Origin of the sequence: Streptomyces sp. NPDC060232, from assembly GCF_042726555.1 — a bacterium.
Classification (GTDB): domain Bacteria; phylum Actinomycetota; class Actinomycetes; order Streptomycetales; family Streptomycetaceae; genus Streptomyces.
Genome location: NZ_JBHXAG010000036.1, coordinates 1 through 52,457 on the forward strand (window position 1 = coordinate 1; position 52,457 = coordinate 52,457).

General features: G+C 72.6%; 39 protein-coding genes, 1 tRNA gene, 1 rRNA gene and 1 pseudogene. 17 read left to right on the forward strand and 25 right to left on the reverse strand.

Annotation, left to right across the window (positions count from 1 at the left end):
- Positions 1-165: 165 nt before the first annotated feature.
- A complete protein-coding gene (locus tag ACFWFZ_RS32350) occupies positions 166-888 on the reverse strand; it encodes a hypothetical protein (protein ID WP_387127235.1) in 723 nt (240 codons plus the stop codon).
- A gap of 35 nt (positions 889-923) precedes the next feature.
- Positions 924-2,447 carry a tRNA (N6-isopentenyl adenosine(37)-C2)-methylthiotransferase MiaB gene (gene miaB, locus ACFWFZ_RS32355; protein WP_387127237.1) on the reverse strand — a complete coding sequence of 508 codons (1,524 nt, stop codon included), beginning with the start codon at positions 2,445-2,447 and terminating at the stop codon, positions 924-926.
- Between the two features lie 175 nt (positions 2,448-2,622).
- Between miaB and ACFWFZ_RS32360 the strand changes: the two genes are divergently transcribed.
- The gene (locus ACFWFZ_RS32360; RefSeq protein WP_387127240.1) at positions 2,623-3,618 is read left to right on the forward strand and encodes a TAXI family TRAP transporter solute-binding subunit; all 996 of its coding nucleotides are present in this window, start codon (positions 2,623-2,625) and stop codon (positions 3,616-3,618) included.
- Between the two features lie 3 nt (positions 3,619-3,621).
- Here the strand turns inward: ACFWFZ_RS32360 and ACFWFZ_RS32365 are convergent, their stop codons facing one another.
- Positions 3,622-4,644 carry an ROK family protein gene (locus ACFWFZ_RS32365; protein ID WP_387127308.1) on the reverse strand — a complete coding sequence of 341 codons (1,023 nt, stop codon included), beginning with the start codon at positions 4,642-4,644 and terminating at the stop codon, positions 3,622-3,624.
- A gap of 27 nt (positions 4,645-4,671) precedes the next feature.
- Positions 4,672-5,754, reverse strand: coding sequence for a LacI family DNA-binding transcriptional regulator (locus ACFWFZ_RS32370; protein WP_387127242.1), 1,083 nt, complete (start codon positions 5,752-5,754; stop codon positions 4,672-4,674).
- A gap of 263 nt (positions 5,755-6,017) precedes the next feature.
- Between ACFWFZ_RS32370 and ACFWFZ_RS32375 the strand changes: the two genes are divergently transcribed.
- The gene (locus tag ACFWFZ_RS32375) at positions 6,018-7,289 is read left to right on the forward strand and encodes a glycosyl hydrolase (protein ID WP_387127244.1); all 1,272 of its coding nucleotides are present in this window, start codon (positions 6,018-6,020) and stop codon (positions 7,287-7,289) included.
- Positions 7,290-7,362: 73 nt separating this feature from the next.
- Positions 7,363-9,457: pseudogene (locus ACFWFZ_RS32380) on the forward strand (endo-beta-N-acetylglucosaminidase).
- Between the two features lie 21 nt (positions 9,458-9,478).
- On the opposite strand, the gene ACFWFZ_RS32385 reads toward ACFWFZ_RS32380, so the two are convergent.
- Together ACFWFZ_RS32385 and ACFWFZ_RS32390 are read right to left on the reverse strand one after the other, a co-directional pair.
- The gene (locus ACFWFZ_RS32385; protein WP_387127246.1) at positions 9,479-10,891 is read right to left on the reverse strand and encodes an ATP-binding protein; all 1,413 of its coding nucleotides are present in this window, start codon (positions 10,889-10,891) and stop codon (positions 9,479-9,481) included.
- A gap of 12 nt (positions 10,892-10,903) precedes the next feature.
- Positions 10,904-11,608, reverse strand: a complete 705-nt coding sequence (locus tag ACFWFZ_RS32390; protein ID WP_387127248.1) for a response regulator transcription factor — start codon at positions 11,606-11,608, stop codon at positions 10,904-10,906.
- A 364-nt stretch (positions 11,609-11,972) separates the two neighbouring features.
- Here ACFWFZ_RS32390 and ACFWFZ_RS32395 point away from each other — a divergent pair, with 364 nt between their 5' ends.
- The 5 genes from ACFWFZ_RS32395 (at position 11,973) to ACFWFZ_RS32415 (ending at position 17,162) form a co-directional block, all read left to right on the forward strand.
- Positions 11,973-12,758 carry an amino acid ABC transporter ATP-binding protein gene (locus ACFWFZ_RS32395; RefSeq protein ID WP_387127250.1) on the forward strand — a complete coding sequence of 262 codons (786 nt, stop codon included), beginning with the start codon at positions 11,973-11,975 and terminating at the stop codon, positions 12,756-12,758.
- Positions 12,759-12,876: 118 nt separating this feature from the next.
- Entirely contained in the window at positions 12,877-13,728 is an 852-nt protein-coding gene (locus ACFWFZ_RS32400; RefSeq protein ID WP_387127252.1) for a glutamate ABC transporter substrate-binding protein, read from the forward strand.
- An 83-nt stretch (positions 13,729-13,811) separates the two neighbouring features.
- Positions 13,812-14,486, forward strand: a complete 675-nt coding sequence (locus ACFWFZ_RS32405) for an amino acid ABC transporter permease (protein WP_387127254.1) — start codon at positions 13,812-13,814, stop codon at positions 14,484-14,486.
- Entirely contained in the window at positions 14,483-15,376 is an 894-nt protein-coding gene (locus ACFWFZ_RS32410) for an amino acid ABC transporter permease (RefSeq protein ID WP_387127256.1), read from the forward strand. Before ACFWFZ_RS32405 ends, ACFWFZ_RS32410 begins: the two co-directional genes overlap by 4 nt.
- A 187-nt stretch (positions 15,377-15,563) precedes the next feature.
- Positions 15,564-17,162 carry an FAD-dependent monooxygenase gene (locus tag ACFWFZ_RS32415; RefSeq protein WP_387127258.1) on the forward strand — a complete coding sequence of 533 codons (1,599 nt, stop codon included), beginning with the start codon at positions 15,564-15,566 and terminating at the stop codon, positions 17,160-17,162.
- Between the two features lie 235 nt (positions 17,163-17,397).
- On the opposite strand, the gene recX is transcribed toward ACFWFZ_RS32415, so the two are convergent.
- Positions 17,398-17,964, reverse strand: a complete 567-nt coding sequence (recX, locus tag ACFWFZ_RS32420) for a recombination regulator RecX (RefSeq protein ID WP_387127260.1) — start codon at positions 17,962-17,964, stop codon at positions 17,398-17,400.
- A gap of 3 nt (positions 17,965-17,967) precedes the next feature.
- Positions 17,968-19,083 (reverse strand): recombinase RecA, encoded by a 1,116-nt coding sequence (gene recA / locus ACFWFZ_RS32425; RefSeq protein ID WP_387127262.1) that lies wholly within the window; start codon positions 19,081-19,083, stop codon positions 17,968-17,970.
- Between the two features lie 237 nt (positions 19,084-19,320).
- On the opposite strand from recA, the gene ACFWFZ_RS32430 reads away from it, so the two are divergent.
- Both ACFWFZ_RS32430 and ACFWFZ_RS32435 read left to right on the forward strand, forming a co-directional pair.
- Positions 19,321-20,376: a PP2C family protein-serine/threonine phosphatase gene (locus ACFWFZ_RS32430; protein WP_387127264.1), complete on the forward strand. Its 1,056-nt coding sequence runs from the start codon at positions 19,321-19,323 to the stop codon at positions 20,374-20,376.
- 62 nt (positions 20,377-20,438) lie between these two features.
- Positions 20,439-21,482 carry a S66 peptidase family protein gene (locus tag ACFWFZ_RS32435; protein ID WP_387127266.1) on the forward strand — a complete coding sequence of 348 codons (1,044 nt, stop codon included), beginning with the start codon at positions 20,439-20,441 and terminating at the stop codon, positions 21,480-21,482.
- Between the two features lie 46 nt (positions 21,483-21,528).
- Here the strand turns inward: ACFWFZ_RS32435 and ACFWFZ_RS32440 are convergent, their stop codons facing one another.
- Positions 21,529-22,164, reverse strand: a complete 636-nt coding sequence (locus tag ACFWFZ_RS32440; RefSeq protein ID WP_387127268.1) for a class I SAM-dependent methyltransferase — start codon at positions 22,162-22,164, stop codon at positions 21,529-21,531.
- Between the two features lie 118 nt (positions 22,165-22,282).
- Between ACFWFZ_RS32440 and ACFWFZ_RS32445 the strand changes: the two genes are divergently transcribed.
- A complete protein-coding gene (locus tag ACFWFZ_RS32445; RefSeq protein WP_387127270.1) occupies positions 22,283-23,038 on the forward strand; it encodes a Clp protease N-terminal domain-containing protein in 756 nt (251 codons plus the stop codon).
- Here ACFWFZ_RS32445 and ACFWFZ_RS32450 read toward each other — a convergent pair.
- Both ACFWFZ_RS32450 and ACFWFZ_RS32455 read right to left on the reverse strand, forming a co-directional pair.
- On the reverse strand, positions 22,992-24,362 hold the full coding sequence (locus tag ACFWFZ_RS32450) for an AI-2E family transporter (RefSeq protein WP_387127272.1): 1,371 nt from the start codon (positions 24,360-24,362) through the stop codon (positions 22,992-22,994). The two genes, ACFWFZ_RS32445 and ACFWFZ_RS32450, sit on opposite strands and share 47 nt — an antisense overlap.
- A 73-nt stretch (positions 24,363-24,435) precedes the next feature.
- Positions 24,436-24,630 carry a DUF3046 domain-containing protein gene (locus ACFWFZ_RS32455; RefSeq protein WP_030650223.1) on the reverse strand — a complete coding sequence of 65 codons (195 nt, stop codon included), beginning with the start codon at positions 24,628-24,630 and terminating at the stop codon, positions 24,436-24,438.
- Between the two features lie 81 nt (positions 24,631-24,711).
- Here ACFWFZ_RS32455 and ACFWFZ_RS32460 point away from each other — a divergent pair, with 81 nt between their 5' ends.
- Entirely contained in the window at positions 24,712-25,770 is a 1,059-nt protein-coding gene (locus tag ACFWFZ_RS32460) for a hypothetical protein (protein ID WP_387127274.1), read from the forward strand.
- Here the strand turns inward: ACFWFZ_RS32460 and ACFWFZ_RS32465 are convergent.
- From ACFWFZ_RS32465 to ACFWFZ_RS32475, 3 genes are read right to left on the reverse strand one after another with little or no spacing between them, the layout of a single operon-like run.
- A complete protein-coding gene (locus ACFWFZ_RS32465; RefSeq protein ID WP_387127276.1) occupies positions 25,739-26,047 on the reverse strand; it encodes an AzlD domain-containing protein in 309 nt (102 codons plus the stop codon). The genes ACFWFZ_RS32460 and ACFWFZ_RS32465 overlap by 32 nt on opposite strands.
- The gene (locus ACFWFZ_RS32470) at positions 26,044-26,766 is read right to left on the reverse strand and encodes an AzlC family ABC transporter permease (RefSeq protein WP_387127278.1); all 723 of its coding nucleotides are present in this window, start codon (positions 26,764-26,766) and stop codon (positions 26,044-26,046) included. Before ACFWFZ_RS32470 ends, ACFWFZ_RS32465 begins: the two co-directional genes overlap by 4 nt.
- Before the next feature lie 9 nt (positions 26,767-26,775).
- On the reverse strand, positions 26,776-27,804 hold the full coding sequence (locus ACFWFZ_RS32475) for an AraC family transcriptional regulator (RefSeq protein WP_387127280.1): 1,029 nt from the start codon (positions 27,802-27,804) through the stop codon (positions 26,776-26,778).
- 80 nt (positions 27,805-27,884) lie between these two features.
- Between ACFWFZ_RS32475 and ACFWFZ_RS32480 the strand changes: the two genes are divergently transcribed.
- From ACFWFZ_RS32480 to ACFWFZ_RS32490, 3 genes are all read left to right on the forward strand, one after another.
- Positions 27,885-32,474 carry an ATP-dependent helicase gene (locus ACFWFZ_RS32480; RefSeq protein WP_387127282.1) on the forward strand — a complete coding sequence of 1,530 codons (4,590 nt, stop codon included), beginning with the start codon at positions 27,885-27,887 and terminating at the stop codon, positions 32,472-32,474.
- A 497-nt stretch (positions 32,475-32,971) separates the two neighbouring features.
- Positions 32,972-33,766 (forward strand): Fpg/Nei family DNA glycosylase, encoded by a 795-nt coding sequence (locus ACFWFZ_RS32485; RefSeq protein WP_387127285.1) that lies wholly within the window; start codon positions 32,972-32,974, stop codon positions 33,764-33,766.
- Positions 33,767-33,871: 105 nt separating this feature from the next.
- The gene (locus ACFWFZ_RS32490) at positions 33,872-34,642 is read left to right on the forward strand and encodes an SDR family NAD(P)-dependent oxidoreductase (protein WP_387127287.1); all 771 of its coding nucleotides are present in this window, start codon (positions 33,872-33,874) and stop codon (positions 34,640-34,642) included.
- Here ACFWFZ_RS32490 and ACFWFZ_RS32495 read toward each other — a convergent pair.
- The 9 genes from ACFWFZ_RS32495 to ACFWFZ_RS32535 form a co-directional block, all read right to left on the reverse strand.
- Positions 34,590-34,919 carry a hypothetical protein gene (locus ACFWFZ_RS32495; protein WP_387127289.1) on the reverse strand — a complete coding sequence of 110 codons (330 nt, stop codon included), beginning with the start codon at positions 34,917-34,919 and terminating at the stop codon, positions 34,590-34,592. The two genes, ACFWFZ_RS32490 and ACFWFZ_RS32495, sit on opposite strands and share 53 nt — an antisense overlap.
- A gap of 106 nt (positions 34,920-35,025) precedes the next feature.
- Positions 35,026-35,403 carry a helix-turn-helix domain-containing protein gene (locus tag ACFWFZ_RS32500; protein ID WP_030664971.1) on the reverse strand — a complete coding sequence of 126 codons (378 nt, stop codon included), beginning with the start codon at positions 35,401-35,403 and terminating at the stop codon, positions 35,026-35,028.
- 109 nt (positions 35,404-35,512) lie between these two features.
- Entirely contained in the window at positions 35,513-36,052 is a 540-nt protein-coding gene (locus ACFWFZ_RS32505) for a CinA family protein (protein ID WP_387127292.1), read from the reverse strand.
- A 23-nt stretch (positions 36,053-36,075) separates the two neighbouring features.
- Complete coding sequence (pgsA, locus tag ACFWFZ_RS32510) at positions 36,076-36,732, reverse strand: CDP-diacylglycerol--glycerol-3-phosphate 3-phosphatidyltransferase (RefSeq protein WP_030029316.1); 657 nt, start codon at positions 36,730-36,732, stop codon at positions 36,076-36,078.
- Positions 36,729-38,234, reverse strand: coding sequence for a 30S ribosomal protein S12 methylthiotransferase RimO (rimO, locus tag ACFWFZ_RS32515; RefSeq protein WP_387127295.1), 1,506 nt, complete (start codon positions 38,232-38,234; stop codon positions 36,729-36,731). Before rimO ends, pgsA begins: the two co-directional genes overlap by 4 nt.
- Before the next feature lie 126 nt (positions 38,235-38,360).
- Positions 38,361-39,257, reverse strand: coding sequence for a RodZ domain-containing protein (locus ACFWFZ_RS32520; RefSeq protein WP_387127297.1), 897 nt, complete (start codon positions 39,255-39,257; stop codon positions 38,361-38,363).
- 220 nt (positions 39,258-39,477) lie between these two features.
- On the reverse strand, positions 39,478-42,297 hold the full coding sequence (locus ACFWFZ_RS32525; RefSeq protein WP_387127299.1) for a DNA translocase FtsK: 2,820 nt from the start codon (positions 42,295-42,297) through the stop codon (positions 39,478-39,480).
- 115 nt (positions 42,298-42,412) lie between these two features.
- Positions 42,413-43,096, reverse strand: coding sequence for a response regulator (locus ACFWFZ_RS32530; protein WP_366681962.1), 684 nt, complete (start codon positions 43,094-43,096; stop codon positions 42,413-42,415).
- Between the two features lie 275 nt (positions 43,097-43,371).
- Complete coding sequence (locus ACFWFZ_RS32535) at positions 43,372-48,924, reverse strand: HAMP domain-containing protein (protein ID WP_387127301.1); 5,553 nt, start codon at positions 48,922-48,924, stop codon at positions 43,372-43,374.
- Between the two features lie 168 nt (positions 48,925-49,092).
- Here ACFWFZ_RS32535 and ACFWFZ_RS32540 point away from each other — a divergent pair, with 168 nt between their 5' ends.
- Both ACFWFZ_RS32540 and ACFWFZ_RS32545 read left to right on the forward strand, forming a co-directional pair.
- On the forward strand, positions 49,093-51,678 hold the full coding sequence (locus tag ACFWFZ_RS32540) for a SpoIIE family protein phosphatase (protein WP_387127303.1): 2,586 nt from the start codon (positions 49,093-49,095) through the stop codon (positions 51,676-51,678).
- A gap of 42 nt (positions 51,679-51,720) precedes the next feature.
- A complete protein-coding gene (locus ACFWFZ_RS32545) occupies positions 51,721-52,233 on the forward strand; it encodes a DinB family protein (protein ID WP_387127305.1) in 513 nt (170 codons plus the stop codon).
- A 50-nt stretch (positions 52,234-52,283) separates the two neighbouring features.
- Here the strand turns inward: ACFWFZ_RS32545 and ACFWFZ_RS32550 are convergent.
- Both ACFWFZ_RS32550 and rrf read right to left on the reverse strand, forming a co-directional pair.
- Positions 52,284-52,359: transfer RNA gene (locus ACFWFZ_RS32550), tRNA-Thr, on the reverse strand.
- Between the two features lie 5 nt (positions 52,360-52,364).
- Positions 52,365-52,457, reverse strand: a 5S ribosomal RNA gene (gene rrf, locus ACFWFZ_RS32555); the annotation flags it as partial.

Below are 52,457 nucleotides of genomic sequence, written 5' to 3' on the forward strand. Positions count from 1 at the left end.
CGTAGGGAAAACGCCCCCCCACGCGCCCCCCCCGGCGGCGCCGCCCCCCCGCCCCGGTCCCTCCCGGGGGCGGTCCCGCCGGGGGGCGCGCCGAACCAGCTGATGCTGGTTCCGCGCCCCTCCGGCGTTCCCGGACCAGCCGGGTGCCCCTGGCCTGCCGGGACGCTATGACCAGGCTGCGACGAAGTACCCCACGCCGTACGGGGCGTCCTCGTACAGCAGCCGTCCGGCGAGGTCCGCGCCCTCGGCGGCGCCGGCCAGCACCTGCCAGGGGGCTCGCCCGGCGGCCTGGAGTTCGGCGGCGAACCCGGCGTCGATCGCGGCGAGCGCGGCCGCGTCGGCGGCGCCCAGCGCGCGGGCGGCGGCCGCGTCGAAGCCCGCGGCGCGCTCGTCCAGGTAGCCGGGGGCCTTGAGGGTGCGGCAGGCACTGCCGTCCCCGAGGACCAGCATGGCCACGCGTTCGGCGGAGCGGCTCAGGTCCGCACCGAGGAGGCCGCAGCCGCTGGACGGGAGGTCCTCGGCGACGGCCACTCCGGCGACCGGGGCGGCCGACCAGCGGGCCTGGGCGAGCAGCCAGCCGCCGACGGCGAGGGAAGCGGGGAGGGTGTCCCCGGTGGCGTGGCCGCTCGGTGGTTCGCCCAGGTCCGGGCCCAGGGTGACGGTCAGGTCCACGCCGAATCCGGCGAAGCTGCCGGGGGTGCCCTGGTCGTACCCACCGCCCTCGTCCGCGGCCCCGACCACGACGAGGAGGTCGGGCCGGGAGGCGGCGAGCACCGCGAGCGCGTCGGAGCAGGCGGTACGGGCTTCGCCGAGTTCGGCGGCGGCGCCCGCGGCGACCTCCGGCACGAGCAGCGGCGGGGCGGGGCAGACGGCAGCGGCTACGAGCATGATCCGCAGCCTAGCCGGACCGCCGCACCGGAGCCTCAGGAGGAGGCGGGCACCGAGCAGCCGGAGGCGACGGCCGGCAGGGGCGCCGGGACGCCCAGCGTCGGGATGCCGAGCATGACGCCCGCGGGCTGGGCCGGGGCGGCGTTGCGCTTCTCCCACGCGTCGCCGGCGCGGGTACGGCGCACCGTCAGCGTCGGGCCCTCGGCCAGCAGGTGGTGCGGGGCGGCGTAGGTGATGTCCACGGTGACCACGTCACCGGGGCGGACCTCCTGAGCCGGCTTGGTGAAGTGGACCAGGCGGTTGTCGGGGGCGCGGCCGGACAGGCGGTGCGTGGCGCCGTCCTTGCGCCCCTCGCCCTCGGCGACCATGACCTCCAGCGTGCGGCCGACCTGCTTCTTGTTCTCCTCCCAGGAGATCTCCTCCTGGAGGGCGACCAGGCGCATGTAGCGGTCCTGCACGACCTCCTTGGGGATCTGGCCGTCCATGTCGGCGGCGGGGGTGCCGGGCCGCTTGGAGTACTGGAAAGTGAAGGCGTTCGCGAAACGGGCCTCGCGCACCGCGTGCATCGTCTGCTGGAAGTCCTCCTCCGTCTCGCCGGGGAAGCCCACGATGATGTCGGTGGAGATCGCGGCGTGCGGGATCGCGGCGCGGACCTTCTCGATGATGCCGAGGAAGCGCTCCTGCCGGTAGGAGCGGCGCATCGCCTTCAGGATCGGGTCGGAGCCGGACTGCATCGGCATGTGCAGCTGCGGCATCACGTTCGGGGTCTCGGCCATCGCCGCGATCACGTCGTCCGTGAAGTCGCGGGGGTGCGGGGAGGTGAAGCGGACCCGCTCCAGGCCCTCGATCTGGCCGCAGGCGCGCAGCAGCTTGCTGAAGGCCTCGCGGTCGCCGAGGTCGGAGCCGTAGGCGTTCACGTTCTGGCCGAGCAGGGTGATCTCCGAGACGCCCTCGGCGACCAGGGCCTCCACCTCGGCGAGGATGTCGCCGGGCCGGCGGTCCTCCTCCTTGCCGCGCAGTGCGGGCACGATGCAGAAGGTGCAGGTGTTGTTGCAGCCGACGGAGATCGAGACCCAGGCGGCGTACGCGGACTCGCGGCGGGTCGGGAGCGTGGAGGGGAAGGCCTCCAGCGACTCGGCGATCTCGATCTGCGCCTCCTCCTGGATGCGGGCGCGCTCCAGCAGCACGGGGAGCTTGCCGATGTTGTGCGTGCCGAAGACGACGTCGACCCAGGGGGCCTTCTTGACGATCGTGTCGCGGTCCTTCTGGGCGAGGCAGCCGCCGACGGCGATCTGCATGCCGGGGCGCTTCGTCTTCATGGGGGCGAGCCGGCCGAGGTTGCCGTAGAGCTTGTTGTCGGCGTTCTCGCGGACCGCGCAGGTGTTGAAGACCACGACGTCAGCGTCGCCGTCGGAGCCCTCGGGCGCCCGGACGTATCCGGCGTCCTCCAGCAGACCGGAGAGCCGCTCCGAGTCGTGCACGTTCATCTGGCACCCGTAGGTGCGCACCTCGTAGCTTCGCTTCTCGTCCACTGCCTGGCTCCGGTCGCTGCTGGTCATGCAACAAGGGTAGGCGGTGGACGGGAGCCCTCCGGCCGCTGCGCGGCCGGCCCCCGGGCGGGAGCCGGCCGGACCGGTCGCGCCGCAGGTCAGGGGTGTGACGGCGGCCGAGGGCGGGGGTGGGGGGAGGGCCCGCACCGTGACAGGACGGCGGCCGGGTGGCAGGATCGCGCCCATGCCTCTCGTACCGCCCCGGATCAGCAGGCGCCATGCCCTGCGGGTCCTGGTGGCCGTACTCGCCGTGCTCGGCGTCCTCACGTGGTGGCTGAAGCCCTTCGGCAAGCCGGACCTGGAGGGCGAGCTGACCTTCAGCACCGGCGCGCGTACCGGTGTCTACCACCGGTACGGAACGCTCCTGCAGCAGGCGCTCGGGCGGGACATGCCCGGGGTGGACGTGGAGCTGGTGACCAGCGAGGGCTCGCAGGAGAACCTGCAGCGGCTGGCCACCGGGGAGGCGGACTTCACCGTTGCCACGGCGGACGCGGTCGCGAAGTACCGGCTCGACGGCAAACCGGGCGCCGACCTGCTGCGCGGATGCGCGCGGCTCTACGACGACTACGTGCAGCTGGTGGTGCCGGCCGGGTCGCCGGTGCAGTCGGCGCGGGACCTGCGGGGCAAGCGGGTGGCGATCGGCCAGCCCGCTTCCGGGGTGCGGCTGGTCGCGGAGCGGCTGCTCACCGCGGCGGGCATCGACCCGGTGCTGGACATCACGCCGGTGTCCATCGGCCTCGACACCATGCCGGCCGAGCTGGAGGCGGGCCGGATCGACGCCTTCTTCTGGTCGGGCGGCCTGCCGACGAACGCGGTGCGCGAGCTGTCGGAGCGCTTCGACATCCGGCTCGTGCAGCTCGGCGACCTGGTGGAGGAGCTGCAGGCGACCGGGAGCCCGGCGCGGTACTACCGGACGGCCGTCATGCCGCAGGACGCGTACTCACGGGCGCGCAACACCAGCGCGGTGGCCACCCTGGCCGTGCCCAACCTGCTCGTGACCACCGCCAAGACCGACCCGGAGCTGACCGAGCAGCTGACCCGGACGGTGATCCTCAGCCGCGACCTGGTCGGTCAGGAGGTGCACGCGGCGCAACTGGTGGACCTGCGGACGGCGATCTACACCGATCCGCTGGAGCTCCACGAGGGCGCCGGCCGCTACTACCGCTCCGTCAAGCCCTGACGCTCACACCGTGGGCCCTGGCGGCGGTGACAGCAGCATCGTCGCCGCAGCTGCCGCGCCGATCAGGCCCGCATGGGTGCCCAGCGTCGCCGGCACGACCTGGAGCTGCTGGACGAAGGAGAGCGTGGCGTACTGGGCGAGGTGGGAGCGGATCGGGCCGAAGAGGGTCTCTCCGGCAGCGGCCACCCCACCCCCGATGACCGCGATGTCCGTTTCCACGAGGGTGGCACTCGCCGCGATGGCTGCGGCCAGTGCGCGTCCTGCGCGGTCGAAGGCGGCCAGGGCGATCGGATCGCCCTGCGCGGCGGCCGCGGCCACGCCCGCCGCCGTGGCGTCGTGCGCGGCGCCCCCGCCGGAGCCGGCCGGCGGCTCCCAGCCCTGGTCGAGGGCCCAGCGGGCGATCGCCGTGCCGGAGGCGATCGACTCGACGCAGCCGCGGCCGCCGCAGACGCACGGCTCGCCGTCGAAGGCCACGCTGATGTGACCGATGTGGCCCGCGTTGCCGGTGGGGCCGGGGTGGAGCTGGTTGTTCAGGATCAGCCCGCCGCCGACACCTGTGGAGACCACCATGCACAGGGCGTTGGCGTACCCGCGGGCCGCGCCCAGCCAGTGCTCGGCCGCGGTCATCGCCACCCCGTCGCCGGCCAGTACGGCCGGCAGTTCGGCTCCGCGCCCCGCGAGCTCCGCCGCGACCCGCTCCTGGATCGGGAACTCCCGCCACGCCCCGATGTTGACCGGGCTGACCGTGCCCCGGGAGGTGTCCACGGGACCGGCGCTGCCGATGCCGCAGCGGACCGCGGAAGCCCACAGCGGCGACTGGGACAGGTCGGCGACGACCTCGGCCACCGCCGCCATGACGCCTTCGGCGTCCACCGTGCGCGGGGTGGCCCGGCGGGTGGTGGCCGACATCGTGCCGTCGGGGTGCACCAGCGCCCCGGCGATCTTCGTGCCGCCGATGTCGATCGCCACCGTCGGTCCGGTGGCCGCTGCGGCGGCACTCGGCGGGGGCGACGGGGTGGTGGGCATGGTCACGGTGGCGGCTCCAGGAAGGGTTCAGGCATCAGTATGCGCGGGGGCAGGCGCCGTGCTCTCACGAGGCTCCAGCCGCGGTCGTTCGCTCTCCCGTACCCCGGTCGGACCGCCGGCGAGTACGGACAGGAGTTCCTCGGCGGCCAGCCGCCCGAAGCCGGCCGTGTCGCGGACGAGCGCGGTGAGCCGGGGGTGGGTGACCCGGCACAGCGCGGAGTCGTCCCAGGCCACGATCGACAGCCGGTGCGGCACGGGGATGCCCAGTTCGGCGGCGACGGCGCTGCCGGCCACGGCCATCACGTCGTTGTCGTAGACGAGCGCGGTCGGGGGCCGCGGACCGGCGAGGACCCGGCGGGTGGCGGCCGCGCCCTCCGCGTCGGAGTAGTCGGTGACCACCGAGCGCACGCGGTCCTGGCCGAGGCCGCGCCGCTCGGCCTCGGCGCGCAGGGACTCCATCCGGCGGACGGTGTGGGCGAGGCCGGGCAGCCCCGCGATGTGGACGATCCGGCGGTGGCCCAGCCCGTGGAGGTGTTCGAGGACCTGAGCCATCGCACCGGCGTCGTCGGCCCGGACCGAGGAGACGGGCGAGGGTGCGGGAACCGCCGACGGCGCGAGGCCGGCCGGGGGTCCGGCCGGCGGGCCGGGCTCGCCGATGGTGACCGCGGGCAGGCCCAGCTCCGCCAGGAGCGCAGGGCGCGGGTCCCCCGTACGCGGGTCGACGACGAGCACGCCGTCGACGCGCCGCTCCGCCCACCAGCGGCGGTAGACCGCGCATTCGGCGTCCACGTCCTCGACGACCTGGAACAGCAGCGCGGTCCGGGCGGCGGAGAGGACCTCCTGGATGCCTGAGACGAGCTGCAGGAAGAAGGACTCGACGCCGAGGGTGTGCGCGGGCCGGGCCAGGACGAGCCCGACGGCGCCGGAGCGTTCGCCGGACAGGGCGCGGGCGGCGCTGTTGGGCTGCCAGCCGAGTTCCTCCGCGACGCGGCGGATCCGGGCCCGGGTGTCCCGCGAGACTCCTGGGCGGTCGTTCAGCGCGAAGGAGACGGCGCTCTCCGACACTCCGGCCCGTCGGGCGATGTCCTTGATCGTCGGCCTGCGGGCCATGGCCTGCCTCATTCACTGCGGGGTACGGACACCGGGTGGGGACACTGGCTGGGGCACCGCTGCCCATTTCCGCACACTTCCCTCGGCGGCGCCATCACTAAACCGCATTAGTCACTTGGCCACTTCGGAACAGACCCCTTGGGGGAACTGGACTCAAGCGCATAAGTGGCCGCGCCGGAGGCCCTGTTGACTTTCCGCACCGACACCGGCACTTTGTGGCTCGCCCGGTGAATTCGTGCGGACTCCAGGAACCAGGACGCCTTGTGCAGGATGACCCGCTCCGCTTTGGTGCCAACTACACGCCGGCCCAGGGCTGGTTCCACCACTGGCTGGACTTCGACCTCGACGAGGTCAGGGCCGATCTCGACGCGGTCGCCGCGCTCGGGCTGGACCACGTGCGCGTCTTCCCGTTGTGGCCGGTCTTCCAGCCGAACCGCACGCTGATCCGGCCGCGTGCCGTCGAACAGCTCGTCGCGCTCGCGGACGCGGCCGCCGAGCGCGGGCTCGACGTCAACGTGGACGGCCTGCAGGGGCACTTGTCGAGCTTCGACTTCCTGCCTGCGTGGACCCGGACCTGGCACCGGCGCAACATCTTCACCGATCCCGACGTGGTCGCCGGGCAGGAGGAGTACCTGCGCACGCTCGCCGCGGCCCTCGCCGACCGGCCGAACTTCCTCGGCATGACCGTCGGCAACGAGATCAACCAGTTCTCCGGTGCCCCGCACCCCGACCCCGACCGCATCACCCCCGCACAGGCCGCCCGCTGGCTGGAGCGGATGCTCGCCGCCTGCGAGCGGGGGGCGCCCGGCCGCCTCCACCTGCATGCCGAGTACGACGCCGTCTGGTACCGCGACGACCACCCCTTCACGCCCGCCCAGGCCGCCGGGCTGGGCGGGGCCACCGCCGTCCACTCCTGGGTGTTCGACGGCACCGCGCAGCGCCACGGGGCGCGCGGGACGGCGACCGAGCACCACGCCGCGTACCTGATCGAACTCTCCAAGGCCTGGGCCCTCGACCCGCACCGGCCGGTGTGGCTCCAGGAGGCCGGCGCCCCGGCGCCGCTGATCGGGCCGGAGCAGGCGGCGCGGTTCACCCAGGCCACCGTCGTGAACGCGCTGGACTGCCCGGACCTGTGGGGCGTGACCTGGTGGTGTTCGCACGACGTGTCCCGGGACCTCGCCGACTTCCCGGAGCTGGAGTACGGCCTCGGCCTGCTCACCAACGACCGCAGGACCAAGCCGGCCGGCGCCGCCCTCGCCCGCATCGCCGAGGAGTGGCGCGGCCGCGCGCACCGTCCCGCTCCGCGTTCCACGGCGCTCGCGGTGGACGCGGGAGGGGCGGAGCGGGCCCCGGGCCGTTCCGTGTGCGCCCCCGGCGGCGCGTTCTTCGACGCCTGGACCGTGCTGACGGCCCAGGGGGTGCGCCCCGCGGTGGTGCTGGCGGAGAGCGCCGGGGACCCGGCCCATCTGGCGGCGCGCGGCATCACCGAGGTGCTGCACGTCCGCGACGTCATGCCCCGATCCGACCGCTCGTGAGGAGCCCCGCATGTCCGAGTCCGACCGCGGCGTCGATCGCCGTACGCCACCCGTCCCGTTACGGCCGCGCCCGTTGCGCCCGACCCGGCGCAGAGTGCTGGCCTCCGGGGTCGGCGCCGCCGCGCTGCTGGGCATGGCCGGGCGCGCACGGGCCGCGGCCGCCGCGGAGCCGGCCGCGCCCGAGCCGGCCCCGGCCGGCCTGGCCCCGTACGCCTCCTACTGGTTCCCGGACTCCCTCCCGACGGGCACCCCCGGCCCCGGGATCGTGTGGCGCTCGCTCAGCCGGTGGAGCCCCGAGAGCGACCCCGATCTGGCCCACAACACCGCGACCGTGCCGCTCGCGGAGCGGTTCACCCCCGTCCCGGCCAACAGGACGGCCCGCGCCGGCCAGGCTCGTATCGCCTCCCTCGTCTCCTTCGCGCCGACCGCCGGGAACCCCTCGCAGGGCTCCCCCACCGCCGACTACTACGCGCTCACGCACTGGGCGTACATCGACGAGCTGGTCTTCTGGGGCGGTTCCGCGGGCGAGGGGATCGTCCTGGCACCGAACGCGCCCGTGGTCGACGCCGCCCACCGCAACGGGGTGCGGGTGCTGGGCAACGTGTTCCTGCCGCCCGTGGCCTACGGCGGCGACCTCCGGTGGACCCGCGACCTGGTGCGGCGCGACTCCCTCGGCCGCTTCCCGATCGCGGGAGCAGCTAGTCCGCGTGGCACGGACATACGGCTTCGACGGCTGGTTCGTCAATGCCGAGACCGACGGCGGCGACAGCGCCCTCGCCACCCGGATGCGGGAGTTCCTGCGCGCCCTGCGGGCGGCGGGCGAGCCGCACGGACTGCGGATCACCTGGTACGACGCCATGAACAGCACCGGCCGGGTCGGCTGGCAGGGCGCGCTGAACGCACTCAACCAGGACTTCTACGAGGACCGGGCCGGGAAGGTCGCCGACACGGTGTTCGTCGACTTCCGCTGGACCCCGGACACGCTGGCCGCCTCGGGTGCGCTCGCCGACCGGCTGGGCCGCTCCCGCCACGAGCTGTGGGCTGCCGTGGACACGGAGTCCCGGGGCTGGGACACCGACGTCCCCTGGGACGCGATCGTCCCGCACACACGCGACCACGTGGTCAGCTACGGCTTCTACCGGCCCGAATGGACTCTGGGCCACCTCACCGACCGCTCCCCCGGGGCCTTCCACCACGCGGACGACCGGTTCTGGACGGGCGAGTCCCTGGACCCGGCCCGGCCCGCGCCCGAAGGTTCCTGGCGGGCTCCGGCGACGGTCGTCGCGGACCGGTCCACCGTCGCCGGGCTGCCCTTCGCCTGCTCCTTCAACACCGGACACGGGCTGCGCTGGTACGAGAACGGCGAGGTCGCCTCGGACACGCCCTGGAACCACCTCGGGCTCCAGGACCGGCTGCCGGGCCGCCGCTGGGTGGTGGAGACCGCCGGAACGCGTCCGTCCGTCACCCTGGACTTCGCGGACGCCTGGCGCGGCGGCTCCAGCCTGCTGGTCTCGGGCACCCTGACGGCCCCGGTGGCCGTCGGGCTGCACTCCACCCGGCTGCCGCTGACCCGCGGGGGCGTCGTGGAGCTGGTGCACGCCACCGGATCGGGTCCGGTGGCCGTCGAGGTCGGCGTGGCCGCCCGCGAGCCCTCCGCCCCCGGGGAGCCGGTCCCGTACACCTGGCTGCGGACGAGGAGCTCGGGCGCCGGGGCGGCCGGCTGGCGCACGGCGAGGGCCGCGCTCACGCCGCTGGCGGGCAGGACCGCGTACGCCTTCGCCGTACGCATCACCGCGCCCGGGGGCACCCCGGTGGTGTGGCGGCTCGGCGCGCTGTCGGTGCACGACGGCGGCCGGAGCCGGCGCCCGGCCCCGCCCACCGCGGCGTCCGTGGACTGCGCGGTCCGCCAGGACGGCAGGGCCCGGCTCCGCCTGTCGTGGCGGGCGGCGGCGTCCGGTCCGGGTGGGCGGCCGCGCCACTACGAGGTGCACCGGGTGCTGCCCGGCGGCGGCCGCCGCTTCCTCGGCGGCACCTGCGGCACCGCCCTCTACCTCCCGGGGGTCCCGCGGGCCGGCCGGGAGCGGGCGGCCGTCTTCGAGGTGCGGGCCGTCGACGAGCTGTACGCGGTGTCCGCGCCCGCCCGCACGGCCCTGCCCTGGGAGCCGTAGAGGGCGTCGGGCCGATCCGGGTCAGGAGGCCTCGGGGCTCGTGCGCGGGACGGTCACGGTCACCCGGAGCCCGTGCGGCGGGTTCGTCGCGTAGGAGAGGGTCCCGCCGCCCCCGGCGAGCAGGGTCCGGGAGATCGACAGGCCGAGCCCGGAGCCCTTGATGTTCTGGTGGCGGCCGCTGCGCCAGAAGCGGTCGCCCACCCGCAGCAGCTCCTCCTCGGTGAGGCCGGGGCCGCGGTCGGCGACGACCACACGCACCGAGCTGCCCTCGGCCGAGACCGACACCTCGACCTCCTCACCGGCGGGAGTGAACTTGAGGGCGTTGTCTATGACGGCGTCGAGCGCGCTGGACAGGGCGATGGGGTCGGCCCAGCCGGTGACGGCGCTCCGTCCCGTCTCGGTGAGCCGTACGCCCTTCTCCTCGGCGTACGGCCGCCACGCGGCGACCCGTTCCGCAGCCAGCGCGCCGATGTCGGTGAGGCTGATCTCGGCGGAGGCGTGCTCGGCCAGCGCCAGGTCCAGGAGGTCGTCGAGGACCTGCGTCAGGCGCTTGCCCTCGGTGCGCACGGAGGCGATCTCCTCGTTTCCCTCGGGCAGTTCGAGGGCGAGCAGTTCGATGCGCAGGAGCAGTGCCGCGAGCGGGTTGCGCAGCTGGTGCGAGGCGTCGGCGACGAAGGCCCGCTGCTGCTCCAGTGCCTCTTCGACGTTGTCGGCCATCTCGTTGAACGAGTGCGCCAGGCGCTGGAGTTCCGGCGGGCCGCTGGCGGCCGCGACGCGGGAGTTCATCCGGCCGGTGGCGATGCCGTGGGCGGCGGTGTCCAGGGTCCGTACGGGCTTGAGCACCCAGCTGGTGAGCCGCAGGGCGGCGCCGAAGGCGACCAGCATGGCGGCGGCGAGGCCGCCGGCGATGAGCAGCCAGCCCCTCAGGATCCGGCCGCGCATGAGGTCGGTCGGCGATTCGGTGGCGACGACGGCGACCACGTCGCCGTCGAGGACGACCGGTGAGGCGACGAGCAGCTTTCCGTTGGTCTGCCAGGGCCAGACCTGCGGCGGGTCGTGGCTGCGGCGCCCGGCGAGCGCCTCCCTGAAGGCCTTGCGGCCTTCACCGGATTCCGGGAGCTGCCACCAGCCCGGGGAGCGGACCATGGCGTTGTCGTCGCGGTTGAAGATCCCGACGCGGATGCCGTACAGCTCGTGATAGCGGCCGAGTTCGTGCTGGAGGGTCTGCTCGCGCTCGTCGGCCCCGGTGGAGCCGGAGCCCCGGGCGTCGATGACGAACTGGGCGAGGGCGGCGAAGCGGGCACTGTCGTCGATACGGTCGACGACCACCCGCTGCTGCTGTCCGGCGGCCAGGCTCACGGCGAGCGGGAAGCCGAGGGCGAGCAGCGTGCCCGCCATCAGGATGACGAGCAGGGGGAGCAGGCGGCCACGCACGGCAGGAGGCCCCTAGGGGGCGGCCGGGGTGACGAGCCGGTAGCCCACCCCGCGCACGGTCTCGATGAGGGCCGGCATACGCAGCTTGGAGCGCAGCGAGGCGACGTGGACCTCCAGGGTGCGCCCGGTCCCCTCCCAGCTGGTGCGCCACACCTCGCTGATGATCTGTTCGCGGCGGAAGACGACACCGGGCCGCTGCGCGAGCAGGGCCAGCAGGTCGAACTCCTTACGGGTGAGGGGTACGTCGGTGCCGTCCACGCTGACCCGGCGGGTGGGCAGCTCGATGCTGACGGGGCCGAGGCGGACGGTGGTGGGCGCGCCGGTGCCGGTGGCGGCGGCCTCCTCGGAGGCTCCGGTGCGCCGGGCGACGGCGTGGATGCGGGCGAGGAGCTCGCCGGTGTCGTAGGGCTTGACGACGTAGTCGTCGGCGCCCATGTTCAGGCCGTGGATGCGGGAGCGTACGTCGGCCCGCGCGGTGACCATGATGACGGGCGTGGCGGTGCGCTTGCGGATCCGGCCGCACACCTCGTAGCCGTCCTGGTCGGGCAGGCCGAGGTCGAGCAGGACCACGCCGAAGGGCGGGGCGCCGGCGGGCAGCAGTGCCTGCAGGGCCTCTTCGCCGTTGCGGGCGTGGGTGACCTGGAAGCCGTGCCGGGCGAGGATCGCGGACAGGGCGGCGGCGACGTGGTCGTCGTCCTCGACGAGCAGCAGTCTCATGTCGTCCCCCTCTCCTTCCTTCTCTCTCGGGTCTTACGGGCGGCCCGCGCCCGGCCCGGGCCGCGGTCACGGCTCGTACGGCCCGCAGGGCTCTCACGCGGCTGGTCGGTGCCGCGCGTACGGCCGCAGAAATGGCCACCCTGCATCCACGCCCATGCGGAGTCCCACGTCAAGAGGGTTCCGCCGCGGCGCGCCTACCGTTATGCACCCGGTACGAGGACACGGTCGACCACGCCGGTTCCGCGCACGGAGCGTATCCGGAAGAGGCCGGATCGTTATGCTCAATTCTCCCTCAGATGTGGTGACGTTGTGCGCGAGTCCTCACTACTGTCCTCCCAACCGAGGAGGACGGAGCTAGAAGCCGATGAGCGGAGTATCAGTGACCAAGGACGTTCAGGACGCGGCCGGTGCCGCGGACGACCTGGTCGTGCTGAGCAACGTCAACAAGCACTTCGGCGCGCTGCACGTGCTTCAGGACATCGATCTGAGCATTGCCCGCGGTGAGGTGGTCGTGGTGATCGGTCCTTCGGGATCGGGCAAGTCCACGCTGTGCCGGACGATCAACCGCCTGGAGACCATCGACTCGGGCACCATCACGCTCGACGGCAAGGAGCTGCCCTCGGAGGGCAAGGAGCTCGCCCGTCTGCGTGCCGACGTCGGCATGGTGTTCCAGTCGTTCAACCTCTTCGCGCACAAGACGGTGCTGCAGAACGTCATGCTGGGCCAGCTCAAGGTCCGCAGGACCGACCAGGCCGCTGCCCACGCGAAGGCGCTGTCCCTGCTGGAGCGGGTCGGCGTCGGGTCGCAGGCCGACAAGTACCCGGCCCAGCTCTCCGGCGGCCAGCAGCAGCGTGTGGCGATCGCCCGGGCGCTGGCGATGGAGCCGAAGGTGATGCTCTTCGACGAGCCCACCTCGGCCCTGGACCCGGAGATGATCAACGAGGTGCTGGAGGTCATGCAGCAGCTCGCCCGTGAGGGGATGACCATGGTGGTCGTCACGCACGAGATGGGCTTCGCCCGCTCCGCGGCGAACCGGGTCGTCTTCATGGCCGACGGGAAGATCGTCGAAGAGGCCACCCCCGAGCAGTTCTTCAGCAACCCGCGCAGTGATCGGGCGAAGGACTTCCTGTCGAAGATCCTGCACCACTGAGGTTTACGTCTGGTAGTCATCCGTATGCGGATCACTCCCGGAACGGTTCCTGTCGGCCGTGCGTGCGCCGTAAGCGTCGCTCGTCGTTCAACAACGTCTCATCCGAGGGAAGTTCACCATGAAGATCTCCAAGGCCGCTGCGGCCGCGGCCGTCGCCGTCGCCCTGTCCCTGACCGCGACCGCGTGCGGCGGCAGCAAGCAGGACGCCTCCAGTGACGGCGGTGCCTCCGGTGGCGCCAAGGACAAGATCGTCGTCGGCATCAAGTTCGACCAGCCCGGTCTCGGCCTGAAGACCCCGGACGGCAAGTTCACCGGCTTCGATGTCGACGTGGCGACCTACGTCGCCAAGGAGCTCGGCTACCAGCCCGACCAGATCGAGTTCAAGCAGGCCGTCAGCGCCGAACGCGAGAACCTGATCGCCAACGGCGACGTCAAGTTCGTCGTCGCGACCTACTCGATCAACGACAAGCGCAAGGAGAAGGTCGACTTCGCCGGCCCGTACTTCCTCGCGCACCAGGACCTGCTGGTCCGCGCCGACGACACCTCGATCACCAAGGCCGAGGACCTGAACAAGAAGAAGCTCTGCTCGGTCACCGGCTCCACCTCGGCGCAGAACGTCAAGACGAAGCTCGCCCCCGAGGCCGACCTGCTGGAGCAGGGCGGCTACTCCGAGTGCCTCACCGGCCTGGAGAACAAGAAGGTCGACGCCCTCACCACGGACAACTCGATCCTCGCGGGCTACGCGGCCCAGGAGACGAACAAGGGCAAGTTCAAGCTGGTCGGCCTGACCCTGAGCGACGAGAAGTACGGCATCGGTCTGAAGAAGGGCGACAAGGAGCTCCAGACCAAGATCAACGCCGCGCTCAAGAAGATGGTCGACGACGGCAGCTGGCAGAAGGCCGTGGACGCGAACCTCGGCCCGGCCAACTTCAAGAGCGAGCCTGCCCCGCAGATCACCGAAGGCAGCTGATTCATCGGTGAGGGGCGTCGCCGCCCGCCTGCCGCGGGCGGCGGCGCACCTCACCGGCCATCCTGGGGAGAGCGCAGGGCATCGTGTTCGATTTTCTTGATTCCGGGCAGTACGACGTGCTCGGAGCCTTCTGGGTGACGGTTCAGCTCACCCTCTACTCGGCGGTCGGGTCCCTGATCTGGGGCACAGTCCTGGCGGGAATGCGGGTCAGCCCGGTCCCGCTGCTGCGGGGCTTCGGTACCGCGTACGTCAACCTGGTGCGCAACACCCCGCTCACCTTGGTGGTCATCGGCTGCTCGCTGGGTCTCAGCCAGACCCTCGGCATCGATCTGGGCGGCACCACGTTCAAGGAGACGGGCTTCCGGCTCGCGGTCCTCGGGCTGATCGCCTACACCGGCACCTTCGTCTGTGAGGCCCTGCGCTCCGGCATCAACACCGTGCCCGTCGGCCAGGCCGAGGCGGCCCGCGCGCTGGGGCTGAGCTTCTTCCAGGTACTCCGCCTGATCGTGCTCCCCCAGGCCTTCCGGGCGGTCGTCGCACCGCTCGCCAACGTACTGATCGCGCTCACCAAGAACACCACGGTGGCGGCGACCATCGGCGTGGCCGAAGCGGCGCTGCTGATGAAGGAAATGCTGGAGAACGAGGCCCAGGCGGTCTTCGCGGTCTTCGCGGTCTTCGCCCTCGGTTTCGTCCTTCTGACCCTGCCCACCGGCCTGCTGCTGGGCTGGGTTTCCAAGCGAGTGGCGGTGAAGCGATGAGCTCCGTGCTGTACGACACCCCCGGCCCCAAGGCCAAGGTGCGCAACTGGATCTACAGCGGGATCTTCGTCGTCCTGTTCGGGCTCGTCCTGTGGTGGGCGCTGTCCCTCATGGGCGAGAAGGGCCAGCTCGACGCCGACAAGTGGACCCCCTTCGTCACCGACAGCCGGATCTGGACCACGTACCTGATCCCCGGCCTGATGGAGACCCTCAAAGCCGGCGCGCTCTCCATGGTGATCGCCCTCCCGCTCGGTGCGCTTCTGGGCATCGGCCGGCTGTCCGACCACGCGGGGGTACGGGCAGCGGTCGGCGCGTGGGTGGAGTTCTTCCGTGCCATCCCGGTGCTGATGCTGATGCTGTTCAGCAGCGCGCTGTACTCACCCCAGCTGATGGACGTCCCGTCCGACACCCGACCGTTCTGGGCCGTCGTCACGGGCCTGGTCCTGTACAACTCGGCCGTCATCGCCGAGATCGTCCGGGCGGGTGTGCTCTCCCTTCCGAAGGGACAGGCGGAGGCAGCGAAGGCGATCGGCCTGCGCAAGGGCCAGACCATGACCCATGTGCTGCTCCCGCAGGCCGTCACGGCCATGCTGCCGGCACTGGTCAGCCAGCTCGTCGTGATCCTCAAGGACACCGCGCTCGGCGGCGCCCTGCTCGGCTTCGCGGAGCTGCTCTCCATGAACCGGCAGATCGCCGCCAACTACAGCAACACCATCGCGACCATGTTCGTGATCGCCCTGATCTACATCGCGGTGAACTTCGCCCTGACCACCCTGGCCTCCTGGCTGGAGAAGCGGCTGAGAGGGTCGAAGAAGAGCACCGGCGCGGTGCTCGGCGCGGAAGAGGTCGACGACCCGGTCCCCGGGGCGAACACGGCCGCCGGAGCCTGACGGCGCCCCCGACGGACGGTCCCTCCGAGGCCTGACGTACGGTCAGTCATAGTGCGTACCCCGTGTGGTGCGGCGGAGCTCATCCGCCGCACCACACTGCTGTGCGCCGTCGGGTGTCACTTGACGCAGGAACCTTCAGTCGGTTGCATACTTCTGTGATCACATACCGGACATCGGGAGCCGCGCCATGGACCCGGTGATCGTCGTCGGCGCGGGACCCGTCGGGCTGTCCCTGGCCCTCGCCCTCGCAGGCGCGGGCGTGCCCTCCGTCGTGCTCGACGAAGGGCCGGGCAAGGACGAGGTCCGTCCGGCCCGGACGGTCGTCCTGCACGCGGACACGGCGGCCATGGCGCACCGGCTGGGCTGTACGACGCTGCGCGACGAGGGGGCGTACTTCGCCGCCTGGCGCACCATGCGGCGCAGCCGCGACACCCACCGGCTGACCTTCGAGGACCACCCGGCCCCCCTGCACCTCCCGCAGCACGCGCTGGCCCGCGGACTGCGCGACGCCGCCGCCGCGCACCCCCTCGTCCAGCTGGTCTTCGACAGTCGGCTGGACTCACTGGAACAGGACGACCGGGGCGTCACGGCGCACACCCGGGGCGCGGAGACCACCTGGTGGCGCGGGAGTTACGTGGTCGGCTGCGACGGAGCCCGCTCCACCGCGCGCAAGCTGCTCGGCATCCGCTTCCCCGGCCGTACCGCCGTCGAGCGCCATGCCGTGGCCGCGCTGCGCACCGAACTGCCCTGGCCCGGTGAGGCCTTGCTGCACCGGAGCGCGCAGCAGGAGGTCACCTCGCGGCCGCTGCCCGACGGGGTCTGGCGGCTGGACTGGCTGCTCCCGGCCCGCGGCGACCTGGTGACCCCCGACGCGCTGGTCACCCTGATCCGCGACACCCTCGCGCAGTGGTGCGGCGGCACGACTCCCCCGTACGACCTGCTGGACACCGGCGTGCACACGCTGCACCACCGGCTGGCCCGGCGCTGGCGCGACGGGCGGGCCTTCCTCGCCGGCGACGCCGCGCACCTGCTGGGCGCACTCGGCACCCAAGGGGTCGAGGAGGGGCTCCGGGACGCCGAGAACCTGGCGTGGAAGCTCTCCCTCGCCTGGCACCAGGGCGCCTCCGAAGCCCTGCTCGACAGCTACGAGGGCGAGCGGCGCACCGCGGTGGCCTCCCGGCTGCGCGCCGCCGACCAGGCGATGCCGGCCCTGCGGTCCGGGGGCGGGCTTCGCAACTACCTCCCCGGGACCTCACGTTCCGCCGAGTCCCTGCTCACCGACGGCCATCTGGGGCGGGGGCCGCTGGGCGCGGAGCCGGCGTACGCCCCGCCCGTCGCCGTACGCGAGGTGCCGACGGCCACGGAGCCGGGCGGTCCGGTGGCGAACGTCCCGGTGACCGCGCCCGACGGGGCGACCGTGCCGCTGCGCGACCTGCTGGGGCAGGGCCGGCTGCTGGTGGTCCTGGTGGCCCCCGGCACCGGGGTCTGGGACCGGCGCCACTGGCTGAGCGCCGGGCTGATGCCCCGCCTGGCGGCGGCGGTCAGCGCCCTGCCGGTCCGCGCCGACCTGCTGGTCGCGGACAGCTATCCGGGGGCCCCGGCGCACACCGTGCTGCTGGTGCGGCCGGACGGACATCTGGCGGCGACCTTCGCGGGGGTCCGCCCGGCGGAGCTGTACGAGGCGGCGGACGCCGTCCGGGCCGGTGCGCCCGCATCCCGGGTGCCCGCGCCTTCGGCGTCCCCTTCGCCTTCGCCTTCGACCTCACCGGCCGTGGTGATCGACTGACCGTGCGCGGGCGCGCGTGGCTCACCCGCGAAATGGTCGGCAACGACGTACGTGGCGGAGGGTCCATGTGACTCCTCCCCCGGCTGAAGCCTGGAGTTTCTCGCTAACCCTTCCGAGCGTGCGGCAGGCGGTGACGCGCAGTGCGATGAAGGCGCCGAGGAATCCGGCCTTGCGGTCCCCTGAGGCACCGCCCGGTGTCCCGGCCCGGGGGCTGCCCCGCCCCGGGCCCTGCGGCTCACTCCCCCGGCCACCCGAGGTCGTCGCTGTCTTCTCCCTCCGCCTCCAGGGCGCGGCGGACCACACGCAGGGCCATGCCCTCCGGGTATCCCTTGCGGGCGAGCATCCCGGCCAGGCGCCGGATCCGCTTGTCCCGCTCCAGGCCCCGGGTGGAGCGGAGCTTGCGCTCCACGAGCTCGCGGGCGGTCTGCTCCTCCTGGTCGGAGTCCAGCAGCTCCAGGGCCTCCTCCACGAGGGTGGCGTGGACCCCCTTGGTCCGCAGCTCCTGGGCGAGCGCCCGGCGGGCCAGGCCTCGGCCGCGGTGGCGGGACTCGACCCAGGCTTCGGCGAACGCCGCGTCGTCGATCAGACCCACCTCCTCGTACCGGGAGAGGACCTCCTGCGACACCTCGTCGGGGATGCCCCGCTTGTGCAGGGCGTCCGCGAGCTGGCGACGGGTGCGCGGGCTCCCCGTGAGCAGGCGCAGGCAGATCGCCCGCGCCTGCTCCTCGGGGCTCTGGGGCGGCAGCTCCTGGCGGCCCTCACGGCCGCCTCGGCTCCCGCCGCCCCCTTCCTGCTCGCGCACGGGTCAGCTCTTGGCCACGGCGGCCTTGGCCGTCGTCTTGGCCTTCGACGCCGGCGCGGGCACCGCCGCGGCATCGGCGGGTGCGGCGGCAGCGGCGCCGGCCGTGTCCTCGTCGCTGTCCTTGCGGACGCCCACGCCCAGCTTCTCCTTGATCTTCCGCTCGATCTCGTTCGCGAGATCCGGGTTGTCCTTCAGGAAGTTGCGGGCGTTCTCCTTGCCCTGGCCGAGCTGGTCACCCTCGTACGTGTACCAGGCACCGGCCTTGCGGATGAAGCCGTGCTCCACGCCCATGTCGATCAGGCCGCCCTCGCGGCTGATGCCCTGGCCGTAGAGGATGTCGAACTCGGCCTGCTTGAACGGCGGCGCGACCTTGTTCTTCACGACCTTGCAGCGGGTGCGGTTGCCGACCGCCTCCGTGCCGTCCTTCAGGGTCTCGATGCGGCGGATGTCGATGCGCACCGAGGCGTAGAACTTCAGCGCACGGCCACCGGTCGTGGTCTCCGGCGAGCCGAACATCACGCCGATCTTCTCGCGGAGCTGGTTGATGAAGATCGCGGTGGTCTTGGACTGGTTGAGCGCACCGGTGATCTTCCGGAGCGCCTGGCTCATCAGACGGGCCTGGAGACCCACGTGGGAGTCGCCCATCTCACCCTCGATCTCGGCGCGCGGCACGAGGGCCGCCACGGAGTCGATGACGATCAGGTCGAGGGCACCGGAGCGGACGAGCATGTCCACGATCTCCAGCGCCTGCTCACCGGTGTCCGGCTGCGAAAGGATGAGGTTGTCGGTGTCGACGCCGAGGGCCTTCGCGTACTCGGGGTCGAGCGCGTGCTCGGCGTCCACGAAGGCGACGGTGCCGCCGGCCTTCTGCGCGTTGGCCACGGCGTGCAGGGTCAGGGTCGTCTTACCGGAGGACTCCGGCCCGTACACCTCGACCACGCGGCCGCGGGGCAGCCCGCCGACACCGAGGGCGATGTCCAGCGCGGTCGACCCGGTCGGGATGACGTCGATGGGGTCGTTCGGCTTGTCGCCGAGGCGCATGACCGCACCCTTGCCGAATTGCCGTTCAATCTGTGCGAGCGCGGCGTCGAGAGCCTTCTCGCGGTCGGTGCCTGCCATGGGTTCCACCCGGTTTGCTTGAGTCGATCGCTTCACGCCATTGACGCTAATGCCTGCCACTGACAATGCGCCTCCACGACTGGTTCGGCTGTGGATAACTCATCAGAATGGATGTTCGATTTCCCTGTCAAGCTCGCCACGCCCAGGGCGCTATGCCCCCCTTACGTAGATATCCTATGGAGTGTGATCGAGTCTGGACGGCCACGACCTCGTAGGCGCCCCGGCCCGGGAAGGCTCGTGCGGCTGTCGCCGGTCATCCTGACCGTCGTCATCGCCGGCCTGGCATACAACACTCCGCCGGAGATGGCCTTCAGCCGCCTCCTGCCCGCGGCACCGGCCCTCGCCGCCGCCATGTGGCCGGTGCTCCCGACCGTCCTGCTCGGGACGGTCTGCCTCGTCCTGATGGTCGGACTCAGCCTCGTCTTCCCCGACCTGGGCACATGGTGGACGGTCGCCGGGATCGTAGCGGTCACCGTGGCCGCCGCGTACGGAAGCCACGTCCGGCTCCAGCGGGAGCGCACGCTCTTCCAGGTGCGGCTCGTCGCCGACGCGGCCCAGCAGGTGGTCCTGAGCCCCATGCCGCGCCGCTTCGGCAGGATCGAGATCGAATCCCTGTACCTCGCGGCCGCCGCGGAGGCGCGTATCGGGGGAGACTTCTACGAGGTGGTCGACACGCCGTACGGGGTCCGGCTGCTCATCGGTGACGTGCGGGGCAAGGGCCTGCCGGCGGTGGGGGCGGCCGCGGCGATCGTCAACGCCTTCCGGGAGGCCGCCTACGGCGAGACCGACCTGGTCGACGTCGCCCGCCGGCTGGACGCCAGCAGCATGCGCTACAACGCCGCCTTCCCCCCTGAGGGGCCGATGGAGCGCTTCGCCACCGCCCTCGTGGTCCAGATCCCGCACGAGGGCAGACGCATCGACATCCTCAACTGCGGACATCCACCGCCACTGCTCCTGAACCGCGGGAGGATCCGCACCCTGGAGTCGGCCACCCCGTCGCCGCTGCTCAGCCTTGCCGACCTGATCGGCGATCAGTACAGCATCGACAGCTTCGACTTCGCCCCCGACGACCTGCTGCTCCTCTACACCGACGGCATCGCCGAGGCCCGCGCGCGCGACGGCGAGTTCTTCCCGCTGGCGGCCTGGATGGGCCGGCAGCCCCCGTCACCGCCCCGCGAGCTGCTCACCGCCCTCCACCACGACCTGCTCCGCTACAGCAAGGGCCGCCTCGACGACGACATCGCGGCCCTCGCCGTCCGCCTGCGCGACCCCCAGGGCGCGGAGTCCCCGTAGGCACCGCGCCCGCGCGCCCCGATCGCCGGGACGCGCGGCCGGGAGGCCCATACGATCACCGCATGATCGAATTCGTGTATCCGCCCAAGCCCCGCCCGGGGGACCGCGTCGCGATCCTGTCGCCCTCGTCCGGGCTGCCCGGGCTCTTCCCGCTGCCCTACGAGCTGGGGCTGCGCAGGCTCCGGGACGACTTCGGGCTGGAGCCCGTGGAGTACCCCACGACGCGGAAGATGGGCGCGGCGCCCGAGGAGCGGGCCGCGGACGTCCACGCCGCCTTCGCGGACCCCGACATCAAGGCGGTGATCTCCACCATCGGCGGCGACGACCAGATCACCGTCCTCCCCCACCTCGACGGCGGCCTCCTGCGCGCCCACCCCAAGCCGTTCCTCGGCTACAGCGACAACACCAACCTCCTGCTGTTCCTGCGGAACCTGGGCATCGTCGGCTACCACGGCGGCTCGGTGATGGTCGAGTTCGGCCGGCCCGGCGCGATGCACCCGGCCACCGCGGCCTCCCTCCGGGCGGCCTTGTTCACCTCGGGCGCCTACGAGCTCAACCGGTCGGGCGAGTACGGGGACGAGAACCTGCCCTGGGAGGATCCGCGGACCTTCGAGTCCGAGCCGGTGATGGAACGCTCCTACGGCTGGACCTGGCACCACGACGACCGGGTGGTCGAAGGAGCCGGCTGGGGCGGCAATCTGGAGATCATCTCCTGGTTGATGGCGGCCGACCGCGCGGTCCTGCCCGCCGAGACCTACGCCGGCGACGTGCTGTTCCTGGAGACCTCCGAGGAGATGCCGCGCGCCGAGGAGGTCTACCGGATCCTGCGCAACATGGGCGAGCGCGGCCTGCTGCGGCAGTTCCCCGCGCTGCTGATGGGCAGGGCGAAGAGCTGGTCGTTCGAGAACCGGTTCGAGGCCGGACAGAAGGAGCGGTACCGCGAGGAGCAGCGCGCGGCCGTCCTGCGCGCGCTGCGGCAGTACGCCCCGGACACCATGGCGGTCTTCGACGTGGACCTCGGCCACACCGACCCGCAGCTCGTGATCCCCGTGGGCGGGCGGATCCGGGTGGACGGACCGGCCCGGCGGATCACCGTCACCTACTGAGCCGTCACCCGCCGAGGCCCGCCCCGAGCCGCCACCCGCCGGGCCGTCACCCGCCCGGTCGGGGCGCGAGCGCGACGCCGAGCGAGTCGGCGGCGAAGGGCTTCGGCGCACGCTCCTGGTAGAAGACGTCGAGCTCCGTGACCGTGAAGCCGGCCGCGGTCAGCAGGTCGACGGTCGGCCGGGTGAGGTGGCACCCGCCGCAGAGCCGCTTGTGCAGCGGTTCGATCCGCCGCTGCCAGCGTCGTACGCCCACGTCCTGCGCCGGAGCGAGGCCGTGCTCGACGAAGTGCAGGCCGCCCCCCGGTTTGAGTACGCGCCGCACCTCGCGCAGCGCCGCCACGGGGTCCGGAATGGTGCACAGCGTCCAGGTGGACAGGGCGGCGTCGAAGGTGGCGTCCTCGAAGGGCAGCGACCGGCCGTCCAGGCCGGCCCGCCGCACCGGGACCCGCGAGCCGCGTACGCGGTCGGCGGCGAGCTTCCATCCCAGGTCGGAGGGCTCGATCGCGGCCACGCCGGTGACGGCCGGCGGATAGAAGGGGACGTTGTGGCCGGTGCCGAAACCGATCTCGACGACCTCCCCGGCCAGGCCGGCGCAGACACGGCGCCTGAGCGGCCGGGCCGACTGCGCCCCGCAGGCGAGGTCGACGATCCGCGGCACGACCCGTTCGGCGTAGAAACCCATCACAGCCTCCGTCTCCGTGTTCCCCAGCATGGCACCGGCGCCGGGGGCGGGCTGTGACCGCCACGTACTGACAACTGAAGGTTGACACCCTCTCGACTGTCAACCTAGGGTTGCACCTATGACGAGCCCCTCGGTGGAACCCGTTCGCATGACCAATCCGGTACGCCTCGACGACCTGATCGAGGCCATCAACAAGGTCCACACCGACCCCCTGGAGCAGCTCAGCGGCGCCGTCGTCGCGGCTGAGGCCCTCGGGGACGTCGCGGACCACCTCATCGGCCACTTCGTCGACCAGGCCCGCCGCTCCGGCGCCTCCTGGACCGACATCGGCCGCAGCATGGGCGTCACCCGCCAGGCGGCCCAGAAGCGCTTCGTGCCCAAGGCGGACAAGGAGGGCACCGGCGCCCTCGACCCGAACGCGGGTTTCGGCCGCTTCACCCCCCGCGCCCGCAACGTGGTCGTGACCGCGCAGAACGAGGCCCGCGCCGCCGGCAACACCGAGATCAGCACCGAGCACCTGGTCCTGGGCCTGACGGTCGAGGCCGACGGCCTCGCGGGGCTCGCCCTGCGCGCCCAGGGTGTCTCGCCGGACGATGTACGGGCCGCCGTGGCGGCCGTACTGCCCCCGGCCCAGGCGGACGTCCCCGACCTCGTCCCCTTCGACGCCTCGGCGAAGAAGGCCCTGGAGCTGACCTTCCGTGAGGCCCTGCGCCTGGGCCACGACTTCGTCGGCACCGAGCACATCCTGCTCGCGCTGCTGGAGCTGGAGAACGGCGAGGGCGTGCTGAGCGGCCTCGGCGTGGACAAGGCCGCCGTCGAGGCGACCGTCAGCGAAGCCTTGGCAGTCGTACTCGGCGGCGAGGACGGGAAGTAGAGGAGTCCGCGTCCCGCGTCAGCTCGTAGCGCCTGACGTACGCGCCGAGGAAGGCCTGCAGTGTGGCGACGGCCGGGATCGCGATCAGCGCCCCGACCGCGCCCAGCAGGGCGGTGCCCGCGATGACCGATCCGAAGGCCACCGCCGGATGGATGTGGACGGTCTTCGAGGTCAGCTTCGGCTGGAGCATGTAGTTCTCGAACTGCTGGTAGACCACCACGAACACGAGGACGTACAGCGCGTACCAGGGATTGACGGTGAAGGCGAGCAGGACCGGCAGCGCGCCCGCGAGATAGGTGCCGATGGTGGGGATGAACTGCGATACCAGCCCCACCCACACGGCGAGCGCGGGCGCGTACGGCACCCCGAGGACCGCCAGCACGATGTAGGTCGCGACGCCCGAGATCAGCGCCATCAGCCCGCGCGAGTAGAGGTAGCCGCCCGTCTTGGCCACGGCGATCTCCCAGGCGCGCAGCACCTCCGCCTGCTTCGCCGGCGGCAGTACGGAGCACAGCGCGCGCCGCAGCCGCGGCCCGTCGGCGGCGAAGTAGAAGGAGAACAGGCCGATCGTCAGCAGCTTGAAGAGCCCGCCGAGCACGGTGGCGGACACGTCGAGCACGCCGGACGCGCTGTTCTGCACGTACTTGCGCAGCCAGTCGGAGCGCAGCACGCTCTCCTGGATCTCCAGCCGGGACAGATCGGTGCGGAAGGTGGAGTTGATGAAGTTGATCACCGAGTCGAGGTAGACCGGGAAGCCCTCCACCATGGCGATGATCTGCCCGGCGAGCAGGGAGCCGAGCAGCGCGAGGAACCCGACGGACACGGCGAACACCGCGGTGAACATCAGGAAGGTGGCGAGTCCGCGGCGCATGCCGCCGGCCGCCATCCTGGCCACCGCCGGTTCGATCGCGAGCGCGAGGAAGAACGCGATCAGGATGTTGACGAGCAGCCCGATCAGCTGGTGGAAGGCCCAGCTGCCGAGCTGGAAGCAGGCGACGAGGGCCAGTACGAGGACCACCGCGCGCGGCAGCCAGCGCGGCATGCGTTCCTCGCCGCCGGTCGGCGGAGCCCCGGCCGGGGGCCTGCCGGGGCCGGCGGGGCCCTGCGGCGAGGCGGGATCGGCGGGCCGGGCCGCCGCCGTGCCCGCCGCCTCACCTGCCGCGCCGTTGTCTGCCTCGCCGTTGTCTGCCTCGCCCGCTTCCGGTCCGGGGCCGGAGGCGACCGGTGTGGCGGCGGAGGCGGCGTCCTGGTCGGCCGCACGCGGCGGCGGCAGCGCGCCCCGGAAGGCTACGGGCTGATCGGTCGTCTCTTCGGTGGCTCCCACGCCGCCAAGTCTGTCCCACCGGCGGCCCGTGCCGCCAAAGGGGCGTCCCCGACCGCACGCCCCCTTCGGAGCGTCAGCGCAGCGAGGCCGGCACGTCCATCGCCGAACACACCGCACGCCACACGTCCTTGGCCTCCCAGCCGGCCTCCAGCGCCTGGTGGACGGTCCGGCCGCCCAGCTCCGTCATCACGTGGTCCCGTGCGAAGGAGTCGGCGTAGCCTGCGCCGAAGTGCTCGGCCATCCGCTCCCAGAAAATCGTCAACCGCATGCCCCCAGTATCCCGCCCCGGGAGAGTGCACCGGCGGCGTTCGCCCCGCGCCCCCGCGTCACCGCGTCCTACGTTGCACGCATGCCCGGAGACGAAGCTTCCCCGCAGAGCCCGCGATCCCCGCGATCCCCGCGCCCCCCACAGGCCGCCGCGCACACCCCGCACACCCCGCCCACGCCGCCCGCCCCTCGGCCCCCTTCGGACCCGCTGCCCGCGCTGGACCGCGCCGAGCGTTTCATCTGGCTCACCGCCCGCGTGCTGGAGCAGCGCCGGTTCGCGTTCCACTTCCTCGGCGGGGACGCCGACCCGGTGGACACCGCCCTCGGGTCGTACCTCAACCCGGACGGCGGCTACGGTCACGCCCTCGACCCGGATCTGCGCGGCCCGCTGAGCCAGCCCCTGCACACCGCGCACGCCCTGCGCGTACTGGACGGCCTGGGCCGCTGCGCCGGACAGCGCATCGAGCGGCTCTGCCGCCACCTGACGGGAGTCTCCACCCCGGACGGCGCGCTTCCGGTGGTCTTCCCGACGCCGCGCGACTACCCGGCCGCCCCCTACCACCCGATGCAGGACGACCCGCCCGGCGAGCTCCTGACCACCGGACCCGTCGTCGGCCTGCTGCACCGCAACCGCGTCTGGCACGCCTGGCTCTTCCGGGCCACGGACTTCTGCTGGGACCGGATCGAGAACCTGCACCGCACGCACCCGTACGAGGTCCAGAGCGCGGTGGCGTTCCTGGACGGCGTCCCTGACCGGGCGCGTGCGGCCGCGGCCGCGGACCGGCTGGGACGGCTGGTGCGCGAGCAGCGCCTCGTGGTGCTGGATCCGCGGCGACGGTCGGAGTTCCCGCCGGCTGCGGGCTACGCACCGGGCGAGCAGCTGTTCCCGCACGATGTCGCGCGGCGGCCGGAGTCGCTGGCCCGCGGCTGGTTCACGGACGAGGAGATGCGCCGCTCGCTGGACTTCCTGGCCGCCGCGCAGCAGGCGGACGGCGGCTGGCCGGTCCGCCGCGAGGCCTGGGCGCCGGGGAGCTCCCTGGAGCGGCGGCCGATCGCGACGCTGGAGGCGCTGCTGACCCTGCGGGCGTACGGCCGCCTGCCGGCGCAGGTCAGCCGCCCAGGGCCCGTACCCCCGCGGTGACGACGACGGCGGCCGCGACCACGACCAGGAACGGGGCCCGCAGCAGCAGCGCGAGCCCTGCGGCGGCCAGCCCGGCGGCGCGGGCGTCGACGACGAGCGCGGACCCGGTGCTGAAGGTCTGCTGGGCCGTGAGCGCGGCGAGCAGCGCGACCGGCAGCAGCGCGGCGAGGCGGCGCACCAGCGGCCGTTCCAGGGCCCCGGCGGGGACGAGCAGCCCCGCGTACTTCACGGCGTAGCAACCGACGACGGTGAGCGCGATGGCGATCCAGACGTTCACGAGCGGCGTCCCTTCATCCACAGCACGACCGGTGCGGCCAGGGCCGCGATCAGCACGGGCACCCCGGCGGGCAGCACGGGCAGGAATCCCAGCCCGAGGACGAGCGCGAGGGCGGCGACAGCCCGCTCGGTGGCCGTCTTCAGCATCGGCGCGAGCAGGGCCAGGAACACGGCGGGTCCGGCGGCGTCCAGCCCCCAGGCACGGGTGTCGCCGATGGCCTCGGCTCCGAGCGCGCCGAGCAGGGTGGTGATGTTCCACAGCACGTAGAGGGTGAGCCCGGTGACCGTGAAGCCGAGCCGCGCCGACTTCCGGTCGGGCTGGGCCAGCGCCACGGCGGTGGTCTCGTCGATCACCCAGTGCGCGGCGAGGGGCCGTACGGCGCGCGGCAGCCGGAGCAGCTGCGACAGGCGCAGCCCGTAGAAGGCGTTCCGGGTCCCGAGGAAGAAGGCCCCGGCGGCGGCGGTGAACGGGTTCCCGCCCGCGGCCAGCGCCCCGACCAGGGCGAACTGCGAGGCCCCGGTGAAGACGAGCAGGCTCAGCACGCAGGCCTGGAGCGTGCTGATGCCGGCTCCGGCCGCGGTCACCCCGAAGGCGAACCCGGACAGGCCCACGGCGACGCCGACCCCGAGCGCATCCCGTACGACGGCGGCCCGCGGCCGCCCGCCGGGGGCCGGTGCCTCTCGTATCTCTGGCTCTGTGACCAGTTGCTTGTCTCCCACGCCACGAAACTACGCGGGACCCTGCCGGATGGTCTTGTACGTTCTTGCACGGGCGCGGCCGGTACCGCCGATGCCCGCGCTCAGTGGCAGGGCGTGCGGACCGCCGGCCGCCGCGGGATCACGGCTCGCCGTGCGCGGCGAAGGTTCCAGCCGCCGCGCGTGCCCCGCCCCGGGGCCGGCCGGGCGGCGCCCCACCGGCCCGCTCCCACCGGCCCGCTCCCGCCGGTACGCCCCGGGTGGGACTCCCACGATGCGGGTGAAGTGCCGGTTCAGGTGGGGCTGGTCGGTGAAGCCGACGGCGACCGCCGCCTCCGACGGCGGGCTGCCCGCGTCGAGCAGCCGGCGGGCCCGCCGGACCCTGGCGTCGGTCAGCCAGGTGTGCGGCGGCATCCCGTACCGCTCCCGGAAGGCCCGCAGCAGGGCGAAGGGGCTCATGCCCAGCTCCGCCGCGAGCTGCTCCAGGGACGGCGGGTCGGCGAGGCGCTCCTCCAGTACGGCCCGGGCCGCCGCCGCTTCGGGCCCGCCCGCGGCGCGGACCGGGCGGGCGGGCAGCGGTCCGGCGTACCGGGTCAGCATCCGGGCGACCACACCCCGCAGGAGCGTGTCGGCGGCCAGCGCGTTCCCGGCCTCGGCGGCCCGGTGCACCTCGGTGATCGTGCGCGAGGCCTGCGGGTCGGCGACGATGTCGGCGGTGAAGCCGGGGGTGCCGCGCAGGGTGCCGATCTCGGCCGCGACCTCGGCGATCAGGTCGCTGGACGGGTAGAGGGTGGCATACGCCCACCCTTCGGGCGCCCCGGCGCGCGCCGTGTGGGGCACCTCGGGGTTGATCAGGACCACGCTGCCCGGTCCGGCGCGCACGACGTGGCCGGGCAGGCCGACCTCCTCGATGCCGCCGGTGACGGCCGCGATGACGTAGCCGTCGTGCGCGTGGCGCGGGAAGGTGTGGCGCACGTAGCGGGCGCGCAGCAGGTCGAGCCCGGGCAGTTCCGGGTACTGCCAGTGCCTGGCCCACTCCCCGCGGCCTTCGTCCGTCCCCATCCCCCCATTCTGCGCCCCCTCCCCGACGCGTGTTTGCCCAGGTCCGGGGCGTTGTCAGTGGCGGGGTGCACGATGGGGGCATGGCAGGCGCTGCGCTCGACTCGTTCTCCCCCGCGACCCGCTCCTGGTTCACGGGGGCCTTCGTCGCGCCCACCAGCGCGCAGGAGGGTGCCTGGCGGGCCATCGGGGAGGGTTCGGACGTGCTGGTGGTGGCGCCCACCGGTTCGGGCAAGACCCTGGCCGCGTTCCTCGCCGCCCTCGACCGGCTCGCCTCGGCCCCGCCGCCCGCCGAGTCGAAGAAGCGCTGCCGGGTGCTGTACGTGTCGCCGCTGAAGGCACTGGCCGTCGACGTCGAGCGCAATCTGCGCAGCCCGCTGACCGGGATCCGGCAGGAGTCCGTCCGCCTCGGGCTGCCGGAGCCGGACATCCGGGTGGGGATCCGCTCCGGCGACACCCCTGCGGCGGAGCGGCGGGCGCTGGCCACCCGGCCGCCGGACATCCTGATCACCACCCCCGAGTCGCTGTTCCTGATGCTGACCTCGGCGGCGCGGGAGGCCTTGGCCGGGATCGAGACGGTGATCGTGGACGAGGTGCACGCGGTCGCCGGGACCAAGCGCGGCGCACACCTCGCCGTGTCCCTGGAGCGGCTGGACGAACTGCTGCCGCGGCCGGCGCGCCGGATCGGGCTGTCGGCGACGGTCCGGCCGGTGGAGGAGGTGGCCCGGTATCTCGCGCCGCGCGGCAGGGTGGAGATCGTCCAGCCGCCGTCGGACAAGGAGTTCGACCTGTCCGTGGTCGTCCCGGTGCAGGACATGGGCGAGTTGGGCGGTTCCCCCGCGACGGAGGACCGGGAGGGCGGGGACAAGCCGTCGATCTGGCCGCATGTGGAGGAGCGGATCGCGGACCTGGTGCAGGCGCACCGCTCGACGATCGTGTTCGCCAACTCCCGCCGCCTCGCCGAGCGGCTGTGCAATCGGCTCAACGAGATCGCGTACGAGCGGGCCGTCGGCGAGAAGCTGCCCGAGCACGCGTCGCCGGCCGAGGTGATGGCCCAGTCGGGCGCGGCCCTGGGCGCCCCGCCCCTGCTGGCCCGGGCGCACCACGGCTCGGTGTCCAAGGAGCAGCGGGCTCTGGTGGAGGAGGACCTGAAGGCGGGCCGGCTGCCGGCCGTGGTCGCCACCTCCAGCCTGGAGCTGGGCATCGACATGGGCGCGGTGGACCTGGTGGTGCAGGTGGAGTCCCCGCCTTCGGTGGCGTCCGGGCTCCAGCGGGTGGGCCGGGCCGGGCACCAGGTGGGCGCGGTCTCCACCGGGGTGGTCTTCCCCAAGTACCGGGGCGACCTGGTGCAGGCGGCGGTGGTCACCGAGCGGATGCGGACGGGCGCGATCGAGTCCCTGCGCATCCCCTCCAACCCCCTCGACGTCCTGGCGCAGCAGCTGGTCGCCATGGTCGCGATGGACACCTGGCAGCTGGACGACCTCCTGGCGCTGGTGCGGCGGGCGGCGCCGTTCGCGGCGCTGCCGGAGTCGGCGTTCACGGCGGTGCTCGACATGCTGGCCGGCCGCTATCCGTCCGACGCCTTCGCCGAACTGCGGCCGCGTGTGGTCTGGGACCGGGTGGCGGGGACGGTGACGGGCCGTCCGGGGGCCCAGCGCCTCGCGGTCACCTCCGGCGGCACGATCCCGGACCGCGGGCTCTTCGGGGTCTTCCTGGCAGGCTCGGACCCGAAGAAGGGCGGCGGCCGGGTCGGCGAGCTCGACGAGGAGATGGTCTACGAGTCCCGTATCGGGGACGTCTTCACGCTGGGCACCACCTCCTGGCGTATCGAGGACATCACCCGCGACCGGGTCCTGGTCACGCCCGCCCCCGGGGTGCCGGGCCGGCTGCCGTTCTGGAAGGGCGACCAGCTCGGCCGCCCGCTCGAACTGGGCCGCGCGGTCGGCGCGTTCCTGCGCGAGCTCGGCGGGCTCTCCGCGCAGGACGCCCGGCTGCGGCTGGTGGCGGCCGGCCTGGACGCCTGGGCCGCGGAGAACGTGCTGGCGTATCTGGCCGAGCAGCGCGAGGCCTGCGGCCACGTCCCGGACGACCGGACGATCGTGGTGGAGCGGTTCCGCGACGAGCTGGGTGACTGGCGGGTCGTCGTCCACTCGCCGTTCGGCGCGCAGGTGCACGCCCCGTGGGCGCTGGCCCTCGGCGCCCGCCTCGCCGAGAAGTACGGCATGGACGCGCAGGTGATGCACGCCGACGACGGCATCGTGCTCCGTCTTCCCGACGCGGACCTGTTGTCCATGGACCTCCTGGACCACGATCCGGCGGGAGCCCCCTCCTTCGCGTTCGACGACGAGCAGGCGCCGCTGGGCGCCGCCGACGTCGCCTTCGACCACGGGGACATCAACCAGATCGTCACCGACCAGGTGGGCGGCTCGGCGCTGTTCGCCTCCCGCTTCCGCGAGTGCGCGGCCCGCGCGCTGCTGCTGCCGCGCCGCAGCCCCGGCCGCCGCACCCCGCTGTGGCAGCAGCGCCAGCGGGCCTCCCAACTGCTCCAGGTCGCCTCCGAGTTCGGCTCCTTCCCGATCGTGCTCGAAGCCGTACGCGAATGCCTGCAGGACGTCTTCGACGTGCCCGGCCTGACCGAGCTGATGGGTGACATCGAGGCGCGCCGGGTCCGGCTGGTCGAGGTCACCACCCCGGAGCCCTCCCCCTTCGCCCGTTCCCTCCTGTTCGGTTACGTCGCCCAGTTCCTCTACGAGGGCGACTCCCCGCTGGCCGAGCGCAGGGCGGCCGCGCTCTCGCTGGACTCCCGGCTGCTGGCCGAGCTGCTCGGCCAGGCGGAGCTGCGCGAGCTGCTCGACGCGCAGGTGCTGGAGGAGCTGGAGCGGGAGCTGCAGTGGCTCACCGAGGAGCGGCGGGCCAAGGACGCCGAGTCGGTGGCCGACCTGCTGCGCCTGCTGGGCCCGCTGACACAGGATGAGCTGACGGCGCGCGGCGCGGATCCGGCCTGGGCCCGCGAGCTCGCCGCGGCCCGCCGCGCCATCCGGGTCCGGATCGGCGGCGCGGACCACTGGGCGGCGATCGAGGACGCCGGCCGGCTGCGGGACGCGCTGGGCACCGCACTGCCCGTCGGCGTCCCGGAGGCGTTCACCGAGCCGGTCAAGGACCCGCTGGGGGACCTGCTGGCCCGGTACGCGCGCACCCACGGGCCGTTCACCACTGCCGCCGTGGCCACCGCCTTCGGTCTGGGCGCGGCGGTGACCGAGGGCGCTCTGAACCGCCTCGCGGCGGCGGGGCGGGTGGTGCAGGGCGAGTTCCATCCGGCGGGCATCGGCCAGGAGTGGTGCGACGCGACGGTGCTGCGCCGGCTCCGCCGCCGTTCCCTGGCCGCTCTCCGGCAGGAACTGGAGCCGGTCCCGCCGACCTCGCTGGCCACGTTCCTGCCCCAGTGGCAGCACCTGGGCGGAGCCCTGCGCGGCCTCGACGGCCTGGCCCGGGCGGTCGAGCAGCTCCAGGGCGCCCCGGTCCCGGCGTCCGCGCTGGAGCGGCTGATCCTGCCGTCGCGGGTGGCCGGCTACTCCCCTGGCCTGCTGGACGAACTGACCACCACGGGCGAGGTGGTCTGGGCGGGTGCCGGCGCCCTCCCGGGCAAGGACGGCTGGGTGTCCCTCTACCTGGCGGACGCCGCCCCGCTGCTCCTGCCGCCGCCGCATCCGCTGGAGCCGAGCCCGCTGCAGCAGGCGGTCCTGGCGGCCCTCTCCGGCGGATACGGCCTGTTCTTCCGGCAGATCTCGCAGGCGGTCCGCGCCGAGTTCCCCGAGGCGTCGGACCTCGCCCTCTCCGATGCGGTGTGGGACCTGGCCTGGTCGGGCCGGCTCACCAACGACACCCTCGCCCCGCTGCGCTCGCTGCTCGGTTCGGGCCGCACGGCGGGCTCAACGGCCCACCGGGCCCGCCGCACCGTCCCGCGCGGCCGGTACGGCACGCTGAGCGCGACGGCGTCCCGTACGGGCCCGCCCACGGTCTCCGGCCGCTGGTCGCTGCTGCCGGCCCCGGCGCCCGACCCGACGCACCGCGCCCACGCCCTGGCCCGCACCCTGCTGGACCGGCACGGGGTGGTGACCCGCGGTGCGGTCGCAGCGGAGGGCGTGGAGGGTGGCTTCAGCGCGGTCTACCGCGTCCTGTCGGCCTTCGAGGACAGCGGGCAGGCGCGCCGGGGCTATGTGGTCGAGGGGCTGGGCGCGGCCCAGTTCGCCATGGACGGCGCGGTGGACCGGCTCCGGGCCGCCGAGCGCACACCGCCCCCGCTGGCCGCGGTGGTCCTGGCCGCCGCCGACCCGGCGAACGCGTACGGGGCGGCCCTGCCCTGGCCGGAGCCCCCGGCCGGCGCCACCCACAAGCCGGGCCGCAAGGCGGGTTCCCTGGTGGTCCTGGTGGACGGCGAGCTCACCCTGTATCTGGAGCGCGGCGGCAAGACCCTGCTGGCCTGGCCCGGCCCGGGGGACCCGCGGCTGACGGCGGCGGTCGCCGCCCTCGCCGCCGGCTGCCGCTCGGGCAGCCTGCCGGCGCTGACGGTGGAGCGGATCAATGCCGCGGCCGCGCTCACCTCACCCCTGGGACCCGCGCTCGAATCCGCCGGCTTCCACGCCACGCCCCGAGGGCTGCGCCTGCGGCAGTGATCAGCGCGCCTGGTCCGCGCGGCCTGGTCCGCGGCCTCTGGTCAGCGCATCGAGGTGCGCGAGCGCCGGCTGCCCGCCGCGTCGGGGCCCTCCTGGCGGGGCTGACCCGGGCGACCCGGAGCGCCGTCGCCGCGGCCGTGTCCGTCACGACCGTGTCCGTCACAGCCGCGCAGGCACTGCTCCTACGAAGATCCCGCGCGCCCGAGGGGTGGGCGGCACGGCTGCCGGCGCCGGCAGCCGTAGGGGTTGTGCGGGCAGGACGGGGCGGATGGCGCTGTCCGCCCTCTGCCGGGTGCCGGGCGGCTCTCAGCGCGTCACCTTGACGCCGCTGCGGCCACCGCCGAGCGCGAGCCGGACGGCGCCGTGCATGTGGGCGTACAGCTCCATGTCCTGGAACTCACCAGCGGGTCTCGCCGGGCGTCCCCGGTGCCGTCCCCGCCGCGGGGGTGAGTCGCGGGCGCCGCCCGCCGGGGGCGTCCACGGGCGACAATGGGGGCATGCCCGAAGGCGACAGCATCCGGCGCGCGGCGACCCGCCTGCACGCGGCACTGGCAGGCCGCGAACTGACCCGCAGCGACCTGCGCGTCCCCCGCTTCGCCACGGCGGACCTCACCGGCCGCGTCACCCTCGACGTCACCCCCCGCGGCAAGCACCTCCTCGCCCGCTTCGAGGGCGGCCTCACCCTGCACAGCCACCTCCGCATGGACGGCGCCTGGCACGTCTTCGCCGCCGGCGAGAAGTGGCGCGGCGGCCCGGACCACGAGATCCGCGCCGTCCTCGGCACAGCCGAGGCCACGGCCGTCGGCTACCGCCTCCCCGTCCTGGAGCTGATCCGCACCGCCGAGGAGGACCGCGCCGTCGGCCACCTCGGCCCCGACATCCTCGGCCCTGACTGGGACCCCGCACGCGCCGCCGCCAACCTCCTCGCCGCCCCGGAGCGCCCCCTCGGCGAGGCCCTGCTGGACCAGCGCAATCTCGCCGGGATCGGCAACATCTACAAGTCCGAGCTCTGCTTCCTGGCTCAGGTCACCCCCTGGACCCCGGTCGGCGAGCTCCCCGAGCCCAAGCTGCCGCGGCTGGCGGCCGCCGCCCACCGGCTGCTGTCGGCGAACATCGGCGACCGGCCCGGGCATCGCAACACCACCGGCATCCACCGCCCCGGCCAGGAGCTCTTCGTCTACGGCCGGGCCCGCCGCCCCTGCCTGCGCTGCGGCGCCCCGGTCCGCGAGGCCCCCCAGGACGACCGCCCCACCTACTGGTGCCCCCGCTGCCAGCCGGGGCCCACTCCCTGAGCACCCGCACCCGCACCCGCGCCCGCACCCACACCCCCGTCCGCCCGCCCGGGCGACGGGACACAATGATTGACGACCCGTCAGATCTGGTCGTACCGTCCCGGCATGCCCACACCCACAGCCTCGTACGACCTCACCGGGCGCACCGCCCTGGTCACCGGAGCCGCCGGCGGGATCGGCCGCGCCACCGCCGTCCTCCTCGCCGCGGCCGGCGCCCACGTGCACTGCACCGACCGTGACGAACAGGGTCTGGCCGAGACCGCCGCCCTCGCCGCCAAGGCCGGCGGCGGCGCCACCGCGCATCCTCTCGACGTCACCGACCGCGCGGCGATCAGGGCGGCCGTCGCCGCGGCGGGTCCGCTCGACATCGCCGCCGCCATCGCCGGGATCATGCACACCAGCACCGTCCTGGAGACGGCCGACGAGGACCTCGACCGGGTCCTGGACATCAACTTCAAGGGGGTTCTGCGCACCTGCCAGGAGGCCGCCCGCTCCATGATCGCGGCGGGTCGCCCCGGATCGATCGTCACCATGGCCTCCGGCGCCGTGGACGCCGCCCAGCCCGGCCTGCTCTGCTACAGCGCCGCCAAGGCCGCGGTCGTCCAGCTCACGAAGACCCTCGCCACCGAGACCGGACCGCACGGCATACGGGTCAACGCCGTCGCCCCGGGCTGGATCCGCACCCCGATGACCGGCCGCCACAGTCCGGAGGTCCAGGAGCAGACCGAGGCCGCCATGGTCCGCAGGTCGCCCCTGCGCCGGGTCGGTGAGCCGGAGGACGTCGCGCAGGCGGTGCTCTACCTGGCCTCGGACGCCTCGTCCTTCATGACGGGCCAGATCCTGCGTCCGAACGGCGGGGTGTCGATGCCCTGGTGACCGCCCCCAACTCCCCCGCCGGTACTCCGGCCACCCCGGTCCGCCGCCGAACCCTGCGCAGCGGCGCCGGCACACAGTGCACCGGCAGCAGCCCCAGTCCCCAGCCGCCCACGGCCACGGCGCCCTCCACCGCCCCCGCTTCCGCGGGCGCCAGGACCAGCCGCAGCACGGCCCACCACCACAGAGCCCCGACGGCCAGCGCGAGGGCCCACAGCACGGGTATGCGCAGCGACGTCCGCACTGCCACCTCCAGGGGCCGGGACCCGGACGGCCCCATCGTCTCGCACGCCCCTCGCGCCCGCACCCAGAACGGCCGGGAGCCCCGGCCGGTGCTCCACGCACCGGCCGGGGCTCCGGCCAAGCTCAAACACGCACGTGCTCGCTCACGCGGCTACGACATTCACCGCTTCCGCAGGCGCCTTGATGGTCACCCGTTCCGGACCGGCGACCGAAGCCATCGAGACCGAATTGAGCATCGGGCGGACCGGTACGGTGACCGGTTCGCTTGCCGCGGCCGACTGTGCCAGCTCAGCGAGCGACAGTTCGTCACTGACTTCGCGCATCAGCTCGGACATCCGTACGTCCAACGCGTCGCAGATCGCGGAGAGCAGCTCGGAGGATGCCTCCTTCTGCCCCCGCTCCACCTCGGAGAGATAGCCGAGCGAAACTCGGGCCGACGAGGAGACTTCGCGCAGAGTACGGCCCTGGCGCTGGCGCTGCCGACGCAGCACGTCACCCAGCAGGCGACGGAGCAGAATCATCGGTGGCTCCCTCCTCTGACCGTGTAGCCGCATCCTTCACGCCCCACCGTACCGCCTCGCGCCGCGGCCGTGCGGGGAGCGATGTCGTGTTCACTCAGGGCTGCAAACATCAAATCCCCCCGTTCTGTTCCGTATCCTGCCCCCGCGCATTCTCACGGAGTTCGTCCGAGAGAAGCTCGAGCACTGTCCGTGCACTCTCCCTACGGATTTCCGCCCGGGAGCCGTTCAACCTCAGCCGGGCCGTTTTCCTGGTCCCCGGACCGTCCACTGCGACGAAAACCGTGCCCACCGGCTGGCCGTCCTGGGTCTCCGGACCGGCCACCCCGGTCGTCGCGATCCCCCACGAAGCGCCCATCACCCGGCGCACCCCGGCGGCCATCTCGGCGGCGACCTGGGCGTTCACGGCGCCTTCGGCCGCGAGCAGGTCCGCGTTCACCCCCAGGACCCGGTGCTTGACCTCCGTCGCGTACGCCGTGACCGATCCGCGGAACGACCGGGAGGCCCCGGGGACGGCCGTCAGCTCGGCCGCGACCATGCCGCCGGTCAGGGATTCGGCGACCGCGAGGGTCTGGTCACTCTCCGCGAGCAGATGGAGCGCGTACGCAGCGGCCGTGCGCCCCTCGCTCGCTCCGGAGCGCCCCCGCGCCACCCCAGAATCTCCCGCCCCGTACGTCACCGCGCGGCCCGCTCCGCGGCGAGTCCCTGGCGACGCAGCACGATCGCCTGGCGGATGTAGTCCAAACCGGTGACGACCGTCAGCACGACCGCGATGGCCATCACCCAGAAGCGCATCGTCGCCAGCGCACCGGTCAGTGCGAGGACGTACATGCCCACGGCCGTCCCCTGGGCCAGCGTCTTCAGCTTGCCCCCGCGGCTGGCCGGAATCACGCCGTAGCGGATGACCCAGAAGCGCAGCAGCGTGATGCCCAGTTCCCGTCCGAGGATCACCCCGGTGACCCACCACGGGAGGTCACCGAGCCAGGAGAGGCAGATCAGCGCGGAGCCCATGATCGCCTTGTCGGCGATCGGGTCGGCGATCTTGCCGAAGTCCGTGACCAGGTTGTACGTCCGGGCCAGGTGCCCGTCGAAGATGTCCGTGATCATGGCGACGGCGAAGGCCGCCCAGGCCCAGGCCCGCCAGGCCGGGTCGTAGCCGCCGTCGGCGAGCAGCAGCAGGACGAACCCCGGCACCAGCACGAGCCGGATCATCGTCAGGATGTTGGCGATGTTCCACAGGCTGGCCTGATCGACCGCCGCGGCCCCCAGCTTCGCGCCGGGTACGGGCCGGCGGCCGGTCCCGCCCGCCGCAGATGCCGGGACACCGGTCATCCGGCCGCCTCCTCAAGGTCCATGTCCAGGGGCTCGGCCACCAGGTCCACTCCCAGGGTGCCGACGACCTTTGCGGTGACGATACGCCCGGGGACCAGGCCCGTGCCGTCCGTGAAGACGACCTGGCCGTCGGTTTCGGGGGCCTGGTGGGCGGCGCGCCCGTAGGCGCCCTCGCCGTCCTCGGCCTCGTCGAACGGGACGACCGTCTCGACGAGCACTTCCAGGGTCTCGCCGATCCGCTCCTCCGCGCGCTGGGCGGTGAGCTCCTCGGCAAGCCGCTGCATGTGCGCCAGGCGCTCGGCGATCGTGTCCTCGTCCAGCTTGTTCTCGTAGGTGACGGCCTCGGTGCCGTCCTCGTCGGAGTAGCCGAACACGCCGATCGCATCGAGGCGGGCGTGGGTGAGGAAACGCTCCAGCTCGGCGAAGTCGGCTTCCGTCTCGCCGGGGAAGCCGACGATGAAGTTCGAGCGGACGCCGGCCTGCGGGGCCTTGGAGCGGATGGTGTCCAGTAGCTCCAGGAAGCGGTCGGTGTCACCGAAGCGGCGCATGGCGCGCAGCACGTCGGGGGCCGAGTGCTGGAAGGACAGGTCGAAGTACGGCACGACCTTGGGGGTCGAGGTCAGCACGTCGATGAGGCCCGGGCGCATCTCGGCGGGCTGGAGGTAGCTGACGCGGACGCGCTCGATGCCGTCGACGGCGGCGAGCTCGGGCAGCAGCGTCTCCAGGAGCCGGATGTCGCCGAGGTCCTTGCCGTACGAGGTGTTGTTCTCGGAGACCAGCATGATCTCCTTGACGCCCTGCTCGGCGAGCCAGCGGGTCTCGCCCAGCACGTCGGCGGGGCGGCGGGAGATGAAGGACCCGCGGAAGGACGGGATGGCGCAGAAGGAGCAGCGCCGGTCGCAGCCGGATGCCAGCTTGACCGAGGCGACCGGGCTCTTGTCCAGGCGGCGGCGCAGCGGGGCGCGCGGGCCGGAGGCGGGCGCCACGCCCTCGGGCAGGTCCGCGGGGGCCTCGGCGGGCTCCTCGGCGGGCGCCTGGGCGTGCCCGGGGAGGGCGACGTCGGCGGCCTGGCGCGCGGCGGGGCTGATCGGCAGCAGCTGGCGGCGGTCGCGAGGGGTGTGGGCCTCGACGCTGCCGCCGCTGAGGATGACCTGGAGGCGGTTGGAGATGTCGGCGTAGTCGTCGAAGCCGAGGACCCCGTCGGCCTCGGGAAGGGCCTCGGCGAGCTCCTTGCCGTAGCGCTCGGCCATGCAGCCGACGGCGACGACGGCCTGCGTCCTGCCGTGGTCCTTGAGATCGTTGGCTTCCAGCAGGGCGTCTACGGAGTCCTTCTTGGCGGCTTCGACGAAGCCGCAGGTGTTGACGACGGCTACGTCCGCGTCGGCGGCGTCCTCGACGAGCTCCCAGCCATCCGCCGCCAAGCGGCCTGCGAGCTCCTCCGAGTCCACCTCGTTACGGGCGCAGCCAAGAGTGACAAGGGCGACGGTACGGCGTTCGGGCATGGACTCAAGACTACTTCGTCCCGGCGTGGGCCCCAGCCGCCCGCCCCCGTACAGCAAGATCCCCGGGGTGCGAGCAGCACCCCGGGGATCCCGGTTGACGCCTTCCGCCCTGGGGCGGCCCCTCGGTCAGCCCGCCTGCGGCTGGTCCTGGGAGGGGTCCTCCTTGGTGTATGTGAGGCGTTCCACTTGACCAGGCTGGAAATCGTCCTTGATCTCCTTGCCGTTCACGAAGAGCTTCACGACCCCGGCGTCGCCGAGCACGAGGTCGACGGACTCCTTGTCCGTGAACGTCTTCGACTGGCCCTGGACGAGGGTGCCGTCGAAGAGGAGCCGGCCCGTGGAGTCCTTCGCGGAGATCCAGCTCTCGCCGGTGTCGGCCGTCAGGACGACCGTGACGAGGTCCTTGGGCGCGGCGGCGATGGCGCTGTCCGAGGGCTCCGGCTTGGCCGCCGGCGGGGCCTGTGTGGGCTGCGCGGCAGGCGTGCCGCCGCTCTGCTTGGGTGCGGGCTTGGGGGAGGCGGATCCTTCCGCCACGGGGCGCTTCTCCTTGTCGTCGCCGCCGCCGAAGGCGGTGAAGCCCACGAAGCCGATGACGGCGACGATGGCGGCGACCATGGCGGCGGTCCAGTTGGGCCGCTGCCGCTCGGGGCGGATCCGTTCGGCGTCGAACATCGGCGCGGCGGGGGTGGGTGCCGGCCGACCGCCGTGGGCCGCGTCGTAGCTCTCGACCAGGGGTGCCGGGTCGAGGTGGACGGCGCGGGCGAGCGTACGGATGTGACCGCGGGCGTAGACGTCGCCGCCGCACCGCGTGAAGTCGTCCTCTTCGATCGCGTGCACGATCGGGATGCGCACACGGGTGACGGAACTGACCTCGTCGACTGTGAGCCCGGCGGCGATCCGGGCCTTCTTGAGGGCCGTCCCGATGGACGGCTCTTCGACGGAACGTTCGACGAGACGGTCCTCGGACCGGTCGTCGGTCGAAGGCCGCTCTTCTTCGGGGGAGTTGGAGTTGCCGATGGACACAAGGGCGCCTTTCGAGCGTGTAGCCACCTGCTGGATGTCCAGTCTAGGGGGGTGACGAAAGGGTGGAGCAACCGGAGGGTGCTCTTCCTACGCCATCCGAATGGCGTGGAAAGGTCCCTTCCGGCGCGGCGGTCCCACGCCGTACGGGACGTCGTACGCGGTGCCGCCACCTCTCTTCAACTTGACGCGGCCCCAAGGGAAACGGTTGCCCGCCAAACGGCTACGAATGCGTCTCGCCGCGGATCACCGCGAGCACCCCGTCCAGCTCGTCGGCCTTCAGCAGGACGTCGCGCGCCTTCGAACCCTCGCTGGGGCCCACGATGCCCCTCGATTCCATGAGGTCCATGAGCCGCCCGGCCTTCGCGAACCCCACGCGCAGCTTGCGCTGGAGCATCGAGGTGGATCCGAACTGCGTGGTGACGACCAGTTCCGCCGCCTGGCACAGCAGGTCCAGGTCGTCGCCGATGTCCTCGTCGATCTCCTTCTTCTGCTTCTGCCCCACGGTGACGTCGTCCCGGAATACCGGCGCCATCTGGTCCTTGCAGTGCTGGACGATCCCGGCGATCTCGTCCTCGGTCACGAAGGCGCCCTGGAGGCGGACGGGCTTGTTCGCCCCCATCGGCAGGAACAGCCCGTCGCCCTTGCCGATGAGCTTCTCGGCGCCGGGCTGGTCGAGGATGACCCGGCTGTCGGCGAGGGAAGACGTGGCGAAGGCGAGGCGCGAGGGCACGTTCGCCTTGATCAGACCCGTGACCACGTCCACCGAGGGCCGCTGGGTGGCGAGCACCAGGTGGATGCCGGCGGCCCGGGCCAGCTGGGTGATGCGGACGATGGAGTCCTCGACGTCACGCGGGGCAACCATCATCAGGTCGGCGAGCTCGTCGACGATCACCAGCAGGTACGGGTAGGGGCTGAGCTCCCGTTCGCTGCCCGGCGGGAGTTTGATCTTCCCGTCCCGGATGGCCTGGTTGAAGTCGTCGATGTGCCGGTAGCCGAAGGCGGCCAGGTCGTCGTAGCGCAGGTCCATCTCGCGCACGACCCACTGGAGCGCCTCGGCGGCCCGCTTGGGGTTGGTGATGATCGGCGTGATCAGGTGCGGGATGCCCTCGTACGCCGTCAGCTCGACGCGCTTGGGGTCGACGAGGACCATCCGGACGTCCTCCGGAGTGGCCCGCACCATGATCGAGGTGATCAGGCAGTTGATGCAGGAGGACTTGCCGGATCCGGTGGCGCCGGCGACCAGCACGTGCGGCATCTTGGCGAGGTTGGCCATGACGTATCCGCCCTCGACGTCCTTGCCGAGCGCGACCAGCATCGGGTGGTCGTCCTCGGCCGCGTCCGCGAGGCGCAGGACGTCGCCCAGGTTGACCATCTCGCGGTCGGTGTTGGGGATCTCGATGCCGACCGCGGACTTGCCCGGGATGGGGCTGATGATCCGCACGTCGGGGCTGGCCACGGCGTAGGCGATGTTCTTGGTCAGGGCCGTGATCCGCTCGACCTTCACGGCCGCGCCGAGGGTGACCTCGTAGCGGGTGACCGTCGGGCCCCGCGTGAACCCGGTGACGTCGGCGTCCACCTTGAACTCGGTGAACACGTTGCGCAGGGATGCGACCACGGCGTCGTTGGCGGCGCTGCGGGTCTTGCCGGGCCCGCCCTTCTCCAGCAGCTCCAGCGAGGGCAGGCGGTACGTGATGTCCCCGCGCAGCTGGAGCTGCTCGGCGCGGGGGGGCAGCGGCTGGGCCTCGGGGGCCGCCTTCGTCAGGTCGGGCACCGCCAGCGTTCCGGAGGCCGCGGCGGTGGTGGCGTGCGGCTGCTCGGCGGGCTCCGCGGCGGCCTCGGGCGCGGCGGGTGCCGGGGATACCCCGGGTGCCTCGGGTGCCTCGGGTGCCGTCTTCGCGGTGGGGCGCCCGCCGCGGGCGGTCGGCACGGGAGCGGTGACCTCCACGCCGTCCCGCTCGGCGGAGATCCCGTGTGTGAGGTCGGCGACGAGCGGGGACGGCGGCATTCCGCCGTAGACCGCCCCGTCCAGCGCGGCGGCGGCCGCCGCGGCCACGTCGACGGCGTCCATCCCGCGGTCCGTTCCGCGGTCCGTCGCCGGGCGGGCGGCGGTCCTGCGCGGCCGGCGCCGCCGGGCCAGGGCCTCCTCCTCGGCGGCGTCCGCGGGGTCGCCGGAGCGGGCCTGCCACTGCTCCGGGTCGTGCCGGACGGCGGAGCCGCCCTCGGTCTCCCCGTAGCCCTCGTCGTACTCGTTCGGGGCGATGATCCCGAGCCGGATGCCGAGTCGGCGCAGCCGCTGCGGGATCGCGTTGACCGGGGTCGCGGTGACGACGAGCAGGCCGAAGACGGTGAGCAGCACCAGCATCGGCACCGCCAGCGGCGCTCCCATGGTGAAGATCAGCGGCTTGGAGGCGGCCCAGCCGATGAGCCCGCCCGCGTTCTGCATGGCGGTGGTGCCCTCGTCCCGGCCGGGCGCCCCGCAGGCGATGTGGACCAGGCCGAGGACTCCGATGGCGAGGGCCGACAGCCCGATGCCGATCCGGCCGTTGGCGTCGGCCTGTTCGGGGTGGCGGATGAAACGTACCGCCATGACGCCGAGCAGTATCGGAACGAGCAGATCCAGTCGCCCGAAGGCACCGGTGACCAGCATGGTCACCAGATCCCCGACGGGGCCGCTCAGGTTCGACCAGGTACCGGCGGCGACGATCAGCGCGAGGGCGAGGAGCAGCAGCGCGAGGCCGTCCTTGCGGTGGGCGGGGTCGAGGTTCCTGGCTCCCTGGCCGATCCCGCGGAAGACGGCGCCGACCGCGTGCGCGCAGCCCAGCCACAGGGCCCGCACCAGTCGCAGCACGCCGCTCGTCGGGGAGGGCACGGGCTTGGCCGCAGCCTTCTTCGCCGGGGCGCGCCCGGCGGCCGCGGCCTTCTTCGCCGGGGGCTTGCGTGCGGGGGCCGCCTTCTTGGCGGGCGCCGTCGTACGGCCGGTGCGGCCCTTCGCGGTGCCCGCGCTGCTCGGGGAACCCTTGCCGGACGTACGTGAGGCCATGGGCCCGAGGTTACCGGTGCGCGCGCCGGTGGACACGCGTGCCCACCCCTTCACCCGTTCGTGTCGTCGCCGGGGCAGGTGCTTTGACGCTCCGCCAAGCCGGACGCGTACGCGGTCAGTTCTGCGAGGGCAGCGCCGGAGCCCCTCCGGCGCTGCCGGGCTCCAGTGCGTCCAGCGCCCGCCGCAGACCGGTGAGTTTGCGTTCGAGATGGGCCGCGGTCGCCACGACGCCGGCGTCGGCGGAGTCCTCGCCGAGCTGCTTGGTCAGCGCCTCGGCCTGCTCCTCGACCGCCGCGAGCCGCGCGGAGAGCTCGGCCAGCAGGCCCGCTGTCTCCTTGCCGGCGTCCACGCCGTTCGCGCCGCCGCCCTCCAGCTGGAGCCTCAGCAGGGCCGCCTGCTCGCGCAGTTGGCAGTTCTTCGTGTACAGCTCCACGAAGACGGAGACCTTGGCCCGCAGCACCCAGGGGTCGAAGGGCTTGGAGATGTAGTCGACCGCACCCGCCGCGTAACCGCGGAAGGTGTGGTGCGGACCGTGGTTGATCGCGGTGAGGAAGATGATCGGAATGTCCCGGGTGCGTTCGCGCCGCTTGATGTGCGCGGCCGTCTCGAACCCGTCCATGCCCGGCATCTGGACATCCAGCAGGATGACCGCGAAATCGTCCGTCAGCAGCGCTTTGAGCGCCTCCTCCCCCGACGACGCCCGGACCAGTGTCTGATCGAGCGCGGAGAGGATGGCCTCCAACGCCAGCAGATTCTCCGGCCGGTCGTCGACCAGGAGGATCTTGGCCTTCTGCACCATGCCCTGTCCTCCTCGCCCCGGCATGGGGCCTCCCCGGCTCTTGGCACCGGCCTGTGCGCCGGGCCCCGCCCCAGAGAACGACACCCGTGCGCCGTCCGTCCTTGTGCCGGTCATCGTAGCCCCAGTCCCGAGATCGCCACACCCTGTCACCAGGATGTCACTGTGCACGAAGCGGAAAACGTGGGGGGAGAGCAGATGGTTCCCCGTGGATCGCACTCCCACACCGCTTCGGCCACAGTGCGTCAGCGGCCGACACCCGCCCGCTCTCCCTCCCGTCACTTGCCGAGCATCCACTGCTCCATCACGGACAACAGGTAGTCGGGGTCGACCGGCTTGGTGACGTAGTCGGAAGCGCCGGAGTCGATCGCCTTCTCCCGGTCCCCCTTCATCGCCTTCGCCGTCAGCGCGATGATCGGCAGGCCCGCGAACTGCGGCATCCGCCGGATCGCCGAGGTCGTGGCGTACCCGTCCATCTCGGGCATCATGATGTCCATCAGCACGACCTTCACGTCGTCGTGCTGCTCCAGGACCTCGATGCCCTCCCGCCCGTTCTCCGCGTACAGCACCGCCAGCCCGTGCTGCTCCAGCACGCTGGTGAGCGCGAAGACGTTGCGGACGTCGTCGTCGACGATGAGCACCCGCTCGCCGCGGAAGTCGTACGTCCGCGCCGCCGCCGGAAGCTCCTCCTGTGCGGTGCCCCAGCTGTCCTCGGCCCCCGTCGCGTTCGGCCCGCCCGGCACCGCCGTACGCGGCTCCAGGTCACTGAGCGCCTTGCGCCGGCGCCGGAACAGCCCGGCCCCGCTGTTCTGCCCCGCCTGTCCCGTATGCCCCGTCTGTCCTGCCCCGGCGGCCGACGGCGCCGACGGCGCGGGCTGGGACGGCGTCTCCGGCGGCGCCGCGGACCCGGCCGGCAGCACCGGCAGCCCGGGGCGCGCCCCGTCGAGGGACCTGCGGTACAGCTCGCCGCGGGCGCCGCCGGGGGTGGGCGGCGCGTACCCCTGCGGCGGCAGCTCGCTCGGGTGCAGCGGCAGGTACAGCGTGAAGGTGGAGCCGCGGCCGGGCTCGCTGGCCGCGTGGATCTCGCCGCCCAGGAGCCGGGCGATCTCCCGGCTGATGGACAGCCCCAGCCCGGTGCCGCCGTACTTGCGGCTCGTCGTCCCGTCGGCCTGCTTGAACGCCTCGAAGATCACCAGCATCTTGCTCGCCGCGATCCCGATGCCGGTGTCGGTCACCGAGAAGGCGATCAGGTCCGCATCCGCCTCCCGGAGCGAGCCGGCCTCCAGCAGCTGTTCGCGGATCGCCGTCGGCACATCGGCCCCGGCCGGCCGGATCACCAGCTCCACCGCACCGGTGTCGGTGAACTTCACCGCGTTCGAGAGCAGGTTGCGCAGCACCTGCAACAGCCGCTGCTCGTCGGTGTGCAGGGTGGCGGGCAGCTCCGGGGAGACCCGCACCGAGAAGTCGAGGCCCTTCTCCGCCGTCAGCGGCCGGAAGGTCGCCTCCACGTAGTCCACGAGCTGGACCAGCGCGATCCGGGTCGGCGAGACGTCCATCTTCCCGGCCTCGACCTTCGACAGGTCGAGGATGTCGTTGATCAGCTGGAGCAGGTCGGAGCCCGCGCCGTGGATCGTCTCGGCGAACTCCACCTGCTTCGGCGACAGGTTCTCGTCCGCGTTGTCGGCGAGCAGCTTGGCCAGGATCAGCAGCGAGTTGAGCGGGGTGCGCAGCTCGTGCGACATGTTCGCCAGGAACTCGGACTTGTAGCGCATCGAGACCGCGAGCTGCTCGGCACGCTCCTCCAGGACCTGCCGCGCCTCCTCGATCTCGGTGTTCTTCACCTCGATGTCCCGGTTCTGCTGGGCCAGCAGTTCGGCCTTCTCCTCCAGCTCCGCGTTGGCGGCCTGCAAGGCCTTCTGCCGGTTCTCCAGCTCGTCGGACCGCTCACGCAGCTGCTCGGTCATCTCCTGCGACTGCTTCAGCAGCATCTCCGTCTTGGAGTTGACGCTGATGGTGTTGACGCTCGTACCGATCATCTCGGCGATCTGGCTGAGGAAGTCCTTCTGGATCTGCGTGAACGGTGTGAAGGAGGCCAGCTCGATGACGCCGAGCACCTTCCCCTCGAAGAGCACCGGCAGCACGATCACATGCGCCGGCGGGGCCTCGCCCAGGCCCGAGGAGATCTTCAGGTAGCCGGGCGGGGTGTTCTCGACGAGGATCGTCCGCTTCTCCTCGGCCACCGCCCCGATCAGCCCCTCCCCCGGCCGGAAGGAGATGGGCATCTGACCGCCGGCGTACGCGTAGCTCCCGCGCATCCGCAGCTCGTACGAGCCGTCCGCGCCGCCCTCCGTCCCGATCTCGGTGGTACCGCCGGCCGGCACCGCCAGGAAGAAGGCGCCGTGCTGCGCGGAGACCACCGGGGTCAGCTCGCTCATGATCAGCGAGGCGACGTCGTCGAGGTCGCGGCGGCCCTGCATCAGTGCGGAGATGCGGGCCAGGTTCCCCTTGAGCCAGTCCTGCTCCTTGTTGGCCAAGGTGGTGTCGCGCAGGTTGACGATCATCGTGTTGATGTTGTCCTGGAGGACCTGGATCTCGCCCGCCGCGTCCACGTCGACCTTCAGGCTGAGGTCGCCGCGGGTCACCGCGGTGGCCACGGCCGCGATCGCGCGTACCTGCCGGGTGAGGTTGCCGGCCATCTCGTTGACGGACTCGGTCAGGTCCCGCCACGTGCCGTCGACGTCGCGCACCCGCGCCTGGCCGCCCAGGATGCCCTCGGTGCCCACCTCGCGGGCCACCCTCGTCACCTGGTCCGCGAAGGAGGACAGCTGGTCGACCATCGTGTTGATGGTGGTCTTCAGCTCCAGGATCTCGCCCCGGGCGTCGATGTCGATCTTCTTGGTCATGTCGCCCTTGGCGATGGCGGTCGTGACCATGGCGATCTGCCGCACCTGGCCGGTGAGGTTGGAGGCCATGAAGTTCACCGAGTCGGTGAGGTCCTTCCACGTCCCCGAGACCCCGGGCACGTGCGCCTGCCCGCCCAGGCGGCCCTCCGTACCCACCTCGCGGGCCACCCGCGTCACCTCGTCGGCGAAGGACGACAGGGTCTTCACCATCGTGTTGACGGTGTCGGCGAGCTGCGCGACCTCGCCGCGCGCCTCGACCGTGACCTTCTTCGTCAGGTCGCCGTTGGCGACGGCCGCCGAGACCTGGGCGATCCCGCGCACCTGGGCCGTCAGGTTCCCGGCCATCGTGTTGACGTTGTCGCTGAGGTCCTTCCAGATGCCGGTGACCCCGCGGACGCGGGCCTGGCCGCCCAGGATGCCCTCGGTGCCCACCTCGCGGGCCACCCTCGTCACCTGCTCCGCGAAGGAGGACAGCTGGTCCACCATCGTGTTGACGGTCGTGACGAGTTCGAGGATCTCCCCCTTGGCGTCGACGGTGATCTTCTTGGAGAGGTCGCCCATGGCGACCGCCGTCGTCACCTCGGCGATGTTGCGCACCTGGGAGGTCAGGTTGTTCGCCATGAAGTTGACGGACTGGGTGAGGTCCTTCCAGGTGCCGGAGACACCCTTGACCTCGGCCTGACCGCCGAGGATGCCCTCCGTGCCCACCTCGCGGGCCACCCGGGTCACCTGCTCCGCGAAGTTCGAGAGCTGGTCGACCATGGTGTTCAGCGTGTTCTTCAGCTCCAGGATCTCGCCCCGGGCGTCCACGTCGATCTTCTGCGACAGATCGCCGCGCGCCACCGCCGTGGCGACCTGGGCGATGTTGCGCACCTGCGAGGTGAGGTTCCCGGCCATGCCGTTCACCGAGTCCGTCAGGTCGCGCCAGACGCCGGCCACGCCGGGCACCTGCGCCTGGCCGCCCAGGCGGCCCTCCGTACCCACGTCCCGGGCCACCCGGGTCACCTGCTCGGCGAAGGCGGAGAGCTGGTCGACCATGGTGTTGATGGTGTTCTTCAGCTCCAGGATCTCGCCCCGGGCGTCCACGTCGATCTTCTGCGACAGATCGCCGCGCGCCACCGCCGTGGTCACCTGCGCGATCTGGCGCACCTGCGAGGTCAGGTTCCCGGCCATGAAGTTGACGGAGTCGGTCAGCTCCTTCCAGGTGCCCGACACCCCCTCCACCCGGGCCTGGCCGCCCAGGCGGCCCTCCGTACCCACGTCCCGTGCCATCCGCGTGACCTGGTCGGCGAAGGACGACAGCTGGTCGACCATCGTGTTCACGGTGTTCTTCAGCTGGAGCATCTCGCCGGAGACGTCCACCGTGACCTTCTGCGACAGGTCGCCGTTGGCCACCGCCGTGGTCACCTGGGCGATGTTGCGGACCTGCCCGGTGAGGTTGCGGAAGGCGGTGTTCACGGAGTCGGTGAGGTCCTTCCACGTCCCCGCCGCCCCCGGCACCTGTGCCTGGCCGCCCAGTTCGCCCTCGACGCCGACCTCACGGGCCACTCGCGTCACTTCCGCACCGAAGGACTGGAGCTGGTCCACCATCGTGTTGACGGTGTTCTTCAGCTCCAGCATTTCGCCGGCCACGTCGACGGTGACCTTCTGCGACAGGTCGCCGTTGGCGACGGCCGTCGTCACCTGGGCGATGTCCCGCACCTGGGTGGTGAGGTTGCGGAAGACCGTGTTCACCGAGTCGGTGAGGTCCTTCCACGTCCCCGCCGCCCCCGGCACCTGCGCCTGTCCGCCGAGCAGGCCCTTGGCGCCGACCTCGCTGGCCACCCGTGTGACCTCGTCCGCGAAGGTCCGCAGCGTCTCCGTCATCTGGTTGATCGTTTCGGCCAGCTGCGCGACCTCGCCGCGCGCGCTGACCCGTACCTTCTGGGACAGGTCGCCGTTGGCGACCGCCGTCGTCACCTGGGCGATCCCGCGCACCTGGGCCGTCAGGTTCCCGGCCATGGTGTTGACGGAGTCGGTCAGGTCCTTCCACACGCCCGCGACCCCCGGCACCTTGGCCTGGCCGCCCAGCTCGCCCTCCGTACCCACCTCGCGGGCGACCCTCGTCACCTCGGAGGAGAAGGACGACAGCTGGTCCACCATGGTGTTCACGGTGTTCTTCAGCTGCAGCATCTCGCCGGCGACGTGGACGGTGACCTTGCGCGACAGGTCGCCCTTCGCGACCGCCGTCGTGACGAGAGCGATGTCACGCACCTGCGCGGTGAGCCGGTACGCCATCGTGTTGACGGAGTCGGTCAGATCCTTCCAGGAACCCGACATTCCGCGCACCTGCGCCTGACCGCCGAGCTTGCCCTCGGTGCCCACTTCCAGCGCCACGCGCGTCACCTCGTCGGTGAACGCGGACAGCTGGTCGACCAGGTTGTTGACCGTCCGGCCGACCTTCAGGAACTCGCCGCGCAGCGGATGCCCGGCCCCCTCGGCGGCCTGCGTCCGCAGGTCCATCCGCTGGTCCAGATCGCCCTCGGCCACCGCCGACAGCACCCGTCCCACCTCGGACACCGGCCGGGCCAGGTCGTCGACCAGCTGGTTCGAGGCGTCGATGGCGGCCGCCCAGGAGCCCTCGCAGGCACCCGTTTCCAGCCGTTCGCTCAGCTTCCCCTCGCGGCCCACCATCCTCCGGACCCGGGACAGTTCCCCGGTCAGGTGCAGATTGCGGTCGGCGACCTCGTTGTAGACGGCGGCGATCTCCGCCATCACGCCCTCGCCGGACACCGTCAGCCGCTTGCGGAAGTTTCCGTCCCGCATCGACACCAGGGCCGTGAGCAGCCGGTTCAGAGCGGCGGTATCGACCTCTGTCGTGCCGCCGCGCCGGGACCGCCCGCCCTTCGGCCGCGTCCCCGTACGCCGCACCACTGCGCCAGACTCCACCGTGTCCCTCCCGAAAGGGTCGACCACTGTTCCACCGGACACCTGACTCGTCACAAGCCGGCTCTGCAAGCCTGCCCAGTGTTTCACCCTGGCCGAACCCGGCCATAACACTTCGGCACCATCGCACACCCGCCGTACCCTGCGAGTGGATTCCCGGACGACGGCACCATGCCGTCCGCGAAGGTAAGTAACCTGGCAACCGATGTCCAACCGCGTCGAAGGAGATTCGTGATCACGGCACGGGCGGCTGCCAGCTTCGACCCCCTCGGGCGCTCGGTCGCCGCCGCTCGCGCGTTCGTCCGCGACACCCTGCAGGGCTGGGGCTTCGCGGACATCGTCGACGACGCGGTGGTCCTCACCAGCGAGCTCGTCACCAATGCCGTGGTCCACGCAGGCACCCGGGCCGAGGTGCTGTGCCTGCGCACCGAGGACGGCGTCCGGGTCGAGGTCGCCGACCGCTACCCGGAGCGCGGGCTGCCGTTGGGACACCCCGGCGAGCGCCCGTACGCCGACCCCGACCGCGAGAACGGCCGCGGGCTGATGCTCTGCGCCGCCCTGGCCACCCGCTGGGGAGTCGAGTACACCGCCGCCCACAAGCACGTGTGGTTCCGTCTCGATCTGCCAGACCGGCCGGTCGGTACCCGCTCGGCGGGCCCGGTCGTCCCCGACCGGCTGCTCCCCCTCGCCGACAGCCGGGTCCGCGTCGCCGTCCTCCAGGTCGACTCGGCCGACGCCGTATCCGCCTGGAACGAGGACGCCGAGCACATCTTCGGCCACCCCGCCGAGAAGGCCGTGGGCCGACCGCTGGCCGAGCTCGCCGCCTGGCCGCAGACCCCGGGCACCGGCACCGGCATCGCGGAGGCCCTGCGCCTGTCCCGCTGGGAGGGCAGCTACGGCGTCCGCGGCGCCGACGGCCGCGTCATCCCCGTCTACGCCTCCCACCTGCGGGTCCGCGACGCCCACGGCGAACCGTCCACCGTCTGCCTGCTCGTCCACGACGACGAGCGCGCCCTCCTCCAGAGCCCCGCACGGGTGCCCTCCACGGACAGCGGCCACTTCGCCGAGCCCCGCGCCGCCGATCCCTTCGAGGTCTTCATCGGCTCTCCCGCCCCCGACGACCTCGACGGCCTGCTCCAGCGCACCGTGGAACGCGCCCGCGACCTCCTGGACGCCGACGCCGCCTTCCTGCTGCTCGCCACCGACGACGAGACCGAGCTGGAGGTCCGGGCCACCACCGGCCTGCCTTCGACCCGCCAGCGCTTCGCCCGCGTACCCGTCGAGGCCGGCACCAACCGCTACGGCTCCGCCCGCATGCCCGCCGTCCACGACGACCTCGTCGCCGTCCCCGGGGCCGTTCCGCTCCTGGAGGCCACCGGCATGCGCTCCGCGGTCACGGTCCCCCTCAAGGTCGAGGGCCGCCTCACCGGCTCCCTCGGCGTCGCCGCCGAGGGAGCCGGCCGCTACTCGAACGAGGAGGCCCTGCGCCTCCAGTTCGCCGCCGACCGCATCGCCCTGGCGGTGGAGTCCGCCCGCCTCGGCGAACTGGAGCGGCTGCGTCGCGGCTCCCTGTCCTTCCTCGTCGAGGCCTCCGACCTGCTGGCCGGCACCCTGGACCGGGACCAGACCCTGGCCCTCATGGCCCAGATGACCGTCCCGACGCTCGCCACCTGGTGCGCCGTCTACACCATCGCCGACCAGTCCTCGGACCCCTACCTCTCGTACGTCCTCCACGAGGACGAGGACCGCATCGACGGCCTGAAGGCGCTGCTCTCCCGGGTCAGCCCGCCCGAACCGCTCCGCGAGGCCGGAGCCCGCCCGTGGCCCGAAGCCGCCCTCGCGGTCGGCGGCGAGACGGTGGTCCTGCCCCTCCTCGCCCGCAACCGCGTGATCGGCATGCTCACCCTCGGCAAGCCGCGGGAGGAGCACTTCCGCCAGGAGATCCTCGAACTCGCCGAGGACCTCTCCCGCCGGGCCGCGCTCGCCCTGGACAACGCCCGCCTCTACTCGGAGCGCACCGCGATCAGCCGCTCGCTCCAACGCAGCCTGCTGCCGCCCGGCTCTCCCGCCATCCCCGGGATGGAGGTCGAGGTCATCTACCGCGCGGCCGGCGAGGGCAACGAGGTGGGCGGCGACTTCTACGACGTCTTCCCGATCCGCGACGGCGCGTACGGCTTCGCCATCGGCGACGTGTGCGGCACGGGCCCGGAGGCGGCCGCCGTGACCGGCCTGGCCCGGCACGCGCTGCGCCTGCTGGCTCGCGAGGGCCTCGGCGGCCCGGCCGTCCTCGAACGCCTCAACGCGGCCATCCTCGACGAGGGCGCCCGCAGCCGCTTCCTCACCCTCCTCTACGGCGAGCTCCACCCGCAGCCGGACGGCGGCGCGCTGATGAAGGTCGTCTGCGCGGGCCACCCGCTCCCGCTGCGCCTGCGTCCGAACGGCGTGGTGGACGCGGCGGCGGAGCCGCAGCCCCTGCTGGGTGTGATCGAGGACCTGGACCTGTACGAGCAGACCGTCACCCTCGACCCGGGCGACGTCCTGCTGTGCGTCACGGACGGTGTGACGGAGCGGCGCGAGGGCAGCCGGATGCTCGGAGACGACGGTCTCGCGGAGGTCCTGACGACCTGTACGGGTCTGACCGCCGGCGCGGTCGCCTCCCGTGTCCTGCGCGCTGTGGAACGCTTCGCGGCCGAGCCCGCCTCGGACGACATGGCGATCCTGGCCTTCCGCGTACCCCACCCGCGGGCGGGCGATTAATGGGGGTGCGGTCGGCGGCGGTCTGGGCTAGCCTCGGCGCCCATGCCGACTCCCCGTATACGCCCTGACTACACCGCCGACGAGCGCACCCAGCTCCTGGGATGGCTGGACATGCAGCGCTCGATCATCCGCTGGAAGTGCGAGGGCCTGTCCGAAGAGGCCGCCCACCGCCCCGTCCTGCCGTCCTCTCCGCTGATGACGGCGGCGGGTCTGGTCTCCCACATGCGCTGGGTCGAGCACTGCTGGTTCGAGGTGATACTGCTGGACCGGCCTGCCGACGCCAACCCCCAGTTCGGGGAGGCGGAGGACGCGGACATGCAGGTCGACGGGATCCCCCTCGACCGGCTCCTTGAGGAGTACGACCGCCAGTGCGCGGTGTCGAACGAGATCGTGGCCTCGCTCTCCCTGGACGACACGGGCCGCAACACGGAGTTCAAGGCGGGTGCCGCCTCCGTCCGCTGGGTCCTCCTCCACATGATCGAGGAGACGGCCCGCCATGCCGGCCACATGGACGCGATCCGCGAACTGGTGGACGGCGACAAGGGCTACTACTGATCCCTGAGAACGCAAAAAGGCCCCCGCCAAATGGCGGGGGCCTTTTCTTGTGGAGCCCTTTAACGGAATCGAACCGTTGACCTTCTCCTTACCATGGAGACGCTCTACCGACTGAGCTAAAAGGGCGGGTTGTTCGGCGGCGTCCTACTCTCCCACAGGGTCCCCCCTGCAGTACCATCGGCGCTGAAAGGCTTAGCTTCCGGGTTCGGAATGTAACCGGGCGT

Bases quoted from the DNA above. Each gene is read 5' to 3' on its own strand.
- ACFWFZ_RS32350 (WP_387127235.1), bottom strand. From the start codon at position 888: ATGCTCGTAGCCGCTGCCGTCTGCCCCGCCCCGCCGCTGCTCGTGCCG.
- miaB (WP_387127237.1), bottom strand. From the start codon at position 2,447: ATGACCAGCAGCGACCGGAGCCAGGCAGTGGACGAGAAGCGAAGCTAC.
- ACFWFZ_RS32360 (WP_387127240.1), top strand. From the start codon at position 2,623: ATGCCTCTCGTACCGCCCCGGATCAGCAGGCGCCATGCCCTGCGGGTC.
- ACFWFZ_RS32365 (WP_387127308.1), bottom strand. From the start codon at position 4,644: ATGCCCACCACCCCGTCGCCCCCGCCGAGTGCCGCCGCAGCGGCCACC.
- ACFWFZ_RS32370 (WP_387127242.1), bottom strand. From the start codon at position 5,754: ATGGCCCGCAGGCCGACGATCAAGGACATCGCCCGACGGGCCGGAGTG.
- ACFWFZ_RS32390 (WP_387127248.1), bottom strand. From the start codon at position 11,608: ATGAGACTGCTGCTCGTCGAGGACGACGACCACGTCGCCGCCGCCCTG.
- ACFWFZ_RS32395 (WP_387127250.1), top strand. From the start codon at position 11,973: ATGAGCGGAGTATCAGTGACCAAGGACGTTCAGGACGCGGCCGGTGCC.
- ACFWFZ_RS32400 (WP_387127252.1), top strand. From the start codon at position 12,877: ATGAAGATCTCCAAGGCCGCTGCGGCCGCGGCCGTCGCCGTCGCCCTG.
- ACFWFZ_RS32410 (WP_387127256.1), top strand. From the start codon at position 14,483: ATGAGCTCCGTGCTGTACGACACCCCCGGCCCCAAGGCCAAGGTGCGC.
- ACFWFZ_RS32415 (WP_387127258.1), top strand. From the start codon at position 15,564: ATGGACCCGGTGATCGTCGTCGGCGCGGGACCCGTCGGGCTGTCCCTG.
- recA (WP_387127262.1), bottom strand. From the start codon at position 19,083: ATGGCAGGCACCGACCGCGAGAAGGCTCTCGACGCCGCGCTCGCACAG.
- ACFWFZ_RS32435 (WP_387127266.1), top strand. From the start codon at position 20,439: ATGATCGAATTCGTGTATCCGCCCAAGCCCCGCCCGGGGGACCGCGTC.
- ACFWFZ_RS32440 (WP_387127268.1), bottom strand. From the start codon at position 22,164: ATGGGTTTCTACGCCGAACGGGTCGTGCCGCGGATCGTCGACCTCGCC.
- ACFWFZ_RS32445 (WP_387127270.1), top strand. From the start codon at position 22,283: ATGACGAGCCCCTCGGTGGAACCCGTTCGCATGACCAATCCGGTACGC.
- ACFWFZ_RS32455 (WP_030650223.1), bottom strand. From the start codon at position 24,630: ATGCGGTTGACGATTTTCTGGGAGCGGATGGCCGAGCACTTCGGCGCA.
- ACFWFZ_RS32460 (WP_387127274.1), top strand. From the start codon at position 24,712: ATGCCCGGAGACGAAGCTTCCCCGCAGAGCCCGCGATCCCCGCGATCC.
- ACFWFZ_RS32475 (WP_387127280.1), bottom strand. From the start codon at position 27,804: ATGGGGACGGACGAAGGCCGCGGGGAGTGGGCCAGGCACTGGCAGTAC.
- ACFWFZ_RS32480 (WP_387127282.1), top strand. From the start codon at position 27,885: ATGGCAGGCGCTGCGCTCGACTCGTTCTCCCCCGCGACCCGCTCCTGG.
- ACFWFZ_RS32485 (WP_387127285.1), top strand. From the start codon at position 32,972: ATGCCCGAAGGCGACAGCATCCGGCGCGCGGCGACCCGCCTGCACGCG.
- ACFWFZ_RS32490 (WP_387127287.1), top strand. From the start codon at position 33,872: ATGCCCACACCCACAGCCTCGTACGACCTCACCGGGCGCACCGCCCTG.
- ACFWFZ_RS32495 (WP_387127289.1), bottom strand. From the start codon at position 34,919: ATGGGGCCGTCCGGGTCCCGGCCCCTGGAGGTGGCAGTGCGGACGTCG.
- ACFWFZ_RS32500 (WP_030664971.1), bottom strand. From the start codon at position 35,403: ATGATTCTGCTCCGTCGCCTGCTGGGTGACGTGCTGCGTCGGCAGCGC.
- pgsA (WP_030029316.1), bottom strand. From the start codon at position 36,732: ATGACCGGTGTCCCGGCATCTGCGGCGGGCGGGACCGGCCGCCGGCCC.
- rimO (WP_387127295.1), bottom strand. From the start codon at position 38,234: ATGCCCGAACGCCGTACCGTCGCCCTTGTCACTCTTGGCTGCGCCCGT.
- ACFWFZ_RS32525 (WP_387127299.1), bottom strand. From the start codon at position 42,297: ATGGCCTCACGTACGTCCGGCAAGGGTTCCCCGAGCAGCGCGGGCACC.
- ACFWFZ_RS32530 (WP_366681962.1), bottom strand. From the start codon at position 43,096: ATGGTGCAGAAGGCCAAGATCCTCCTGGTCGACGACCGGCCGGAGAAT.
- ACFWFZ_RS32540 (WP_387127303.1), top strand. From the start codon at position 49,093: ATGCCGTCCGCGAAGGTAAGTAACCTGGCAACCGATGTCCAACCGCGT.
- ACFWFZ_RS32545 (WP_387127305.1), top strand. From the start codon at position 51,721: ATGCCGACTCCCCGTATACGCCCTGACTACACCGCCGACGAGCGCACC.